This is a genomic window from Kineococcus xinjiangensis (genome assembly GCF_002934625.1).
GTDB classification, from domain to species: Bacteria; Actinomycetota; Actinomycetes; order Actinomycetales; family Kineococcaceae; genus Kineococcus_A; species Kineococcus_A xinjiangensis.
In genome coordinates this window covers 57,100-101,331 of the sequence record NZ_PTJD01000016.1, presented here as the reverse complement: position 1 = coordinate 101,331, position 44,232 = coordinate 57,100, and the positions used below count along the sequence as shown (strand labels likewise).

Below are 44,232 nucleotides of genomic sequence, written 5' to 3'. Positions count from 1 at the left end.
CCCCACACCGGCCCTTCGGAGAAGTCACTTCCCGGACCCGCCACACCCAGCATCCCCACCTCGACTGCCGCCCCGCAAGACCCCGTCTTGACTTAGAAGGGAGCCAAAGTCGGATGTTCGTCGGTGTCACCAGATCATGCAGCAGACGCGGTCGACTTCGCTGGGCTCCTTGCCGCCCGGGGCTGCCGGCGCGTCATGGCGCGAGGGCGGAAATCGGTGAGGGGTTGAGGCGGGCGAAGCCTTCCTGGCGCTGGTAGGGGAAGTAGGGGTAGGTGGCGGTGGTGGCACTGGCGGCGTCGAGGCGCTGGACCTGTTCGCGGCTGAGGCGGAGGTCGGCGGCGTCGAGGTTCTGCCGCAGTTGCTCTTCGGTGCGGGCGCCGATGATCACGGAGGAGACCGTGGGGCGGGAGAGCAACCAGCTCAGGGCGATCTGCGCCACGCTGGAGCCTGTTTCGGCGGCGATCTCGTCGAGGACGTCGACGACGCGGTACACGTGCTCGTCGTCGACGGGGGGCCCGTAGTCGGCGGTGTCGTGCAGTCGGCTCTGCGCCGGCAGGGGCTGGCCCCGGCGGATCTTGCCGGTGAGGCGGCCCCAGCCCAGCGGGCTCCACACCAGCGCCCCGACCTGCTGGTCGATCCCCAGCGGCATCAGCTCCCACTCGTAGTCGCGGCCGATGAGGGAGTAGTACACCTGGTGGGCCACGTAGCGGGGCCAGCCGTGACGCTCGGCGGTGGCTAGGGACTTCATCAGCTGCCAGCCGGAGAAGTTGGACACCCCGACGTAGCGGACCTTGCCGGCGCGCACGAGGTCGTCGAGGGTGGCCAGCACTTCCTCCACCGGCGTTCCGGCGTCGAAGGCGTGCAGTTGGAAGAGGTCGATGACGTCGGTGCCGAGCCGGCGCAGCGCGTCCTCGCAGGCCCGGATCAGCCTCGGACGCGAGGAGCCCGCCTCGTGGGGGCCGGGACCGGTGGGCAGGCTGGTTTTGGTGGAGATCAGGACGTCGTCGCGCCGGCCCTTGATGGCCTGGCCGAGGACTTCCTCGGAGGCGCCGTCGGAGTAGACGTCGGCGGTGTCGAACATCGTTACCCCGGCCTCCAGGCAGATGTCGACCAGCCGGCGGGCCTGGCGGGCATCGGTGTCCCCCCACGCACCGAACAGCGGGCCGCTGCCGCCGAAGGTGCCCGTGCCGAAGCTCAAGATCGGCACCTGCAGTCCCGATCGGCCCAGACGTCGATGCTCCATCGCTGCCTCCTTCATCCGCCGCCGGTGCCGCCACCGGCTCCTGACGTCCTCGCTCCGTGGTGGGGGCGAGGACACGCCCCCTGACTAACGGGACCATGGTGCCGTTAGTCGTCGCACCGTAACACGACTCCGCGACTAGTGGGACTACAGTGCCGTTATGGTTGTGGGGGTCGACGACATGGCGGCAGACGGTGCCGCCCGCCTGCCGGCCGCGTCTCGCCCCGGCGGGCGCACGGCACGGGTGCGGGCTGCTGCGCTGCGCGCGACGGAGGATGCACTCATCGAAGTCGGTCTCGCCCGTCTGGACCTCGCCGACATCGCGCGCCGCGCCGGGATCGGCAAGACGACTGTCTACCGCCGCTGGCGAACGGTCCCCGCGCTGATCGCTGACCTGCTGGCCGACATGGCCGAGCAGTCGTCACCGCGCAGCGACACCGGCTCCCTGGCCGGGGACCTGCTGGCCAACGCGCACCTGGTGCAGCGCACCCTCACCGACGCCCGGCAAGGAGCCCTCTTCCGCGCGATCCTGGCCGCTGCACTCACCGACACCGACACCGCCGAGGCGCTGCGCCGCTTCTACGAGGCCCGCATCAGCGAGTGGGAGCCGTGCGTGTACGCGGCCGTTGAGCGCGGTGAGCTCCCCGCAGGCACCGACGCGCGAGAGGTGATCCGCGCGGTCTCCGCGCCCCTGTACCACCGTCTGCTCACAGGCGAGGACATCGATCCCACCCATGCTGAGCATGCCGCCGCCACGGCCACCGCCGCAGCCCGCGCCGGGGCCTACCGCCCCTGACCGGCACACCACCCGATCCGCACGTGCGCGGCAGTTCCCCGACAGCCATGATCGCGCCCTACCTGCGGCAAAAGGCGGACGTATGACTCGCAGCAGTGGGTGCTCAGGGTTGGGTGAGGGGGATCGCGGAGGCTGCTGCTTGGCTCAGGGCCGGCAGGTGCAGTGTGGTCGAGGTCTCGGGGAGCACGGTGGCCCAGGAGACGATGAAGGTGACCTGGCCGTCGGTGGGGAGTTCGTCGATACGCAGGTCGCAGTCAACGTACTTCGAGCCGGGCTCGGCCAGCTCATCGACTCGCTCACACACACCCAGGCGGCGACGCCGGCCGTTGACGCTGACGTGGATGCTCGGGTCGTCCGGCCACGGGGGTGGCTGCCCGTCGGTGAGTTCCTCATGGCGGGTGTGGCCGGGGCGACTGGCGGCTTCGCTGGCCTTCGCCATGGCGACAGGGTCGGTGACGCTGGCGGCATCGAGGGCGTGAGCCACCAGCCAGGCCTTCAGCCCGTCGGGGTAGGCGAAGATGCACCGCAAGGCGATGACGGCGCCGGGCGCACGAGCCAGAACGACCGGGCCGTGGACGATGTGTCCCAGGCTCAGCCACGTCGACAGCGGCTCCCTCGGGTTGTAGAGACTCATCGCAGTGCCTGCACCGCGCCATGGGCGCGATCAGGGTCTTGGACCTCGTCCAGACCGTGCAAGGTAAGGATCGTGGTGCTGAGGGGCAGGCCGACTTCTGGCCAGCCCGCCTGCACCTGCAGACGCCCGTCGCGGGGTAGGGGCGCGACCCAGGCGTCGAGGTCGCGCTCATAGATGGGCACCGGATCTGGATCCCGATCGCCGGTCATGGCACCGCTGAAGATCCTGCCGCGGGGGGTGCCCGTCAGGCCTACGTGCCTTCGGTCGACGGTGAAGGCGAGCCGAACCTCCGAGAGGGGCAGTCCTGGGTCGTCGGGATCGACCTCTGGCGTGCCTGCAGTGGGGGAGGCGTAGCCGATGAGCCGGACGGCGTCACCGACGCCACGCACGCTGAACGAGACGATCAGGCCTTCGGGATAGGCGAAGACGCAACGCACCCCCATCCCGACACCCGGACCCGCGCACAGCAGCGCAGGGCCATGAACGATCTTCCCCAGGCCCACGATGAACGGCCAGTGCGGCCAGGGCCGCCACTCCTCATCGAGCATCCCCACAGCATCCACCTCCCGCTCGCACCTTGGTGGAGACGTGCCACCAACGACGACCATGATCACGTCCGCGGCGCGGCGTGAGCGTGTGCGATTGCAGCTGGCCAGCTCGACCGGGCGCCATGCTTCGATGAGGTCATGGGCGGCGATGAGAAGGCTGGCCTGGTGGTGGAGTCCCTGCTCGCGCGGATCGCTGAGCTGGAACCCAGGACCGTCGGCGCGGAAGCCCTGGAGCCGGACCTCCAGGCATTAGCGGACTACCTCGCCGACCATCGGGAGGCATGGCCGGCGATCAAGCGGCGCTTCGTGCGCCTCCTGCGCGAGTACCCGCCAGGCACGACGGACGTCATGCAGTTCTGCATGTACCGCTTCCAGTGGCCTGAGATCGAGCAAACCGCTCGTCAGCTGCTCGTTGAGGCGACGGATCATCGCCTGCGGCGTGCCTACGAGGCCGTCCTGGAGGTCTACACCCTGCCCTGGGAGGACCGCGACATCTACCGTGCCTACCGGGCCGCAGAGCCACGCACCAGCTGACTTTCAATCCGGCCTCGAGACCGCTGACGCCCGCGAGCCAGGCGGAGACGCAACAGGAGCCGATTGATCATCGCCATGATCGCGCGCGACCGGCGGCATGGTCGGATGTCTGGCTCTCACCGCTCTTGCCCTGGCATGCCCGTCAACGTTCCCTGGTGATGTCGTAGTCGCCACCCCGTAGCGGTGCGGCGCCATAGGGAAGAGCGGTGAGCTCGCCGACCATCAGGATCGGATACGTAGGTCAGCAAGATCAGGTCGGCGCTGAGGACGCAGGCGCGCATCTCGGCGTCGGGGATCACGCGGTCGTCACCGGGCGGCTCCGCAGCGAGGGCGTGCATCATCTCGCTACGCGACCACAGCCGGCCTGATGCGCCGATCTCCTCGAAGTCCTCGTCGAGGAGGCGATCGACCTCCTGCCTGTTGCGCCGCGTGGCCGACGACAGCAGCGCCCTCTCCAGGCCGATGACCAGCTCGGTGTCGTCCAAACTGCGCATTCTGCCCCCGCATCAGCGGCTAGACGTGTCCTGCGGATCATTGACGCTCATGATCGCGCTTCATCAGCGGCAGAGTCGGATGTTCGGGTGTGCGCTCACTCGGGCATGTGGTGCCAGCGGGCGCGCAGGATGCCGTCGGGGTCGGGCAGTGCCGCTTCCAGCAAGGGCTTGGTGGTGGGGTCCAGGACGTCCCTGCCGAACGGCTTCCAGGCGGCGGTCCGGGCGTCGCGTAGCCGGCCCTCGACGTCAGCGTCTTCCTCGCGCAGCAGGTGCTGGTGCAGCCGCCCCTCCGCGTCCGTCCAGACGAGGAAGCTGACGTCGTCGTCGGCCACCGCCGCGGCCGCGCGGGCGGCCACGGCCGCAATGTCACGCTCCAGTGCGGGGTGGACGCTGAGCATGGCGCGAGGGTGTAGTCGCGACTGCAGCGCTGCGGAGGGCAGGTCTTGCGAGGTCAGGCGGTGAAAGATGGTGTCTCCGAGGCCGCTGTGGTGGTCCTCCTCGATGAGGACCTCGCCGCGGTCCAGGACGAGGTCGTCCAGGCGCTGCCAGAACGCCTCATCGGCGGGGACCTGCAGGAAGTCGTCCTCATCCGGCTCGTAGGGGGAGGCGGGCAGGCGCACCGGGAAGAGCCCGGCAGCGGCGGTGCGGGCGACGGCGTCCTCGCAAGCGCGGTGGCTGCTGAGGTACATGTACTGGTCCCAGCCCAGGTGGACAACGAAGCGTCCCTCGGCCTCTAGGGAGCAGTGCAAGCCCTCCTCCCGCAGCATCACCTGCACCAGCCGCTGGGCCTGGGCGATGTCGACGGTGGCTCCGTCGTAGAGGCCGGCCAGGTCCGGGCCGAAGACGTCCTCCAGCACCTGCCGGCCAGCGCCGGTCTCGTCGTGGCGGGGGAAGACGCCGGGGTTGCGGACCTCCAGGTGCGTGACGCCGCTGTCGGCGGCAAAGTCGGCCAGCGCCTGCAGGTAGGCCGCCTCCAACGGGCCGCGGTCGCTGACCTCCTCCTGCGGGCCGCCGTAGGTGCCGTCGGCGTTCCAGTCCCGAGGGTCGTACTTGGTCACCTTCCACACGTACGGCAGACCCATCACCGACCACCTCCACTCGCGCCCTGCACGTTCCACATCGGCGCCCCGCACACTCCAGGAGCCCACCAACCAAGATCAGACCAGGCCGGACGAACGCACTCAATTCGACAAAGTCGCGCGTCCGCCGGCCGCTCATGATCGCGCCCCACCTGCGGCATGACCGGATGTTCGGCGTGTAGCTGAGGTTGGTGGCGTCGGGCGTGGACGTTCATGCGTGCTCGGGACATGTGGTCGGTGACGATGCTCTCCAGATCGAAGGATGAGGACGACCGTGACCGACTCGTTGGATGACCTGCTTGATGCTTCCTCCCCGCGGGTGAGCGGCCCGTCGGCTGTGATCGACCGTGAGGTGCGGGTCCTGTCGCTGCGCAGTGCGGAGGCGTCGCGGCTGGTGCTGGTGCCCCGCCGTCGCCTCCGCACCGGCCGCAAGGTCGCCCTCGGCGCCGGAGGCGTCGTCCTGGCGCTGGCCGGCGGGTCCGTGGCGGCCGCGGCTGCCGGGCTGCAGGGGCCGTGGTCGTGGTGGGTGGCTGACCCGGACCTGACCAGCACGATCACCACCGCAGACCAGCGCACCTGCGAGATCCGCTGGAACGTCCACCACGCTGGAGGACACATCGGCGAGACGGACCTGTTGCGGGGGAAGTCGCCTGCCACCTCCGCCGCGGAGAGCTACCTGGCGGGCCTGGACCTGACCGCTGTCGACACCACCGCCGAACGTGAGCAGCAGCGGAAGTGGCTCGCCGAAGCAGGCGAGCTGAACCCACCGGAGTGGAAGATCGCCACCCGGGCCCTGGAGCAGACCGTCACCGCGATGACCATCGAGCACCTGGACCTGCAGCCGGACGCCGACCCCATCGCGATCTCCAGCGACGTCCAGTGCACCCCGGCCTCCCGGTGAGCGGTCTGTGGAACCGCCGCGGCACCACCGCCGCGTCAGAGGAGCGGATGCACGCACTCGTCGAGGCCCATGGGCGAGACCTGCTCGCCTACCTGGAACGGCGCACCAGCCCTGTCGAGGACGCCGCCGACCTGCTCAGCGAGACGTTGCTGACGGCCTGGCGGCGGGTGGGCGACCTTCCCGGCGAGGACGAGGCCGCCCGCATGTGGCTGTTCGTCACCGCCCGCAACGTCCTGGCCAACCACCGCCGAGCCCAGCAGCGCCGGACCAGCCTCACCGAGCGGCTACGCACGGCGCTGGTTGAGCACCACCGCAACCTGCCCACCGTGCACGGCGCAGCCGAAGAAGCGGCCGAGGCCGTGCGCGAGGCCATCGCCGCCCTGCCTGAGGCGCAGCGCGAGCTGGTCACCCTCGTGCACTGGGACGGCTTCTCCCTCACCGAGGCGGCCACCCTGACCGCAGTGCCGGCGTCCACCGCCCGCAGTCGCTACGCCAAAGCACGGGCCACTCTCGCTACCGAGCTCGGGACCCGGAGGCTCGGGACCCGGAGCAGCGACGACTCGCTGGCTACGCGGTGACCTCAACCGGCGGCGGTCCAGGTCACTGCGCATCAGCGAGCATGAACAGCACCCATGATCGCGCCCTACCTGCGTCAAGAGCGGACGGCTATGGCGCGGTCGTCGGGGCTGGTGGCCAGACGCCAAGCGTGCAGGGCTGACGGTGCGGCGGCTTCTAGGCTCGTGCCATGTCGTACGACTTCGCCGTGTGGGAAGGACCGCAGCCGGAGAACGATGAGGCCGTGCTGGCCCACTTCGAGAGGTGGGCTGAGGTGGACGAGGCTCGCGATGACTCCGGGGAGCTGTCGGCGCCGCCCACTGCGCGCATCAAAGACTTCATCGAGGCCGTCCTCGCCCAGCATCCCGACGACGAGCAGGGCATCTGGTCGGCTGGCTTGTCGGTTGAGGACGCCCACGGTCCCTTCGTGTACCTGTCGATGACCTTCTCCGGGGCTGACCGCGCCCTGGGGGACATCGTGGAACTCGCCCTCGCCCGTGACCTGGTCTGCTTCGACCCTCAGGAAGAAGCAGTCGTCACCGCCGCAGACCTCGAGTAGGTGACGGGCGACCGATGTCAGGCCCTTTGCTGCGGCGCACCAAACGCTCGGTCATCGACATGATCGCGCCCGCAGCGCGTCATGAGCGAGCGTGGAGTGCCGGTGGGGCCAAGGCCGGACCGTGGCGGAACGAGCCGGCGTTCACTCGCCGAGGAGGACGCGGCGTCCTGCGTCAGGCCGATGCGCGAAGTCGTAGCCCGAGCTGGGGTCCGAGGGATAGTCCGCTCCTCCGCAGGCCCGGGCAGCCTGCTCGGCCTCGTCGCTCAGCCACTCATTCAGGTCCACGATCGGCTCCGCGTTGACGGTGATCGACGCACCCAGGCTGATCCGGCGACCTGTCGAGAACACGACCTCTTGAGTACTCGGGTCCCACGAGGTGCCCGCCTTCCAGACCAGCAGCGCCGCCGTCGGTCCCGTGCCATCGAGGAGGCAGCTCCCCTCCAGTGTCACCGTCGCGCCCTGAGCTACCAGAGTTCGAACGACGGGACGGGCGGGCCGCGCGTACGTGATCAAGGGGCCGTCCACTGTGGACGGCATCGCCGGCAGGGCCGCCTCAGTCGCCAAGGGCTGTGCTGCCGCTGCCACCGCGTCGGTGCTCTCCTCGGACGAGGCGGTGCACCCGGCGCCGAGCACGGCGAGAACCAGCAGCGCGGCGGCCAGCTTCGAGGTCGGCATCGACATCCCTCTTCGACGTGGGGCGTCATTCGGTGGCTCCATGAGCCTGACGACTCCGCGTCTATCGGCACGGCTTCATCGGTACTTGAGCCCGCGGCCTTGAGCGCCCAATCGGGTGATGCTGAGCCTCAGCAATCTGCACACATCACTGATGTGGGCTCAGGCGGTCATGATCGCGCCCTCACCGCGTCATGAGCGCGCATTCCAGCGACGGCTCCCGGATGGATGATGAGCTGGTGGCCGCCTTCGACTCCAGCGCCTTCATGACTCGCGGGTTCGACTTCGAGCTGGCGTTGGCGGGCCCAGTGGTGCTCTTCCATCGCGCCGCACTCCTGTATCGCGCTCGTCAGCTGCTGGTGGAGGCCGGCTACGACTTGATCACCGTTGATGCCTCACGCTGGGACAACGAGTCGGTAGCACACCAAGAGCTGGCCTCGGCGCTGCACTTTCCCGACTACTACGGGGCCAATCTCGATGCGCTGAACGACTGCCTGTCAGACCTAGCCTCCTACAACGGCATGACGTCACCTGCTGCTGCGGGGTTCGTGCTGGTCGTGAAGCACCTCGAAGTGCTCGTGCAGCGAATGGAGCGCTTCGCTTACGGCCTGCTCAGCGCGTACGCGCAGCAGGCGCGAGGTGCCGCTCTGATCGGCCACCGCATGTTGTGCCTGGCGCAAACCGACGACCCAGACCTGCACCTGGCTCCACTGGACACCGTAGAGGCGGCCTGGAACGACGCCGAGCGGTTCCTGCCATCGCGCCGTGGTGGGGCCGGCCGCGATCACTGAGCTCTAAAGTCTGCATCTGCCTCGCCTGTCACCTCACCCTGCCTACTCCCATAGCGGTGGCTGCCCGCATGCCTCGCCGAGGGATGGCAGAACGCATCGCCCGCGGGCAGCCAGTGCCCGCACTTCCACCCCGGCCGGATGGCCTCGACTTTCCATGATCGCGCCTGCAGGGCGGTTTGCGGATGTTGCTGTCGTTCCATGAGGCGGGGCGGCAAGGTGTGGTGGTGACCTCGACACCCCCGCCCGAGGCGGTGGGCCCGTCCTCCGGTTCGCCGCTGCCTCCGCAGGTGCAGGCCTCCCTGGCCGCGCTGGTCCCCGATGACGCCCTGACGGAGTCCTACCGGGGTCAGTCGAGGTCGCCAGGTCATCTGGACCACGACTGGGCCGTGGTGCCCAGGTCCGCGGTCTGGCACCGCCTCGGCTTCGACCCACCCACCCTGCCCAGCCTGGCCGCCGACGCCGTGCGGGAGCACTTCGCGGTGCACGGCCACAACGGCAAGCCCTCGGAGTCGAGGCGGTCCGGCGACCCATGCGCGCTGCCGGTCGCCGTGTTCTACCTTCCGGTGGACCTGCCCTGGGAGAAGGCGCAGTCCGGCGACGCTCTCTCCCGGGGCGCCACCTTCCTGTGGCTGCACGAGCCCTACGCCGGCCACCCATGGACGGCCGCGGTGCGCTGCCGCAACGAGCGCGATGACCGACGCAGCTTCACCGTCGTGGAAGTCGCCGGCGTCCACCTCGGGGTGCAGGTGGACACCTACGGCCTGGCGCAGCTGTCGTGGACCCTGCGCCGAGGAGGCCGCGACGTACGCGCCATAGTCACCACCAAGCGCGATCCCAGCGCAGCCGTCCAGCTGCTCCTCCACGACGGCGTCCTGACTTGACTCAACCGGGCCTACAACGACGTCGCCCATGCATCCGCACATCGGCATGTGAGTGCGTGTCGCCACCCCCATGATCGCGCACTCAGCGCGGCATGACCGGACGTGTCGGGCCAGCGGACGGCGCACTGACGTGCAAGGCGCTCTGCGCGTTCCTCGTGCAATTGCGTACTGGCGACCAGTCGGGCTGAGTCCTTCAGCTAGACCCGGCCAGCTCCTGGAACAGGCCCAGGGGGTTGCCCCAGGGGTCGCTGAGGTCGGTCCAGGCCACTGTGCCCGGCAGTACCTCGGGGTCCTTGACCGCGACCCCGAGGTCTCGGGCGGCAGTGATGGCGGCGGTCAGGTCCGCCACTCCGAAGCGCACGCGGAAGGAGGATGGCGTCACGCCGGCGGCGCCCGTGGCCACCTGCAGCCAGGCGCCGGGGACGAGCTCCCACTCGTGCAAGTCCGCCAGGGGGCTCACGTCGGGGCCCCGGCCCAGCAGTCGGGAGTACCAGGCGACGGCATCGGGGCCGTCGCCGGTGCGTACGAGAAAGGTCACGGCGTTCACCCGGGGCATGGTCACGGGGGAGCAGTCTGGGAGGACGGCGGGGCCGCTGTCGAGGCTCCTCGCCCACCGCCGCGCGTCTCTCGACCGGCCAAGCGGTGACCGCTAGTCCGTCCGCCCGCCACGTTGCGAAAGTTGACCCCTCTCGGTTCGACACCGTCCGAATCTCGGCACCTGAGGACGTCTAGCGGTCACCATGATCGCGCCCCACCAGCGGCGAAGTCGGACGCTGGGTGGTGTGGTGGTTAGTACCTGGCAGGTGTCCTGGATGGGTGGCGGAGGGCTCCTGCTAGTTCCGGGAAGCCCGGTTCAGCGTGGGGGTTGGAAGATCCAGGCGGTGCGGGCGGGGTCGGTGGCCTTGGGGAAGGTGCCGCTGCCGAGGACGACGAGTCCGTGGCTGGTCCATACCGCGGGGCCTGGTGCGTGCTCGGTGAGGTCTGGCTTCGGCGGGGGCAGGGTGATCCAGGTCTGGGTGGTGTCGTCGTAGAGGAAGCCGTTGGTGGCGCCACGGGCTCCGCCGGTGGCTTCGACGGGCCATCCGGTCTGAGGCCATCCGTTGCCGGGGGCTTCGGGCAGTGGGCTCCAGGTGCCCTCGGGCAGGGTGAGGGCGCCGCCGTTGGGAATGAGGCGGCCGTAGACGTTGTCACTGCCCATGGAGGCGCCGGGGGTGGCGTCGATGGCGCGGCTGCCGGTCCAGGTCCAGTGGTAGCCGTTGAGCTGGTCGCTGTCGGGGAGGCGCCGCCAGGTGGAGGTCGTCGGGTCCAGCAGCGCTGCCCGCACCAGCGGCGGGGGCTCTCCAGGGGTGTAGCGCTCGTTGTCGGTTCCCAGCAACAGCAGCCCGTGCGGGGTGTCGAGGCCGACCCGACTGTCCGCGTCGAGTGGATCATCGGGTAGGGGTGTCCACTCTCCGTCGTCGCCGTCAGCGGGGTCGTAGACGGCGTGGATCAGTTCCAGCTGGGGGTCGTCAGGAACAGACAGGGAAGTAGGGGCCAGCGCCACGAGCTTGCCGTCGAAGGGGACGAGGGAGACTTCTGCGCCGGAGCGGAACGGGTACTCCGGAGGCAGGGGCAAGTCGCCCCAGGAGTCCTCGGCGGCGTCATAGACGAGCACCGCGTCCTGGGTGAGGACGTAGACCCGATCCCCGATCGTTGTGTGCGGAGTGATGGCGATGATCGGCTGCGGGGCGGGTGCGGTGCTCCGCCAGCCCCCGGTGGCCGGGTTGTAGGCCATCCCGTCACGCTGGGAGAAGCCGTCGTCTGGGCGGACCGAACACATTCCCTCACGGCTCGGGGGGCAAGGCTTGGTGGATCCGCCGAGGAAGAGCGCTTCGCTGCCCGTCCATGCGGTCACCACCCACGAGCGCGGTGCGAGCGGAGGCGCGGGCAGGGGCGCCCACCGCCAGGAGGTCAGCGGCACGCTGGAGTCCTCCATGCCGGCGGGTGCGGTGCGGGTGGTCGGGGTGTTGGGCCACCACTGCTGCGCGGCCAGGCCGCCACCGGCGAGCAGGACCGCGGCCGCCACCGGAGCGGCCAGCAGCCTGCGCCGGCGACGTCGGCGGGCGTGGGCGCTGATGCGGTCACGGTTGTCCAGCCACGCCCCGGCCGGCGGCCTGGCGCCACCGGATGCGCCGGTGCCGGTGGTGCGGGCGGCGGCGGCGATGACGTGCAGGTCCTGGCGCAGGTCCTCGCGCAGGCCCACACCCTCCTCAATGTCGGAGTGAGCATCGCGATGGGCGTCGTGTGGGCTGCGCGGGGTGGGCATGTCAGGGCTCCACGGCTCGGGACAGCGCCGCGTGGGCGCGGGACAGGATCGACTTGGCGCTGCCCACCCGGCAGTCCAGGACAGCGGCCACCTCGACCACCGGCAGGTCTAGCCAGTACCGCAGCAGCAGAGCGTGGCGCTGACGGGCCGGCAGCTGCTGCAGCGCGGCGTGCAGGGCGAGGCGACGCTGCTCGGTGAGCACCTGCGTCTCCGGAGACGGCACCTCCCGGGGGATCTCGCCCGGGGTGCGCCGCTCCAGGAGCAGGCGGCGCAGCCGTGAGGTGGAGAGGTTGATGACGCTGCGGCGGGCGTAGGCCAGGGCCGCTGCCGGGTCCTGTAGCCGGTGCATCCGCTGGTGCAGACGTGCCGGCGCCTCCTGGGCGATGTCCTCGGGGTCATCGGCCCCGCACAGCCGCGCCAGGCGGGTCAGGGGCACGAAGTGGGCGGTGAAGAGGTCGCGGTAGTCCTGCTCCACTTCACTCGCCTCGACGTCGAGCAGCTCGGCCGGGCTTAGCACCGGCCCCGCCGCCCCCACGTTGGCTCCCACATCCTCAAGACGCACAGCACCACCAAAGGTTGCATCCCCGACTGCACCGATCTGGATCGGGCTGGAGACGACGGTCATGAACGTGCCCCACCGGCATCGAAGTCGGATGCTCGTCAGGGCGGGGGGAGGGTGAGGGCTGCCCTGGCGAGGTCCTCACTGCTGAGAGTGGGCACGCCGTCCGCGCGGCTCAGCCAGAGACGGACGGCGACGCCGTCGGGGCGCACCGTGAAGACGGTGGTTGTCGGCGACTCCGGTGTGCGGTCGGGATGCAAGGTCTGGTCGAAGCGGTACTCCGCGGTCACCACAGGGTGTCCGTCGATGGTCAGCACCTGGCACACGGTCCCAGCACGGAGCTCGGCTGACGTGGGGGAAGCCGGCCACTGCGAGCACGGGTCGAGGTCGACCCAGCCCATCTCCGGCCCCTGGGCCCAGATGAGAGAGCCGAAGTTCCCGATCGAGCGGGCGTAGGAGAGCTGCCCGTCCTGCCCGAGGAGGACTCCCCGATCCTCGCTGAATCCACCGCCGAAGATCTCATCGCGCATCGTGCGGTCCCAGGTGCTCAGCCGCTGCCCCCAGGCGGTCCCCGGACCACTGGGGGACTCGTCCTCGTAGTCCGCCTCCGCTGTCCAGCCCTTCCCGTGGGCGGGGCCGCGCCAGGTGACCGTCGTGCCGTCCTGGTAGGTGATCGTCACGTCTCGTGCGGGGGCGCTCGACTCGGGAAGGGACCCCCCGGAAGACGGCGCAGCCAGGGACACGGTGGAAGACGCGGCGCTACCGGAGAGAGGAGTCGGCTCCGAGACCGTCGCGCCAGGGAGCTCCGAAGCGCCGCCCGTGGCGCAGCCTGTCGCCAGCATCGAGACGGCCACCACCAGCGTCACGTGGTGCCTGATCGCCCTACCGCTACGTCTCATGGGAGTGACACGCACGAAGACGATCATCGGTTGACCTCTCAGACCAAGAGATCAGGACAACGTCCTCAATTCGACAAAGGCGTGCGTCCGGCGGGCGCCATGATCGCGCCCGCAGCGCGTCAAAGTCGGATGTTGAGCCTGAGAGCATCGAGGTGTGCCCTGGAAGCCGCCGGCCCATGAGAATCCCCCGTACGACAGGCGTCTCGAGGCGTGCCGGGACCGGGCAGCGCACCTACGCCACGCCGACGGCCGCGAGGCGATGCTCTACTGCCGGGTCATCGCCTACTGGACCCACACCGGTGGGCACCTGTGGTGGCGACGCTGGTCCCCACCGCAGTTCCACCTCGAAGGTCACTGGATGGAAGACGGCCAGTGGAGCAGCGACTTCCTCTCCTCCGGCGAGGACCTGGCGGAGACCCTGAACGACTTCGACCGCGGCCTCTTCACCTTCCTCGGCGAACAGTGGCAAGTGCACTGGCTCGACGACGATGCCTCCCGGACCTTCCGCGAGCAGCACGGCTTCGAGCTGTCCGAGAGCTGACGCGCAGGTCCAGCCACCGGCGGATGAGGACGTCGCGGACCGCCATGATCGCGCACTGAGGGCGGCGTGAGCGGTAGATCACCTGGTGATCAGCCTGGTGGCTCAGGCACCACTGTGGGGCTGCTGGCGAGGTTGAGGACCGCCACCTCGCCAGTGGGGCCGGCGCACGCCTCCAGCATCGGCACGACGCCCTCGTCGCTGCCTTGAGGTGCGGGGTCAGGCTGCCGATAGCCACCGCCACCCTCGATGACGGAGCCGACGGGGGCGCGGGTGCCATCAGGCAAGACCACGGCCTGGTCTTTCTCATCCCAGGTCGTGCCCTCAGGCCACACCACGGGCCGGTCAGCCACGGTCACGCAACGGCCGTCATAGCCCACCACCCCGGCGACCTTGGCATCTGCGGCGGTGGCGCTCTCACCGTGGGAGATGACCAGGGGACCGTTCACCGTCCACCGGAAGTCGTCCGTGTCGTGAGGGTGCGGGGAGCAGGCGCCCAGCACCAAGGCAACGACCGCCATGAGGGGCGGCGCGGACCGTGAAGACGAGCGCATCGACATCCACCTCCGACGGTCCGGCCTGCTCTTCGGCTCCACCCTGCACCATCCGCAGATCGGCAAAGGCGCGCGTTCATCCGTTGGTCAAGATCGCGCACTGAGGACGTCCTGTGCCGATGTTGGGGAGGTGGCTCAACGCAGGCCGCTACGGCGTCTGAGCGGTGACGTGGTCTCCAAGATGTAGCGGGTGAGTCAGGGCGAGGCGTCAGCGGTGGAGAAGCCGGCAGCTGCTCATGGTGAGGCGTCCGGCGCTGCTGCTGGAGCGGCCTCTGCGGCCGGGGGTGTCGGTGGGGGGTTGGGGCGGCAGGCGCGGGGGATGGCCCTGGCCACGGCCGCCTCTCGTGCCACGGGCTTCGTCCGGCTGCTGCTCTTCGCTGCGGTGCTGGGGCTGGGATCGGTGCGGCAGGCCTTCGACGTGGCCAACGTGCTGCCCAACGTGGTCTACGAACTGCTGCTGGGTGGGGTGCTCTCCGCCACCCTGGTGCCGCTGCTGGTGCAGGCCCGCAGCCAGAGCCCGGGTGCGGCGCTTGCGCTGGCGCAGCGGCTGCTGACCCTGGTGCTGGTCGTGCTGGTGGGCGTCACGGTGGTGGCGGTGCTGGCCGCGCCGTGGCTGGTGCGGCTGTACACCCGCAGCCACGATGCGGCCGAGGTGGCGCTGACGGTGCAGTGGGCGCGGTACTTCCTGCCACAGATCCTCTTCTACGGCCTGGCCGCCACCGTCGGCGCGGTCTTGAACGCCTCCGCCCGCTTCGGGGCGGTCATGTGGGCGCCGGTGCTCAACAACGTCGTCGTCATCGCCACCCTCGGCATCTTCCTGCTCGTCCCCGGCCCAGAGAGTCCAGGACCAGCCACGCTCAGCGGTGCGCAGTTCCTCACCCTCGCCATCGGCACCACCCTCGGCGTGGTGGCCATGGCGGCGGCGCTGCTGCCAGCGCTGCGGGCGACGGGCTTCCGCTGGCGGCTGCGCTTCGACCTGCGCGGCATCGGGCTACGCGCCCTGGCGCGGATGGCGGCCTGGACGCTGCTCTACGTCGCCGCCACCCAGGTCGGGGTGTGGGTGCAGACACAGCTGGCCACGGCTGCCGGTCAGCTGCCCACCTACACCAGTGCTTTCACCCTCTGGCAGCTTCCCCACGCCATCATCGCTGTCTCCCTCATGACCGCCCTGCTGCCGCGGATGAGCGCCTCCGCTTCCCACGGCCGACTCGGCGAGGTGAAGGCCGACCTGGACCGGGGGATGCGCCTGTGCTTGATCGCGCTGCTGCCGATCACGGTGGTCTGCGCCGTCTGCGGGCCGCAGATCGCCACTGTCCTCTTCGCCCACGGCGCCACCACCACCGCCCAGGCGGAGTACGTCGGCGCTGTGTTGGCAGTCCTGGCCGTGGGACTGGTGCCCTTCAGCGTCTACCAGTTGCAGGCGCGGGCCTTCTACGCCCAGCGCGACACCCGCACCCCCGCCCTGGTGCAGTGCGCCGTCGTCACAGTCCTCGTCACCGTCCAGCTGGTCCTGGCGGTGCTGCTGCCCGTGGAGGCCCGCTCCTACGCCCTGGCCACCGGTGCCATCGCGGCTACGGTTCGAGCGGCGCCGTCGCGGCGACGACCGGGTACGTCTCGCTGCTGGTGCGGCTGCTCTCCGCCGCTGCTGCCGCTGCGGCCCTCGCAGTCACACTCACCGCTCTCCTCGAGACCAACGGGCCCAGTGAGTGGAGCGGCGCCCTCCTCCAGGCCGCTGCGGCCGGAACCGCCGCCCTGGCCTGCTACGCCTTGCTCATCAGGCTGCTGCGAGTCCCCGAAGCCCGCACCTCCCTACGGTCACGGACCACCGCCAAGAGACGGTGACGGACCCCTTCACCACGCCAGCAACACAGCGCTCTTCGACATGGACGAGCGTCGCCGGCCGCCCCATGATCGCGCCCCATCAGCGGCATGAGCGTGTGGTCGGACCTTGATCTACCCGCCGTCCTGGCCGGCCAGCATCGCGGTGTTCAGGGCAGCGCCGCTGACGACCCGCCCGTGGTTGGTGTCCACCAGGAATGCTCGCTTCCCTGCTAGGGCCTGGACGATCCGCACCGTCAAGGTGGGTGAGCGCGAGTCCAAGGCGAAGACGGTGACTGCGCCTTCCGGCCGTGTTTGCACCGGCCAGTCTTCAAAGACTCCATCGGCCTCGACGTCGTCGACCTCGACGAGGAAGGCGGCACCCTCGTCCTCGCTGACAGTCAGGACCGCGCCGTGGAGGGCGATGTTGAAGCCGTCGAGGTCATGCGCAAGGTCCTCCAGGCCAAAGCGGGCGCCTGGACAGATCACCACGACTGTCTCCATGAGCAGCAGTGTCGCTGCCATTCATGAGCTGAGAAGCGAGGTCATGGTCACCGCGCGGTGCAACCGCGTCGCACAGTGCCTATGAGTGATCCGGTGGCAGGCGGGGTCCATCGCGGGCACGTCCCCCCTCCGCCAACGCCGCCGACATGATCGCGCCCTCAGCGCGGCATGAGCGGGCACGTCTACGAGGTGCCCGCTCGGCGCACGTACCTGACCTCGCGCACACCGCTTCCCGTTCTTGTGTGCCCGTCAGGCACGAAGCCGCGCCTGCGGTAGAAGGCCTGAGCGCGGGAGTTCGGGTCCGCGACCCACAGGGCAGTCGCCTCGTGCGGGTCCAGGACAGCGTCGAGCAGAGCGGGTCCTGCGCCTGAGCCGTGGTGCGAGGCGTCGACGTAGAGCACGTACAGCTGCCAGCTCCAAGTGGCGTCCGCGTCGCTGGCCGGGCCAGACATCGCGATGCCGGCCACGGCGCCGTCGAGCTCGGCCACGGCGACTCGATTGCTGCTGTACCGCTCATCGGTCAGGGCGCCGGTCCAGAAGCGTTCGCGGGCCGTCAGGAGTCCTGGATCATCCAGCAGCGAGTCCGGCATGAGACCGCGGTACGTCTGCCGCCAGGACTCCACGTGCACGCGAGCCATGTGCGGGGCATCGGTGACCAAGGCACGGCGAACGACGACCGCAGGAGCCATCCGGTGATCGTATGGGCGCGGAGAAGACACGACCGGACTACATGACGATCTTCCGCTCTTCGACGTTATGTGGGTGATCGGCGGGCGGCCGTGATCGCGCCCTGAGCGCGGCGTGAGCGAGCGTCTGAGTGGGATTGCAATGTGCCGACTGACGGCGACCATGAACGGATGGGCAGCAGCGTCGATGGCCGCGAAGGGTCCCAAGCGAGAGTCCGTGGTTGGAGTCGCACGGCTCGACTTCTAGTGCTCATCGTCTGCTGGGTGAGCGTCTCCGTACTTGCGTCGCTGTGGTCTGGCGGGCTCCAGGCGCTGCCGTCCAAGCTGCTCGGCTTCGGGATAGTGCTCGCCGTGACGCTCGGCGTTGTCGGGCTGTTCTCCCTTCCAGACCGCTATGCCGCGCGGCAAGCGCACCTCAGGGAAGAAGCCGACAAGGACTGAGCTGCCTGTCGGTACCTCCTGGAGGGCGTCGGCCTGTGATCGCGCCCGCACGGCGGCAAATGCGGATGTTCCTTGGGGCGTTGGCTGGCAAGTGGGGGTCTCGCGGAGGTGGCGCTGCGAGCGAGGATCCTGGAGGCGTGATCATTCGCCGGCGCCGTGAGGCCGACCTCGCGGGGTGTGTCGAGGCCCTGCGGGCAGTGCACGAGGCCGACGGCTACCCGACCTGGTGGCCGCAGGACCCCGCCGTCTGGCTCAGTCCGCCCGGTTGCGCAGCTGCCTGGGTCGCGCAGGACCCCACCGGCGCCGTCCTCGGCCACGTCAGCGTCGTGCGCGGCGTCGACGATCCTGTCGTGGCCGCCCTCTGCGGCGTGAGCACCGGCGACCTGGCCGCGGTCTCGCGCCTGTTCGTGGCTCCCGCCGCACGCGGCCGCGGTCTCCGGCTGGGCAGCGCCCTGCTGCACGCGGTGCAGCAGTGGACCAGCGCGCAGGGCCTGCAGCTCATGCTTGATGTCGTCGATGACGGCGCACCCGCGGTCCAGCTCTACGAGCGTCTGGGCTGGAAGCTGGTGGACCTGCGCCCTGCGGACTGGCTCACCCCCACCGGGCACCGCCACCAGGTGCGCATCTACCTCGCTCCCGACGAGCTTCCGCAGGCTGACGCCATCGGACCGCACTGACCTCTACGCCAGGCAGGCCCGGACCGCGCACACGGCCGCCGGTCATGATCGCGCCCTGAGCGCGGCGAAGTCGGATGTTCACGGTGACGGCATGGGCGCCGTCGGGTGGTCCGTAGCCTTCGGGTGTGGTGCGTGGAGCGGTGTTCTTCGACGTCGACGGGACGCTGGTCCCGCAGACCAGCAGCGGGCAGCACCTGGCGGACCTGCTGGGTCATGCCGACGTCGTGCGCGAGGCGGAGGCCGGCTACGCCGCCGGCACCTTGAGCAACCAGGAGGTCTCCGTCCTCGACGCCCGCGGCTGGGCCGGATGGACCCCTGCGCAGGTGCGCGGCTTCCTGGAGTCCTTGCCTCTGGTGGACGGCATCGCCGAGACGGTCTCCTGGTGCCGGGAGCAGGACCTGGCGCCGGTCTTGACCACCCTGGCGTGGGAGCCGGTCGGGACCTACTTGTGTGAGCGCTTTGGCTTCACCCATGCCAGCGGCCCTCGCCTGCACGTGATGGACGGGCGCTACAGCGGCGAGGTCGCCGAGCACTTCGACGAGACGGGCAAGCGTGACTTCGCGGTGCGCGTGGCCGCCGAGCTCGGTGTGGCTCCGGGGCGCTGCGCGGCTGTCGGGGACAGCCGTTCCGATCTGCCGCTCTTCGCCGCAGTGGATCTGGCCATCGCCTTCAACGCCACCCCCGCGGCGCGGGCCGCCGCCCACGCCGAAGCCCAAGGAGGCGACCTGCGGGCCGTGGTCCCGCTGCTCAGCACCTGGTTGGACGCCTCGCGGTAGCTGCGAAGGTCACGACACCGAACATCCGCAGATCGGCATGGTCGGACGTCGCCGGCCGCCCCCTGATCGCGCCCCACCTGCGTCATGAGCGAGCATGTAGCAAGCGGTCGCCCTGGGTGGTTGACGGCCGTAGTCGAGGGCGACTGGAGGGTGATCACCGGTGTGGGTGGATGCCGAGGGCGTAGCGCACACGGTGGCGGTGCCGGATTGGCGAAGCGTGGTGGAGGCCGAGGAGTCAGTGATCGGCCGTCTTCGCCGGCAGGACTGGTCCGCAGCTTGGGTCGCTGAACAGCAGGAGCTGATCTATGAGCAGGTCGCTGCAGGCGTCTTCGGTGAGGGCGGTCGCGTGGGTGAGCCGGCGGCCGAGCCCGTCAAGGTCACCGGCCAGGATGTTGAAGGACCGCAGCAGGCGGGCGCCTGGCTGCAGCGCATCGATGCATGGTGGCGGCTGGACGTCTTGACGGCACTAGAAGATGCGCTGGATGAGGACTGACCCCGCCGCACCCTTACCCGCCTTGTGCACCCCAAGACACCATGATCGCGCACTGAGGGCGGCGTGGTCGGATGTTGGGCACTTGTCTCAAGGTCCGCGGCGTTGCCGCAGGGGCCGGTCGTCGCCGTCGTGGCCGTAGCTGATCTCAATGTCGGATAGCTCGTTCTGCAGCTGGTAGGCCAGGCGCAGGCCCTCCTGCTGCCAGGCTCGCTCCTGCTCGGCATCTGGCCAGCGGTAGTCGGTCCACCCCAGAGCGTGGAAGCGCTTGTTCCATGCCCGCAGCTGCTCGACGAGCCCGGGACTGGCGCCGAGCTCGGTCGGGTCGACCGTGCCCATGTGGTCGAGGTCGCTGTCCCATACCGGGTCCTGATCGCTCCACTCAGCGAAGACGCGCAGCGCGACGGGGCGGTAGGACTCCTCCACCGGCTGAGCGTCTCACCTGCACCTCGGTTCGAGGCAGGGCCCTGCTGCAGCTACTCGTTGCCCCCTGTCCGACCGCTCGCTCTTCGACAAAGTCGTGCGTCCGCGGCCCGTCATGATCGCTCGCCATCAGCGGCATGAGCGTGCACTGGTCAGGCGCCCCAGGTGGCGTCAGGGGTGCTCAGCCGGGTGGAGCCAGGGTCCAGTGCAGCGCGTCGGGAAGCAGGACGCCGCCGTGGTTGGGGCTGTGGCCGCCGTCGCCGAGGACGAGTCGGAAGTCGTAACCGGTCTCGGCCAGAGCGGCGGCCACGCGCAGGTTCTCCGCGAGCCAGTTGCCTGTCGGCTCGTTCCAGCCCAGGTCGCGGTGCCCGGCCTGCAGGAAGATCCGCAGCGGCTTCGGCGTGGTGCGCGCGATGCGGTCGGGGTAGGGGTTGCCGCCGGGCATCTGGGCGAAGCTGGACAGGAAGCACACGGCGCGGCGGAAGCGGTCCGGGCGCATCCAGGCGACGGTGAAGGCGGCGTTGCCGCCGCTGCTGCCTCCGCAGATGCCCCACTGCTCGGGGTCGTAGGTGACGGCGTACCGCGAAGTGACCAGCGGGATGATCTCGGTGAGCAGGAAGGTCGCATAGCGGTCGTCGAAGGCGTCGTACTCCACGTTGCGGTTCTTCGGCTGCTCCGCCCCGACGACGACGCCGGGGTCGACGAAGACTCCGATCGTGGCGGGGATGACGCCGCGGTGGACGAGGTTGTCCAAGACGATCGCCCCGCGGCACTCAGCGGCGGGGTCGAGGTACCACCAGCCGTCGTTGAACACCATCAGGGCGGCCGGCCGGGAGGGATCGTGCCCGGCCGGGACGTGGATCCAGACCTTCCGCGACGTCCCTGGGTAGACGGTGCTGCGGTCCCACTGCAGCTCGATGGTCTCGCCGACGGGCACGTCAGGCCGGCGGGACGAGTCCGGCCCGTGGGCGTAGCGAACGTCATCGAGGTCGAGCGGGAGCGGGCGGTACGGCTCGGGCGGCACGCCTGGATCCTGGCAGTCACTCCCAAGCCAGAACATCCGCTCTTCGACAGTTGAGGACGTTCGCCGGCTGTCATGATCGCGCACTCAGCGCGGCGTGAGAGTGAGATCGCTGATCTAGGCTGAACGGTGCCTTGCATCGCCTTTGTACTGCTGTCGAATGGGGTAGGGATGCTGACGTGACGAGCCTCGACGCATTGCTGCAGATCGCCGGCAACGCCGAATACGCCGTCGAGGGGTGGTCGCGACACACCTGGATCGATAGGTGGGGGCGAGTGGGCAACGAACTCGTCGAACTGCTGTCACGGCGAAATGGCTTTTACGCTTTCGAGTCCGCGCTACATGTCTACGGCTTGTCTCCCGAACCGTCGATCGACCCGCCAGATCTTATCCGCTGGAATGCCCGAGACTGCTGGCGCGCTGCCTATGGCGACTTGATCACTGACTGTCTCTTCTTCGGTGAGGATGTGTTCGGTGGCCAGTTCCTGATCCCTGAGGACGGCGAGTCGGTAGCGACGCTCGATCCTGAGACAGGCGATGTGGAAGTGATCGCGGCTAGCCTTGAGCACTGGGCTGAAGCGCTACTAGCGGACTGGAACTACATGACCGGACACTCACTGGCCCACGCATGGCAGGAGCGGCACGGCAGGCTCATCCCAGGGCAGCGACTGCTTCCGAAGCTGCCGTTCGTGGTCGGCGGACGACATGAACTGGACAACCTGCACGCCATCGATGCGACGAAAGGCATGAACTTCCGCGGAGAAATGGCAGTCCAAATTTCGGCCCTCCCCGAGGGTGCGCCGATCCGATTGCGGGTCATCGAGTGAGTCGCTGATCACAGCCCGCCTTCACGTTCGAGCCTCGCCACAGCCCTTGCGTAGTGCTCGAAGCGGCGCACTGACGAAGCCTCGCGCGATTGCCACCCCAAATAGCGCGGGCGTCTCGCCTTCCGCGTGGCTGCAGACCATCATGAGCCCCGCGATCGAAAGAATGACTCGACCTGCGCAACTGACCACTCGCACATCGACATGAGAGTAAGATCATTTAGACATTAATGAAGATCCAGATTGTCCCTGGCCGGACCGTCTCAGGACCTGGCTGACCCACTTGACCCACCTGACCCAGGTGTCGGCCGAAGTGGGCGGCGCCAGCTGCTCATTCACCTGGGTGGCACGGAGATGCTGCTGGAACACGCCGGGTGTTCCAGCCCTGCCGTGCCGCTGCTCAGCAGCGGGACTCGTGTAGCCAGGCGCGTAGCCAGAGACGCGCCGTCACACCTGAGACAGGGTGCAGCACCCACAGCTTGGCGACGGGTCGCCGGTCCGCCCTGTCGAGAGGCATGAGACGGGACGCGACGGCTGAGCTGCCCCGCTGGCGGCTGGGGGTCAAGGGGTCGCAGGTTCAAATCCTGTCAGCCCGACAGGTACGGCAGCAGGTCAGAGGCCCGCCTCCCACTGGGAGGCGGGCCTCTGGCGTCTGGTGAGCGCGGATCTCAGTTCCTGAGCTCGGAACCGAGCTCGGCGAGAGCCGACGGCGGGGTCTTCACCGCACCCTGCGACGCCACCACCCCGAGGCGGGGAGCGGCCGCGCGAAGGGGTCGGGGCGAGTCCGATCACGGAACGCCCGGTCTAGAGGTGCCACGAGCTGTACAAGGCTGCCGCGTGCCCATGCGGGCATGTCGTCCAGAGTCGTGCTGAGCATGTCGCGGTAGTACAGCCCGCCTGTGCAGTTGCAGACCCAGGGGTCGACGTCCCAGGTGCGATCATCCGGCCGGTGGGCGAAGGCACGCCAGCCCCAGTAGGCGTTCGCGAAGGAACGAGCACGGTGGCGGCGGTGAAGTTCGGCAGCCACGCGTGGTGGCATCTCTGGAAGCCGCCTCCGCATGGGCACCAGGAGGTGGCGGTCGATGGCCGGCGCGGTCGAGACGCGCACGGCGCTGGGGCGCTTACGCCCCATGGTCCTTTCGATGGTCGCGCATGTCCCCAGGATAGGGGCGAGGCCTTGGCTGCGAGGTCCGTCCGAGCGTGAGCCCCTGCCCTGCCGCCGGCAGCTCCGCAGGGGCGAGCAGGCTCATCGGTGGGGACACCGCAGTGGGATCAGCGCAGGCCTCGGCCTCAAGCACGGGGCCCGCTCGCTGCGTCTTCGGCGCCGGACGCAACACCCCGCGCCCGGAGGCCGAGGGAGCGCTCACGCCTGCGAGCCGGCCGGGCGGCGAACCATCCGGATCGTCTGCGCACCGTTCCCTGCCTCCGTCCGGCTGTGCCCGTCCGGCACGAAGTCGTGCTTCCGGTAGAAGGCCTGGGCGCGGGGGAGCGGGCCTACGACCCACAGGGCAGCCGCATCGTGCGGGTCCAAGACGGCATCCAGCAGGGCCGCTCCCGCGCCCGAGCCGTGGCGGGCCGCGTCGACGTAGAGCACGTGCAGCTGCCAGCTCCAGGTGGCGTCCGCGTCGCTCGCCGGGCCGGACATGGCGATGCCGATGATGGCACCGTCGAGCTCGGCCACGGCGACCCGGTTGCTGCTGTACCGCTGGTCGGTGAGGGCGCCGGCCCAGAAGCGCTCGCGGGCTCGCAGGAGCCCCGGATCGTCCAGCACCGGGTCCGGCATGAGGCCGCGGTAGGTCTCGCGCCACGAGTCGACGTGCACGCGGGCCATCCGGGGAGCGTCGCCGGCCGAGGCCGGGCGAACAGTGAGCGCAGGAGTCATCCGATCATCATCGGGCGGGTCTCGCGTGCGGCGAGCCGTGCACCTCGGCGACGGCCGGCTCGTACGCTCACGCCGTGGACGACGCACTCGTGTGGAGGGCCGCGGCGGCTGAGCGCCGTGCGCTGGCCGACGACCTGGACGGCCTGGGCGGTGAGCAGTGGTGCAGCCCGACGCTGTGCGCCGCCTGGGACGTCCGCACGGTGAGCGCGCACCTTGTCGCCGCGCTCGACTCCTCGCCCTGGCCCCTGCTCGCCGCCCTGGTGCGCAGCGGCGGGCGCGTCCACCGGGCCAACGACCTCCTGGCGCGACGCACGGCCCAGCGCCCGACGGCTGACCTGGTCGGCCTGCTGCGCGGGCGCGCCGACACCCGTGCCGCACCACCGGTGATCGGTGCGCGCGGTCCGCTGACCGACGTCCTCGTCCACGCCGGCGACATCCGGCTCCCCCTGGGACTGGCGCACGAACCGTCCGCCGAGGGCGTCCGTGCCGGGTTGGAGTTCGTCGTCGCGGGGCGCCCGGTGGGCTTCGCGCCGCGCGGGCGGTTGGCCGGGCTCCGCCTGGTCGCCGAGGACCTCGACCGCAGCTGGGGGCAGGGCGAGGTGGTGGCCGGGCGCGGGATCGACCTGCTGATGGCGGCCTGCGGGCGTGCCGCGGTGCTGGAGCGCCTGCACGGAGACGGCGCCGTGCTGCTGGCCCGCCGCCTGAACCCCTGAGCCGGGGGTTCACCTCGCGGCACGCCCTGCCGAACGCTCCCCCCACCGCCTGGTGACGTCGGGTGGCCGCTGCGTCAGAGGCCGGGCAGGCCGTCGATGCTGCTGGTGTTCTTCTGCGCCCGGTAGACGTCCATCCCGTCCGGCCCCTTCTTCTCGGCGAACTGGCGCAGCAGCTCGCGCTCGTCGGTGACGACGTCCATGACTGGCACGCCCCAACCGCAGGAGTCGCTGATGCGCTCGACGTCCACCGTGATGACCGCCCGGGTGCTGGGGTGGGGCGGGTGCAGGGCCGTCACCTCCTCGAAGACCGCGGTCCCGGGCCAGTGCACCTGCCCCCGCCCGTGGAGGCGCACGATGCGCGGGCGCAGGTCGAAGGAGGCGAACATGACGCAGGCGCGCCCGTTCTCGCGCAGGTGGGCGATGGTCTCGATCCCGCTGCCGGTGAAGTCGACCCAGCCCACGCGGTGCGCGCCCAGGACGGAGAGGGAGTCACCGCCTCGGGGGGAGACGTTGACGCGGCCGTCGGCGTCCAGGGGCGCGGTGGCGACGAACCACATCGGCTGGGCATCGATCCAGCGCCGCAACTGCTCGTCGATGGAGTCGAAGACCTTGCCCATGCCCCCGACCCTAGCGGCGACGGACGTCGCGGGGCCGCGCGTCGTCGTGCCCGGCCGGCGTCGACGTCGGACGTTCGCGAGCGGCGCCCGTCCGGCAGCCGTCATGCTGTCGACGTCTGGGGTCATCGAACCTCCGGAACCGACGCGGCCGCAGGGCCGCCGCAGCGAGATGACGACGAGGAGCCCGACGTGACGAAGCCGTCCCCGCGTCCCTCACCGGTCGGCTGGCTGCTGGTCACGTTCGTCCTCATCGGTGCGGGGCTCCTGCTGCTGGTCCCGCCATTCGTCCAGGCGATGGCTCCCGAGGACTTCCGCAGCCGCCAGGACCTCCCGCAGTGCCCCGCCGTCACCGTGCCGCAGGGCGCCACGACCTCGGAGTCGTCATGGGATTGCCTGCTGGACGCCGACGCCCACCGACGCGGCGCGGAGGTGGAGGTCGTCACCCCGACCGCCGAGGGCGATCCCATTACCAGCTACTACCGCAGGCTGCCCGGCCGCCCGGGCCTCGAGGTCTTCATCAGCAGCAGCCAGGACACCTTCGGGTCCGGTGGGTGGGAGCACGTGTGGTGCCCGGAGGCGACTTCCCCGGACGACCTGGGAGCCTGCCGGCCCGCCTGAGGCCGAACCTCGCTGCGCTCAGCGGTGCGGCACGGTCAGCGGTTCGCGAGCGGTCATGACCCCGTCTGCGGGGCGGCGTGCGCGGACGCGGGGAGCCGTCGGGAGACGCGGTCGAGGAACGCCAGGGTGCGCTCCAGCAGCAGCGCAGCCGCCTCCGGGTCGTGGGAGGGCAGGGAGCGATCGGCGAACAGGTGCCGGTCACCGCGGTAGAGGTGGAGCTCGGCCAGGTCGGGGTGCGCCGCCACCAGTTGCCGGGCCGCGTCGACGTCGCCCTCCTCCTCGGCGAAGAACGGATCCGCGCCCATGCCGTGGACCTGCGCCGGAACCCCCTCGGGCCACGGGCCGAACGCCCACTCGCCGGTGATCGGGTAGCAGGTTTCGTAGAGCAGCGCTCCGCGAGCGCCGGGACGCGTCTGGGCCAGCCTCTGGGCGATCCCGCCACCCATCGAGAACCCGGCGTACACCAGGCTCTCGGGCAGCCCTGCCGCGACCGAGCCCGCCCGCTCGTGCACGGCGTCCCCCAGTTCCCGGGCGTGCGCCATGCCCTCGTCGATGGTGCCGAAGGTGCGGCCCTCGAACAGGTCGGGAGCGTGGACCACGTGCCCGGCGGCGCGGACGTCGTCGGCGAACGCACGCACTCCGGCGGTCAACCCCTGCACGTGGTGGAACAGCAGTACCTCGACCATGCGCCCAAGGATCCGGTCCCGGCGGAACGGGCGTCAACCGCCGCAGCAGTTCCCGGCTGCACGACCGTTTGTCGAGAGGCCGTTCTTCCCACCCCGCGTCACCGACCTCAGTGCTCGGCGCAGCCGCGCCGGGTCCAGCGGGTCGCGGCCTCGCCGCGCAGGATCAGCGGGCGGACCTCCGCGTCTGGCTGCTAACCTGAACTCCACCAGCGCCTCTGGCCCGCGTCCTCGTGGTGCGCGGAGGCCTTTTCATGCCCTCGACGCCATCCGTGCCCCCGCGCGCCCGAACGGCGGCGCCACCCTCCGGCTACCGCAGCCTGCTGGCCGTTGCAGAGTTCCGCGGCCTGTACGTCAGCTTCGTCCTCACCGTCGCCGCGAGCACCCTGTCCGGATTCGCACTCGGCACGCTGGTGCAGCAGCAGACCCGGTCGCCGTTCCTCACGGCGCTGAGCATGTACGGGGCCACCTTCACCACCGTTCTCGGCGCCCTGACCCTGCTGTCGGTGGCCGACTCCCGCCAGCCGCGGCGGATCCTGGTCACCCTGCAGGCGCTGACGCTGCTCACCGAAGCTTCCCAGGCGGTGCCGGAACTGCCGCTGCCGGTGCGCTTCGTCCTGCTGCTGGTGACCGGCTTCTTCCAGTCCCTCAGCACCGGAGCGAGGCTGGGACTGCTGGCCGAGGTGGTGCCGGCTCCCGCCTACGCCCTGGACCGGTCGTTGATGAACATCACCTCTGGCGGCATGTCCATCCTCGGCTTCGCCCTCGCCGCGGTGCTGCTGCAGCGCAGTGGTGGCTTCCCGTGTCGATGACCGGTTCTCGGGGCGCAGCTCCGCACGCCGTCGCCCAGGACGGGGCCGCCCTCACCGGTCGGTGACCGGGGAGGGCGGAGGCGTCGCTGTGATGCAGGTCAGAACGGCTGGAAGACCACTTCACCCCGGATGATGTGGTGCCCGGAGGTGGTCGAGGGCGTCACTTCCTTCTTCAGGCCGTCGCGGGGGTTCACCCGCCGATGGCTGACGAGGAAGTAGTCCAGCTCCCGACCGGGACGCACGATGTCCCCGTTCGCATCCCGCTTGGGGTCGGTCGTGTTCTGCATGTTCTGGCAGGGGCCGTTGGGGCAGAAGTTGGGGTCGTTCTGGTCACCTTCCCAGAACTTGTCGCTGTCCGTCCCGCCCGCGGTGACGCGGTAGAGCGCTGCAAGGTTCGCGGTGTCGGGCTCGGCGTTGAAGTCGCCTGTGAGCACGACGCGCCTGCCGTCCGTGACCCAAGGGTCCAAGAGGTTCGTGATCTTGGTGATCTGCCGCTGCCGGAACGCTGAGCCGTCCATCTCGTCATAACCGAGCGCCAGGTGGGTCGTGCAGACCCAGGACTTCTCGACACCGGTGCCGAGCAGCTGCTGGCAGATCAGCTTGTACTCCCGCAGCGGATCATCTACCGGTGCCGGGTCGTACGAGTACAGGTTCTCCGTCCTGTCTTCCCCGAATCGGTGCTTGCTGAGGATGGCGACGCCCTTGGCTTGCCGTGTCACACCGTTCACGACGACGCCCGGACAGTTGGATTCCGGGGAGTTGACCTGGACGCGCCAGAGCACGTTCCAGCCGCCGCCATCGGGGGTCCGCAGATACTTCGCGTCCGACTCGCACAGCTCCTGGAGCGTGATGGCGTCCGCGCCGTGCTGCACCGCCTGCGCGACGGCTTCGCCGTAGCCCTTCTTGTCGGTGTTGTGCTGGATGATCACCAGTTTGTTGTCACTGGTGTCCGCGGGGGCGGCGGCGGCGGAGGCAGCAGGGACGAGGGAGGCACCGGCGACCGCGAGCGCAGCCGTCAGCCACGTCGTGAGGCGGTACTTGGAATGGGATCTTGTCGCAGAACGGATCATGCTTCTCCTGACTCTCGATGGCGGCCACCGTTGGCGCGCCGTTGGCACCCTAGGGGCTCAGGAGCCGGCACAGAAGGGCCGACGACCTCGGTGCACCCGGTGGACCGGGCGCGGGCCGGCGGGGTGCCGGCGACGATGCCGCAGCGGCCGGTGCTCGCCCCGCAGTGCTTCGTCAGGTCTTGCGTGGTGATGTCCGTAGATGCTGCCAGGGAGCATGACGCCGGGGGAGCCGGCTGGGACGCGGCCGCCTTCGAGATCGGTGCCGACGCGGACCTGGACGAGGTGGAGCGCGCGGGGGAGCGCCCACCAGCCGTGGCCGCTGGTGATGGCCGCGGCAACAACGCCGACTTCCGCCACGCCCTCACGCACGCGCCCTGTCCTGGATCGTGCTGGTCGAACACGACCTCACCGCCCACCCCGCCGATGCCGTCCCGCAGCCGCGGTAGTGCTCTGGGCTCGGCCTACGGGGCAGACCCCGCTACCGCGACACCCCGATCAGCCTGCGCGGAAACCCTGATCGCCGGGCGTGCAGCGATCCCGCACGTCTGCTGGCGGGCCGGCTCCCGTGAACAGCTCACCGATCTCCTGAGCCAGCGACCGAGCCACGGTGTTGACCTTGCTGCCCGCCTCCGCCCACCATTCGTCGACCCCGTCGAGATCGAGGCGGAAGCCGGTCACGAATTCGCAGCAGGGGTGGGAGCAGACGATGAGGAGCGCCAGGCGGGTGCCTGCTCCCTCGACTCGGTAGGGCGGGATTTCAGCCCCGGTGACCAAGGAGTGCGGAGAAGGAAGCTCTTCATCAGTGGTCTCCATGAGTCGCCGGGCGACCTTCTCGGCCTCTTCTCCGTCGCGCAAGTTCATGGCCGCTCGTCAGCTCGAGCGGGTCAGTCGGCGTTCATTCGTGCGAGATGCTGCCGCTCCGGCGCGTCGTCTCGGAGGCCGTGACCGCAGGACGTCCCCGCACCGGACCGGGGCGCAGCCCGAGCCCCCCCGCAGGGAACGACCGGTGCGCAGCTGCTCGTTCGACAGTGCCACCGGGGAGTCGAGGCGCGACTCGGTGGCTCGGGCATGCCGGAACACCCGATCAGGTCTCGACGCGGGGTCCAAGCCGGGGAGCAGTTCGGCGAGCGCTTCCTCCTCCGCGCCCGTGTCGATGCGCGAATCCCTGGCTTTGACGTGGTGGACGGCTACGACCAGTGCGTCGAGCGCTCCAGGAGCCTCTTCTCGGGTGGACGTGATGCTTCGGTCGTCATCCCTGTGCGCGCTCGTGAGCGTATGGCCCAGCAGGTCCGTCTCTCGGTCGTCAGGACTGGACTGCGCCCGGCTCGGAGTGGAGGCGTCAGGCGTCCTCGTCATCGTCTGCGATGCCGGCCGCGGCGGCGGCATGGCGGTGCCCAGCGGCAAGTGCCCGCAGCCCCAGCGCAGCCGCCTCTGCCGGCGTCATGGCTGCACGCGTCGTCCAGGAGTAGACCTCCGTGTGCTCGTGCCGTGCTTCGATCACGCCCGGGTGTCCCCGCAGCACGTCGATCGCCGGGTCCTCCTCTTCGTCCAGTCGGAGGTCGACGAACGCCTTCCAGGCGTCGGCGACGGACAACGCCCAGCCCGTGCCCGCTCGCGCGATCCACGCCAACGGGAGGAGCTCCTCCACGGCGATGTCCAGCTCGGAGGGGTCGGCCACGTCGTCGTACTCCGCGAGGAGGCAGTTGCGCCAGAGCGGCGGGCAAGAGCGCTGTGCGGCGGCGAAGACGGGGTCGGTGCCGAAGGAGCTCAGGGACAGCTCCTCGGGGCGGCCCTGCAGCTCGCGCACCGCGGTCACAGGAGGGAGTGGCGCATCCGGCGCGGAGAGCCGCACCCGGCCGACGAGACTGCTCCACCAGCTCACCGCTCAACAGTGCCACCGGTGGATGGGAGGAGGAGCGGGGGCGCCGGTCCTGCCGCAGGCGCAGGTGGTCGCGGCCGAAGACCCCCGCGTGCCCCGCTCGACGCGTAGCTTCGCGGCCGGTGGTGGTCCTCGCCCTGACCACGCGGTCCAGGCCTCGCTGAGCACGCGGCGGCACCGGCTCGTTCACGATCGGACAACGGCTGCCGCCCGGCCGTGCAGGAGGGGACGCCGTGTCCCCAGACTGCTGCCCGTGACAAGTGAGCTGTCGTCCCCTACCCGCCGGCACCGCAGGCGCGGGCCGGCAGGGCGGGCCGTGGGTGCCCATCTGCTGCTGGCCGCGGGGCTGACCGCGTGCGGTGCCGGTACGGCCCCTGCGCCGACGGGCACCTGGACCCACGAGGACGGCCGCCCGGCAGCGCAGGTGCAGTCGCACCCGGGGGAGGAGCACTGCGGCTGGGACGAGGCGGTGATCCTGACGTCGCCCCGGGAGCCCCGCTCCTATGTGCGCGATCCCGAGGGGGTCGTGGCCGGGGGTCGGTACGCCGAGGCCTTCGACCCCGACGCGGTCCTTCCCGCGGATGCCGTCGACACGGGCCTGCGCCTGGACGGAGTGCAGTTGTGGCTCGGCCCCGGCGGTGAGCCGGCCTACCTCCGCGACCCGGACGGCGGCGTCGAGGCATGGCCGGCCACCGAGGAGCCCCTCGGCTGCGACTGAGGCCACCGGCGGCGCGAGCCCCGGCACCGCGACAGCGGCCCGCGCCGAGCCCCGAGGCGGCGCTCAGCCCGCACCGGCCTCCTCCAGGAGGCGCAGCAGGTCGCCGAGCGTGCGCACGCCCTCGACCTGGTCGTCGCGGAAGCGGACGCCGAACTCGTCCTCGACCGCGCACAGGATGCTGATCGTCTCCGCCAGGCCCCAGCCCGGGACGTCGGGGGCGGTCGTGCCGTCCGTGAGCGGCGGGTGCCGGTCCCCGAGGACCTCCGCCACCACGTGCTGCAGGCGATCCCAGGTGCTCACGTCGAGTCCTCCCCGGGGGTGACCGGTCAGTGACTTCCGCTGAGGTGCCCGGCCAGCCGGGCGTGCATGGCCGCGCTGGCGCGGTTGAGGCCGACGATCTCGACGCTCTTGCCGCGGGCCTCGTACTTGGTGGTGATGGCGTCCAGTGCGGCGACGGTGGAGGCGTCCCAGATGTGGGCGTCGGACAGGTCGATGATGACGTTGCGCCGGTCGCAGTTGTAGTCGAACTGGTAGACGAGGTCGTTGCTGGAGGCGAAGAACAGCTCACCGGTGACGGCGTAGATGCGGGTGTCGCCGTCCGGGTCCATGACGGTGGTGACCTCGACGAGGTGCGCCACGCGCCGGGCGAACAGCAGGGCGGCGACGATCACGCCGACGATGACGCCGATGGCGAGGTTGTGGGTGGCGACCACGACGGCGACGGTGGAGACCATCACGGTCGTCTCGCTCTTGGGGATGCGCTTGAGCGTGGCGGGGTGGACCGAGTGCCAGTCGAACGTGGCGACGGCCACCATCACCATGACCGCTGCCAGGGCCCCCATCGGGATGAGCGCCACGATGTCGCCGAGGCCGACGGCCAGGACGAGGATGAGGATGCCGGCGGTGAACGTGGACAGCCGGGTGCGGGCCCCGGAGGCCTTCACGTTGATGAGCGTCTGCCCGATCATGGCGCAGCCGCCCATGCCGCCGAAGAAGCCGGTGATGATGTTGGCCGCGCCCTGGCCCCAGGACTCCCGCGTCTTGTCGGAGTGGGTGTCGGTGATGTCGTCGACGAGCTTGGCCGTCATCAGCGACTCCATCAGCCCCACCAGCGCCATCGCGAACGCGTAGGGGGCGATGATCCGCAGGGTGTCCAGCGTCAGCGGAACGTCCGGCAGCAGCAGGAACGGCAGGGTGTCGGGCAGCTCGCCCTGGGCGCCGACGTCCGGCACGTCCCAGCCGACGGCCAGGGTCAGCGCGGTGAGGGCGACGATCGCGACGAGCGGGGCGGGCACCGCACTGGTCAGCCGCGGCAGGAACACCATGACGGCGATGGCGGCGGCGAAGATGACGTAGACGGTCCACGGCACGTCGTCCAGGTACGGCAGCTGCGCGGCGAAGATGAGGATGGCGAGGGCGTTGACGAAGCCCACCATCACGCTGCGCGGGATGAACCGCATGAGCCGGGCGACCCCGGCCAGGCCGAGAGCGACCTGGAGGAGCCCGCCGAGGATGACGGTGGCCAGCAGGTGGTCCAGGCCGTGCGAGGCCACCAACGGGGCGATGACGAGGGCGATCGCGCCGGTGGCGGCGGAGATCATCGCGGGGCGCCCGCCGAGGAAGGCGATCGAGACGGCCATCGTGAACGAGGCGAAGAGGCCGACGCGCGGGTCGACCCCCGCGATGATCGAGAACGAGATCGCCTCGGGGATCAGCGCCAGCGCCACCACCAGGCCGGCCAGGAGCTCCGTGCGCAGCACCTTCGGCGCCAGCCAGGCCGGCTTCGGCCGCGGGCGGCGTCGGGTGGCGGCGGGCTGCACGGGCTCGTCCTCGGACGGCGAGCGGGGGGTGCGGGGAGCAGGGGCTGCCAACGGGATCCGTTCCGGTCGGGGGCAGGCGATCCTGCCCGAGCGTGCGCTGCTGGCGCGGCGCTGCGCCGGGCCCGTGGCGAGCCGCTGGTCGCAGCGGCGCCGCCTGGCGGCCGTGTCGTGACCGTGCCGACCCCTGGCGGGGCGCACCGTCGACCCCCCGACCCTACCGCGACGTGAGGGTTGCCCCGGGGTCGACGCAGGTTCGGCCGGACCCGGACCCGCACCGCTGCGGCGTGTCCGAGCGGGTGCCCGGCGAACAGCTCGGGACGGCGACGAGGGGCTGCGCCGTCCCCCTGCAGGACGGTAGTGTCTCGTTTCCGGCGGCTCCGGTGCCGCCCGAACCCGGGAGGGACGGCCCGTGCCCCTGGCCCCGCTCGATCCCCGCGTCGCCCGCAGCCGCGCCGCGGTGATCCGCACCGCCGCGGAGGTGCTGGTCGAGGCGGGCCCCGCCGCCGTCACCGTCGACGCGGTCGTGCAACGCTCCGGCGTGGCGCGCTCGACGATCTACCGCCACTTCCCCTCCAGCGCCGACGTGCTGCGCGCCGCGGTCGACGCCCTCATCCCGGACACCCCGCAGGTCCCGGCGCGGGGGGACGTGGCCGTCCTGCTGGAGGACTTCCTCGTCCACCTCGCCGAGGAGCTGCGCACCAGCGCCTGGGCCCAGCTCCTGCCCGGTCTGCTGGAGCTCGTGGCGCGCGACCCCGGCCTGGAGCCGCACCGGGCCGAGCTCGTCGAGCGGCACCGGGCCCCGCTGCGGGAGCTGCTGCACCGCGCCGCGGCCGACGGTCTGCTCCCCGCCGGCACCGACCCGGACGCGGCGGCGGCGCGGCTGGTCGGGCCGCTGTTCTACCGCCGGATGGTCAGCGGCGAGGAGCTGAGCGCCGCCCTGTGCCGGGAGCTGCTGGCCGGCGTCCTCGCGCCCGGCCCGGCAGCCGCGACCCCGGACGGGGGCGGATCGTGAGCGGCGGGAACGTCAGCGGCGGAAACCACGAACACGTCGACGTGCTCGTCGTGGGCGCCGGCATCTCCGGCATCGGAGCCGCCTGCCAGCTCGTGCGCAGGCGCCCCGGGACCAGCTACGCCGTGCTGGAGGCCCGCGCCGCCCTCGGCGGGACGTGGGACCTGTTCCGCTACCCGGGCATCCGCTCCGACTCGGACATGTTCACCCTCGGGTACTCCTTCCGCCCCTGGACGGGTGCGCAGGCGATCGCCGACGGCGCCGCCATCCGCGGCTACGTGGCCGACACCGCCCGGGAGTTCGGCGTCGAGGACGCCATCCGCTACCGCCACCGCGTGGTGGCCGCAGACTGGTCCAGCGCCGAGGCCCGCTGGAGCGTGCAGGTGGAGCGCACCGACGCCGACGGGCAGGTGCGGACCCTGCGGATGACGTGCCGCTTCCTCTTCTGCGGCACCGGCTACTACCGCTACGACCGCGGCCACGTCCCCGACCTGCCCGGCCTGCAACGCTTCCGCGGCACGATCGTGCACCCGCAGCACTGGCCCGCCGACCTCGACGTCAACGGCAAGCACGTGGTCGTCGTCGGCAGCGGCGCCACCGCCGTCACCCTCGTGCCGGCGCTGGCGGGGACCGCCGCCCACGTCACGATGCTGCAGCGCACCCCGAGCTGGGTGCTGTCCCTGCCCTCCCGCGACCCGCTCGCCGAGAAACTGCGGGACCGCCTGCCCGTGCGGCTGTCCTACCCGCTGGTGCGCTGGCGCAACGTGCTGCGCGCCCAGCTGCTGTTCCAGCTGAGCCGCCGCCGCCCCGAGCGGGTGCGCGGCATGCTCCGCGAGCAGGTGCGGCGCCAGATCCCGCCCACGCAGGACGTCGACGTGGACTTCACCCCCGCCTACGACCCGTGGGACCAGCGGCTGTGCTTCGTGCCGGACGGGGACCTGTTCCGCGCGCTGCGCAGCGGCGGCGCCTCCGTCGTCACCGACCGGATCGAGACCTTCACGGAGTCGGGGATCCGCCTCGCCTCCGGCCGGGAGCTGCCCGCCGACGTGGTCGTCACCGCCACCGGCCTGGAGCTGCAGCTCCTCGGCGGGATGAACCTGCGGGTGGACGGGGAACCCGTCGACCTGGCCTCCACCGTCGCCTACAAGGGGATGATGCTCTCCGGTGTGCCGAACCTCGCGCTCGCCATCGGCTACACCAACGCCTCCTGGACGCTGAAGATCGACCTGGTGACCGAGTACCTGTGCCGGCTCCTCGCGCACATGGAACGGCGCGGCTTCACCACGGCCACCCCGCGGGAGCCGCCGGGACCGCAGCGCTCCCCGCTGATCGACCTGAAGGCCGGGTACGTGCGGCGCGGCCTGCACCTGCTGCCCACGCAGGGCGTGCGCGCGCCCTGGCGGCTGCACCAGAACTACCCCCTCGACGTCCTGCTGCTGCGCCGCGGCCGGGTCGCCGACGAGGGCATCGAGTTCTCCACCGCCCCCACGGCGGCGCGGGCGCGCTCCGCCGTCCCGAGCGCCGGCGCCGGCCGCTGACGAGAGGAACGCCCGTGCAGAACCAGCCCCTGGCCCCGTACGCCTTCGCCGGCGGCACCGCCGTCGTGACCGGCGCTGCCGGCGGCATCGGCACCGCGCTGGCGACCCAGCTCGCCCGGCGCGGCAGTTCCGTCGTGCTGCTCGACCGCGACGCCGCGGGCCTGCAGCGCCTCGCGGGCCGGCTGCGCTCGGAGCACCCGGCAGCGGGAGTGCACACCCACGTCGTCGACCTCGCCGACCGGGCCGCCATCGACGCCTGCGCCGAGGAGGTCCTCGCCGCGCAGCCGCGCCTCACCCTGCTCGTCAACAACGCCGGGATCGGCCTCGGCGGCATGTTCGACCAGGTGGACCTGGAGCAGTTCTGGCTGGTGATGGACGTCAACTTCCGCGCCACCGTCCAGCTCACCCACCGCCTGCTGCCGGCGCTGCGGGCGGCGCCCGGCTCGCACCTGGTGAACGTCTCCAGCCTGTTCGGGCTGATCGCCCCGCCCGGGCAGACGGCGTACGCGGCGAGCAAGTTCGCCGTGCGCGGGTTCACCGAGGCGCTGCGCTCCGAACTGGCGCCGCACGGCGTCGGGGTGACGTGCGTGCACCCGGGTGGCATCCGCACCGACATCGCCCGCAACAGCCTGGTCGGCAGCGGCGTGCCGGCGGACGAGGCGCGCGCCGGCCGGGAGGACTTCGAGAAGTTCCTCACGATCCCCGCGGAGGTCGCCGCGACGGAGATCCTGCGCGCCGTGGAGCGCCGCAACCCCCGGCTGCTCATCGGCACCAGCGCGAAGGTCCCCGACCTGCTGGCGAGGGTGCTGCCGGGGCGCTACCCGTCGCTGCTGCGGTCCGTGGAGCGGCTCGCGGCGCACAGCGGGCGGCGCCGGTGAGCGGCCCCGCCGTGCCGGCCACCCTCGCCGAGCCGGCTTTCCTGGACCTGCCCGACGGGCGGCGGATGCGCTACCGCCTCGACGCCCCCTGCGCGGGCGGGACAGCGGCGGACGTCGTGCTCATGCTGCACGGGATCGGCTGCAGCCTGGAGGACTTCGACGACCAGCACGCCCTGCTGCGGCAGCGCTACCGCTGCCTGAGCGTGGACCTCGCCGGGTTCGGGCGCTCCGACCGGCCCGCGGAGCCGATGTCGCTGGTGGCGCTGGCGCGCTCGGCCCTCGACGTCCTCGACGCCCTCGGCCTCACCGCCCCCGTGCACGTCGTCGGCAACTCCCTCGGCGGGGCGGTGGCGATGCAGCTCGCCGCGCAGGCACCGGAGCGGGTCCGTGACCTCGTGCTGCTGGACCCGGCGGGCTTCGGGCGCACGGTCACCTGGGCGCTGCGCGTCCTGGCGGTCCGCCCGCTGGGGCGGCGGCTGCTCGTCCCCAGCCTGGAGGCGACCCGGCGCGCGCAGCGGGGGATCTTCGCGGACCCGGCGCTGGTGACGGAGGAGCGGGTGCGGCGTGCGCACGAGCTGAGCCTGCGCCCGCACGGCACCGAGGTGATGGTCGAGACGGCCGACGCCCTCGGCACGTTCTGGGGGGTGCGCCCGGGCTGGCGGCGCCGCCTCGTGCGGGCGCTGGCACGCACCGACCTGCCGGTGCTCGTCGTCTGGGGGGAGCGGGACCGCATCCTCCCCGCCACCCACGTCCGCGCCGTGCGCAGGTCGCTGCCGCGCGCGCAGGTCCACGTCCTGGCGGGCACCGGCCACATGCCGCAGGTCGAGCGCCCCGAGCGCGTCGCCGAGCTCGCGCAGCGGTTCTGGGAGGGTTGCGCCCCATGACCACCGCGGCGGACGGCGACCTCCGTCCCGGTCTGCGTGGGGACTGCGCGCGCTGCTTCGCGCTGTGCTGCACCGCGCTGCCTTTCGCCGCCTCGGCGGACTTCGCCCTCGACAAGGCCGCGGGCACGCCGTGCCCGAACCTGGAGGCCGACTTCGGCTGCGGCATCCACGCCCACCTGCGGGAGCGCGGGTTCGCCGGCTGCACCGTCTTCGACTGCTTCGGCGCCGGCCAGCGGGTGTCGCAGTCGACGTTCTCCGGGATCGACTGGCGCTCGGCCCCGGCGGTCGCCGCGCCGATGTTCGCCGCCTTCGCCGGGGCGCGGCACCTGCACGAGCTGCTCTGGTACCTCTCGGAGGCACTGGAGCTGATCGAGGCGCCGGAGCCGGTCGAGGACCGGCGGCGGGCGGTGGGCCCCGTCGCCCGACTGCGCGCCGACCTCGCCGCGCTGCGGGCGGAGGTGACCGCCCTCGCCGAGGGCGACGCCGCGCAGCTCGCCGGTCTCGACGTCGCGCCCCTGCGGCAGCGGATCGGACCCCTGCTGCAGAGCACCAGCGAACGGGTGCGGGCGGGGCTGCCGCGGCGGCGGGAACTGCGCGGGGCCGACCTGACCGGTGCCGACCTGCGCGGGGCGGACCTGGCCGGTGCCGGCCTGCGCGGCGCGTTCCTCCTGGGGGCGGACCTGCGCGGCGCGGACCTGCGGCTGGCGGACCTGCTGGGTGCGGACCTGCGCGGCGCCCGCCTCGACGGCGCGGACCTCGGTACCAGCCTGTTCCTCACCCAGGTGCAGCTGGCGGCCGCCTCCGGCGACGCCGCCACCCGCGTCCCCGCGGTGCTGGGCCCGCCCGCGCACTGGTCACCGGAGCGCCGCGCCGTGCCGCTGCCCGCGCCGCGGGTGCGCCGCGGCGCCCGGTCCCGGCGCGGCCGCCCGGCGCCGCCCGGAAACGGCCGTGAGGCGGGCCCGCGGGGCACGTAGACTCGAGCCCGCCATGCCGCAGGGAGAAGGTCGCACCGGCGACCGCGCCGACGACCGCACCCGCACCGACGAGACCCGTGCCCGGGGCGCCCGCCGCACCCCCGGCCGCCGCCGCGGCGGCCCGCCGTCCGCGGCGCACCGCCCGGCCGTCCTGCCCGACGACCCGCGCGCCCGTGACCTCGCCGCGCGCCTGCCGGAGCTGTCGCTGCGCGACGAGCAGCGCCTCCTGCGCCGCCTGCACGCCCTCGCCGGCCAGCGCGAGCCCGCCCGCTTCGAGGAGCAGCTCACCCAGCTCACCGCCGACGTGGACCGGGCCGCCGCGCGGGTGCAGTCCCGCCGCGCCGCCGTGCCGGCCCTGCACTACCCGCCCGAACTGCCCGTCAGCCAGGAGAAGGACCGCGTCGCCGCGGCACTGCGGGAGCACCAGGTCGTCGTCGTCGCGGGGGAGACCGGCTCCGGCAAGACCACCCAGCTGCCGAAGATCTGCCTGGAGCTCGGGCGCGGGGTGCGCGGCACCATCGGGCACACCCAGCCGCGCCGGATCGCCGCGCGGGCGGTGGCCGAGCGCGTGGCGGAGGAGGTCGGCACGCAGCTCGGTGACCTCGTCGGCTACGCGGTGCGCTTCACCGACCAGGTCAGCGACTCCACCCTCGTGAAGGTCATGACCGACGGCATCCTGCTCGCCGAGGTCCAGCGCGACCGCGACCTGCGCCAGTACGACACGATCATCATCGACGAGGCCCACGAGCGCAGCCTCAACATCGACTTCCTCCTCGGCTACCTCAAGCAGCTCCTGCCGCGCCGGCCCGAGCTGAAGCTCGTCATCACCTCCGCCACCATCGAGACCGGCCGCTTCGCGGAGGCGTTCGGCGGCGCACCCGTGATCGAGGTGTCCGGCCGCACCTACCCCGTCGAGGTCCGCTACCGCCCGCTGCTGGCCGCCGACGCGGAACCCGAGGACGAGGAGGACGACGAGACCGACGACGGCGTCGGCCCCTCCCCGGAGGACGCCTACGTCGCCGCCGGCACCGACGGCGACCGCGACCAGACCGAGGGCATCGTCGACGCCGTGCGGGAGCTCGCCGCCGAGGGCCCCGGCGACATCCTCGTGTTCCTCTCCGGGGAGCGGGAGATCCGCGACACCGCCGACGCCCTGCAGCCGCTGCTGCGGGAACGGGGCTGGCAGGGCACCGAGGTGCTGCCGCTGTACGCGCGGCTGTCCGCCGAGGAGCAGCACCGCGTCTTCCGCACCTCCGGCAACCGGCGGATCGTGCTGGCCACCAATGTCGCCGAGACGTCCCTGACGGTCCCCGGCATCCGCTACGTCGTCGACGCCGGCACGGCCCGCATCTCCCGCTACAGCCACCGCACCAAGGTGCAGCGGCTGCCCGTGGAGCGGATCTCGCAGGCCTCGGCCAACCAGCGCGCCGGCCGCTGCGGCCGCGTCGCCGAAGGCGTCTGCATCCGGCTGTACTCGGAAAAGGACTACCTCTCCCGCCCCGAGTACACCGACCCGGAGATCCTGCGCACCAACCTGGCCTCCGTCATCCTCCAGATGGCCTCCCTCGGCCTCGGCGACGTCGCGGCATTCCCGTTCGTCCAGCCGCCGGAGAAGCGCGCCATCACCGACGGCGTCCACCTGCTGCAGGAACTCGGCGCCCTCGAACCGGGCAGCGGCACCGGGACGGTTCCGCGCCTCACCCCCACCGGCCGCGACCTGGCGCGCCTGCCCATCGACCCGCGCCTGGGGCGGATGGTGCTGGAGGGCCACCGCAACGGCTGCCTGCACGACGTCCTCGTCGTCGTCGCCGCGCTGTCCGTGCAGGACCCGCGCGAACGCCCCCACGACCAGAAGCAGCAGGCCGCGCAGTCGCACGCGAGGTTCCGCCACGAGCAGTCGGACTTCCTCACCTACCTCAACCTGTGGTGGTACCTGCAGCGGCAGCAGCGGGACCTGTCCTCCTCGGCGTTCCGCCGCCGCTGCAAGCAGGAGTTCCTGCATCACCTGCGGGTGCGGGAGTGGCAGGACACGTTCTCCCAGCTGCGCCGCGTCGCCCGCGACCTGCGCATGGACGTCGTGGCTCCGGAACTCCCCGAGGTCGCCGAGGAGGGCGCGGACTCCTCCGGCACCGGCTCGGAGGCGGTGGCCGCCGCCGCGGTGGACGCCGATGGCCTGCACCGCTCCCTGCTGGCGGGGCTGCTCGCCAACATCGGCATGAAGGAGCTGCCCACGAAGCAGACCCGCTCCGTGGTGCGGCCGATGACGGAGTACCTCGGCGCGCGCGGCGCGCGCTTCGCGCTGTTCCCCGGTTCCTCCCTCGGGCGGCAGCAGCCGGCCTGGGTGATGGCGGCGGAACTGGTGGAGACCTCCCGGTTGTGGGCGCGGGTCGCCGCGTCGATCGACCCCCGCTGGATCGAGCCGCTCGCCGAGCACGTCGTGAAGCGGCAGTACTCCGAGCCGCACTGGTCGCGCAAGCGCGCCGCCGTCGTCGCCACCGAGCGCGTCACCCTCTACGGGGTGCCGATCGTCGCCGGGCGCACCGTCGCCTACGGGCGCATCGACCCGGAGCTGTCGCGGGAGCTGTTCATCCGGCACGCCCTCGTGGAGGGGGACTGGGACACCCGCCACGAGTTCTTCGGCCGCAACCGGGAACTGCTGGAGGAGGCGGAGGAGCTCGAGCACCGGGCGCGGCGGCGCGACATCGTCGTCGACGACGAGGCCCTCTTCCGTTTCTACGACGCCCGCGTCGGCGCCGAGGTCGTCTCCGGCCGGCACTTCGACACCTGGTGGAAGCAGGTGCGCCGCGAGGAGCCGGACCTGCTGACGTTCGACCCGGCCATGCTGGTGGCCGAGGGCGCGGAGACCGTCAGCGAGAGCGACTACCCCGACGTGTGGCGGCAGGGGGACCTGGCGCTGCGGCTGACCTACCAGTTCGAGCCGGGCTCCGCCGCCGACGGCGTCACCGTCGAGGTGCCCCTCGGGGTCGTCAACCGCCTCGACGCGGACGACTTCACGTGGCAGGTCCCCGGCCTGCGCCACGACCTCGCCACCGCCCTCATCCGCTCCCTGCCCAAGGCGCTGCGGAAGAACTTCGTCCCCGCCCCGGACGTCGCCGCGGCCGTCCTGCGCCGCGTGCGCCCGCACACCGAACCTCTCACGCACGCCCTGGAGCGCGAACTGCCCCGCCTCGGCAGCGGGGTGGAGGTGTTCGCCGAGGACTTCGACTGGGAGAAGGTCCCCGGCCACCTGCGGGTGACGTTCCGGATCGTCTCCGACATCCCGGACGCGGAGTCCCCGGACGCGGCGCCCGGCACCGTCCTCGCCGAGGGCAAGGACTTCGAGGCGCTGCGGCAGTCCCTGGCCGGGCAGGTGCAGGAGAACTTGGAGGAGGCCTCCGACGAGCTGCAGCGCACCGGCGCCAGCTCGTGGGACGAGCTGCCCGCGGACATCCCCGCCACCCACACCAGCCACCGCGGCGGGGTGGAGGTCACGGGTTTCCCCGCGCTCGTCGACGAGGGCGGAGCCGTCGGCGTGCGGACCTTCGCCACGGCCGGGGAGGCCGAGCGCTCGATGTGGCGCGGCACCCGCCGCCTGCTCCTGCTGAACCTGCCCTCGCCGGCGCGCGCGATGCAGGCGGAGCTGCCCAACGACGCGAAGCTGCTGCTGGCCCGCGCGCCCCACGGCAGCGCCGCGGCGGTGCTCGACGACTGCGTCACCGGCGCCGTGGACTCCCTGCTCGCGGCCGCCGGGGGACCGGTGCGCACGGCAGGGGACTTCACCCGGCTGCTGGCCGCCGTCCGCGCCGGGCTGCCCCAGCGCGCCACCGAGGTGCTGCAGCGCACCCTGCGCGTGCTGAGCGCGGCCGCCGAGGTGGAGCGGGCCCTGTCGCGCACGTCGAGCCTGACGCTGGTGCCCTCCCTCAGCGACGTGCGGGGGCAGCTCTCCGAACTCCTCGCCCCCGGCTTCGTCACCGCCACCGGCTTCGAGCGCCTGCCGGACCTGCTGCGCTACCTGCGCGGTGCGCAGCGACGGCTGGAGGCCCTGCCCGCCAACCCCCAGCGGGACCGGGTCCGGATGGCGGAGCTGGCGCGGGTGCGCTCCTCCTACGAGGCCGTGCGCGCCCGCTACGGCGACTGGGAGGAGGTGCCCGCCGCGGTCGCGCGGGTGCGGTGGATGCTGGAGGAGCTGCGGATCTCCAAGTTCGCCCAGGCGGTCGGCACCGCCCATCCCGTCTCGGAGGAGCGGGTCCTCAAGGCGCTGGCCGAGGTGGCCTGAACGGCGCAGGCCCAGCGGCGGAACGGGGGAGGCGCCCCGCCCCAGGAAGTGCGGTCTGGGACGATCCGCGGGTGCTCTCGAGGATCGTCCAGCGGCTGAGGCGCGGCCGCGCCGCCGGTTCCGGCTGCTCCTGCGACTGCTCCGGGGCGGAGGAGTGGCGGCGCATCATCGCCGACCACGGCTGGATGGTCATGGCGGTCCCCGAGGGGGAGGGTGCGCCCGGCTTCTCCCACACCGTCGGCCTCACCGAGCGGCGCCTGCCCGAGGTGATCGTCTACGGGCTCGCCCCGGACGTCGCTCTGCAGCTCCTCAACGACGTCGCCGGGCGGATGGCGGCGGGGGAGGAGTTCGCCGACGGGCAGCCGATCGCCGGCCTCCTCCGGGGCGACCACGTCCTCAGCCTGCACGACGCCATCCGGCTGACGGACCCCCTCGGCGCCGCCTTCCAGCTGTACGGCGAGGAGGACGTCCGCGTCCGCCAGCTCGCCGTCCCCGACCGGGAGGGGCGGCCGCCGTGGGACCCCCGCTACGCCGTCCCGCACCTGCAGCCGGTCCTGTTCGACCCGCCGGCCACCGGCACGTTCGACCCGCCGGCCACCGGCCGAACCTGCGCCGACGGCGACCACGACCTCGGCGACCTCGACCTCGATCCGCACCTCGGTGTCCTCGCGACCGGATGGGTCGCCGACGGCGCGCTGCCCGTCCTGGGAGTGCAGCACCACGACGACGGGGACTGGTCCTTCACCGACCAGGTGCACGACGTCGACGTCGAGCCCGCGCGGATCCTCTGCCTGCACCACCTGCTCGACCGGGACCCCTCGCTGGCCGCCCTGATGGCGTCCCTGGGCGCCGGCTGGACCGCCCATCGCCACGCCCTCGCCGCCGAGTGGGAGGTGCGACCCGCCGGGGCGTGAACGCCCGCGCGCCGGGGCGGGGCCGGCCCTGCCCCGGTCAGCGGGGCGCGCCGAGGCCGGCGTCGCGGGCACGGGCGACCGCCTCGGCGCGGTGGGTGACGCCCAGCTTCCAGAAGATGTTCGAGACGTGGTTCTGCACCGTCTTGAGGCTGATGCCGAGGCGGGCCGCGATCGCGTCGTTGCCCGCCCCGCGCGCGAGGCGCTCGAGCACCTCCAGCTCCCGTGCCGTGAGCGCCGCCAGTTCCGGGCAGGTCGTGCGGGCCGGCTGCTGCACCGCCGCGGACAGCAGGCTCGCGGCGACCTTGCCGTCGAGGATCGTCTGCGCGTTGGCGACGGCGGCGATCGCGCGGACGATCTCCGCCGCCGCGGCGTCCTTGAGGACGTAGCCGCGCGCCCCGGCGGTCAGGGCCTGACGCACCACGGCGTCCTCGGAGTGCATCGTCAGGGCCAGGACGGCGACCTGCGGAACCTGCCGGACGATGCGCCGGATGGCGTGCACCCCGCCGTCGCCCGGCATGGACAGGTCCATCACCGCCACGTCGGGGACCTCGGCCAGCGTGACCGCCACGGCGCTGTCGGTGTCACCCGCCTCGGCGACCACCTCGTACCCCGGGATGGCCGACAGCAACGTCCGCAGGCCCTCGCGGAAGACGGCGTGGTCGTCGGCCACGACGATCCGCAGCGGCCTCACGACGGGATCCCGGAGGCGGGGTCGGCGGTCCGCTCGGCCAGCGGCAGCGCGACCCGG

General features: G+C 71.6%; 50 protein-coding genes (1 of these 50 only partly in view). 25 read left to right on the top strand and 25 right to left on the bottom strand.

What is annotated here, in order from left to right:
- Positions 1-193 precede the first annotated feature (193 nt).
- The gene (locus tag CLV92_RS18395) at positions 194-1,243 is read right to left on the bottom strand and encodes an aldo/keto reductase (protein WP_104435180.1); all 1,050 of its coding nucleotides are present in this window, start codon (positions 1,241-1,243) and stop codon (positions 194-196) included.
- A 157-nt stretch (positions 1,244-1,400) separates the two neighbouring features.
- Here CLV92_RS18395 and CLV92_RS18390 point away from each other — a divergent pair, with 157 nt between their 5' ends.
- Positions 1,401-2,036, top strand: a complete 636-nt coding sequence (locus CLV92_RS18390) for a TetR-like C-terminal domain-containing protein (protein ID WP_211291264.1) — start codon at positions 1,401-1,403, stop codon at positions 2,034-2,036.
- A 103-nt stretch (positions 2,037-2,139) separates the two neighbouring features.
- On the opposite strand, the gene CLV92_RS18385 is transcribed toward CLV92_RS18390, so the two are convergent.
- Both CLV92_RS18385 and CLV92_RS18380 read right to left on the bottom strand, forming a co-directional pair.
- Entirely contained in the window at positions 2,140-2,670 is a 531-nt protein-coding gene (locus tag CLV92_RS18385) for a hypothetical protein (protein WP_104435178.1), read from the bottom strand.
- Positions 2,667-3,218: a hypothetical protein gene (locus tag CLV92_RS18380; RefSeq protein ID WP_146099645.1), complete on the bottom strand. Its 552-nt coding sequence runs from the start codon at positions 3,216-3,218 to the stop codon at positions 2,667-2,669. Before CLV92_RS18380 ends, CLV92_RS18385 begins: the two co-directional genes overlap by 4 nt.
- A gap of 138 nt (positions 3,219-3,356) precedes the next feature.
- On the opposite strand from CLV92_RS18380, the gene CLV92_RS18375 reads away from it, so the two are divergent.
- The gene (locus tag CLV92_RS18375) at positions 3,357-3,752 is read left to right on the top strand and encodes a hypothetical protein (RefSeq protein WP_104435174.1); all 396 of its coding nucleotides are present in this window, start codon (positions 3,357-3,359) and stop codon (positions 3,750-3,752) included.
- A 116-nt stretch (positions 3,753-3,868) separates the two neighbouring features.
- Here CLV92_RS18375 and CLV92_RS18370 read toward each other — a convergent pair whose 3' ends face one another.
- Both CLV92_RS18370 and CLV92_RS18365 read right to left on the bottom strand, forming a co-directional pair.
- Positions 3,869-4,237, bottom strand: a complete 369-nt coding sequence (locus CLV92_RS18370; protein WP_158257329.1) for a nuclear transport factor 2 family protein — start codon at positions 4,235-4,237, stop codon at positions 3,869-3,871.
- Between the two features lie 104 nt (positions 4,238-4,341).
- The gene (locus CLV92_RS18365; RefSeq protein ID WP_104435171.1) at positions 4,342-5,328 is read right to left on the bottom strand and encodes an RNA-binding protein; all 987 of its coding nucleotides are present in this window, start codon (positions 5,326-5,328) and stop codon (positions 4,342-4,344) included.
- A gap of 271 nt (positions 5,329-5,599) precedes the next feature.
- On the opposite strand from CLV92_RS18365, the gene CLV92_RS18360 reads away from it, so the two are divergent.
- From CLV92_RS18360 to CLV92_RS18350, 3 genes are all read left to right on the top strand, one after another.
- Complete coding sequence (locus CLV92_RS18360) at positions 5,600-6,226, top strand: hypothetical protein (RefSeq protein ID WP_146099644.1); 627 nt, start codon at positions 5,600-5,602, stop codon at positions 6,224-6,226.
- A 47-nt stretch (positions 6,227-6,273) separates the two neighbouring features.
- Positions 6,274-6,804 carry an RNA polymerase sigma factor gene (locus CLV92_RS18355; protein ID WP_104435203.1) on the top strand — a complete coding sequence of 177 codons (531 nt, stop codon included), beginning with the start codon at positions 6,274-6,276 and terminating at the stop codon, positions 6,802-6,804.
- 167 nt (positions 6,805-6,971) lie between these two features.
- Complete coding sequence (locus CLV92_RS18350) at positions 6,972-7,340, top strand: hypothetical protein (protein WP_104435168.1); 369 nt, start codon at positions 6,972-6,974, stop codon at positions 7,338-7,340.
- A 141-nt stretch (positions 7,341-7,481) separates the two neighbouring features.
- Here CLV92_RS18350 and CLV92_RS18345 read toward each other — a convergent pair whose 3' ends face one another.
- Entirely contained in the window at positions 7,482-8,015 is a 534-nt protein-coding gene (locus CLV92_RS18345) for a hypothetical protein (protein ID WP_146099643.1), read from the bottom strand.
- Between the two features lie 236 nt (positions 8,016-8,251).
- Between CLV92_RS18345 and CLV92_RS18340 the strand changes: the two genes are divergently transcribed.
- Positions 8,252-8,803, top strand: coding sequence for a barstar family protein (locus tag CLV92_RS18340; RefSeq protein ID WP_158257328.1), 552 nt, complete (start codon positions 8,252-8,254; stop codon positions 8,801-8,803).
- Between the two features lie 224 nt (positions 8,804-9,027).
- Positions 9,028-9,684: a hypothetical protein gene (locus CLV92_RS18335; RefSeq protein ID WP_104435162.1), complete on the top strand. Its 657-nt coding sequence runs from the start codon at positions 9,028-9,030 to the stop codon at positions 9,682-9,684.
- A gap of 193 nt (positions 9,685-9,877) precedes the next feature.
- Here the strand turns inward: CLV92_RS18335 and CLV92_RS18330 are convergent, their stop codons facing one another.
- The 4 genes from CLV92_RS18330 to CLV92_RS18315 form a co-directional block, all read right to left on the bottom strand.
- Positions 9,878-10,222, bottom strand: coding sequence for a VOC family protein (locus CLV92_RS18330; protein ID WP_104435160.1), 345 nt, complete (start codon positions 10,220-10,222; stop codon positions 9,878-9,880).
- Positions 10,223-10,537: 315 nt separating this feature from the next.
- Entirely contained in the window at positions 10,538-11,989 is a 1,452-nt protein-coding gene (locus CLV92_RS18325; RefSeq protein ID WP_146099642.1) for a Kelch repeat-containing protein, read from the bottom strand.
- A gap of 1 nt (position 11,990) precedes the next feature.
- On the bottom strand, positions 11,991-12,506 hold the full coding sequence (locus CLV92_RS18320) for an RNA polymerase sigma factor (RefSeq protein ID WP_245886958.1): 516 nt from the start codon (positions 12,504-12,506) through the stop codon (positions 11,991-11,993).
- 143 nt (positions 12,507-12,649) lie between these two features.
- Entirely contained in the window at positions 12,650-13,228 is a 579-nt protein-coding gene (locus CLV92_RS18315) for a hypothetical protein (RefSeq protein ID WP_146099641.1), read from the bottom strand.
- A gap of 373 nt (positions 13,229-13,601) precedes the next feature.
- On the opposite strand from CLV92_RS18315, the gene CLV92_RS18310 reads away from it, so the two are divergent.
- The gene (locus CLV92_RS18310; RefSeq protein WP_104435153.1) at positions 13,602-13,988 is read left to right on the top strand and encodes a hypothetical protein; all 387 of its coding nucleotides are present in this window, start codon (positions 13,602-13,604) and stop codon (positions 13,986-13,988) included.
- 89 nt (positions 13,989-14,077) lie between these two features.
- Here CLV92_RS18310 and CLV92_RS18305 read toward each other — a convergent pair whose 3' ends face one another.
- Positions 14,078-14,434 (bottom strand): hypothetical protein, encoded by a 357-nt coding sequence (locus tag CLV92_RS18305; protein ID WP_146099639.1) that lies wholly within the window; start codon positions 14,432-14,434, stop codon positions 14,078-14,080.
- Between the two features lie 424 nt (positions 14,435-14,858).
- Here CLV92_RS18305 and murJ point away from each other — a divergent pair, with 424 nt between their 5' ends.
- Entirely contained in the window at positions 14,859-16,472 is a 1,614-nt protein-coding gene (gene murJ / locus CLV92_RS18300) for a murein biosynthesis integral membrane protein MurJ (RefSeq protein WP_104435150.1), read from the top strand.
- A 20-nt stretch (positions 16,473-16,492) separates the two neighbouring features.
- Here murJ and CLV92_RS18295 read toward each other — a convergent pair whose 3' ends face one another.
- Entirely contained in the window at positions 16,493-16,861 is a 369-nt protein-coding gene (locus CLV92_RS18295; protein ID WP_146099638.1) for a hypothetical protein, read from the bottom strand.
- 182 nt (positions 16,862-17,043) lie between these two features.
- Positions 17,044-17,499 (bottom strand): GNAT family N-acetyltransferase, encoded by a 456-nt coding sequence (locus CLV92_RS18290; protein WP_104435201.1) that lies wholly within the window; start codon positions 17,497-17,499, stop codon positions 17,044-17,046.
- Positions 17,500-17,811: 312 nt separating this feature from the next.
- Between CLV92_RS18290 and CLV92_RS21655 the strand changes: the two genes are divergently transcribed.
- The 4 genes from CLV92_RS21655 (at position 17,812) to CLV92_RS18270 (ending at position 19,934) form a co-directional block, all read left to right on the top strand.
- Positions 17,812-17,988 (top strand): hypothetical protein, encoded by a 177-nt coding sequence (locus tag CLV92_RS21655; RefSeq protein ID WP_158257327.1) that lies wholly within the window; start codon positions 17,812-17,814, stop codon positions 17,986-17,988.
- Between the two features lie 137 nt (positions 17,989-18,125).
- Entirely contained in the window at positions 18,126-18,665 is a 540-nt protein-coding gene (locus CLV92_RS18280) for a GNAT family N-acetyltransferase (RefSeq protein WP_104435144.1), read from the top strand.
- A gap of 125 nt (positions 18,666-18,790) precedes the next feature.
- Positions 18,791-19,441, top strand: coding sequence for an HAD family hydrolase (locus tag CLV92_RS18275; protein ID WP_211291263.1), 651 nt, complete (start codon positions 18,791-18,793; stop codon positions 19,439-19,441).
- 166 nt (positions 19,442-19,607) lie between these two features.
- Positions 19,608-19,934, top strand: a complete 327-nt coding sequence (locus tag CLV92_RS18270; RefSeq protein WP_146099637.1) for a hypothetical protein — start codon at positions 19,608-19,610, stop codon at positions 19,932-19,934.
- Between the two features lie 87 nt (positions 19,935-20,021).
- On the opposite strand, the gene CLV92_RS18265 is transcribed toward CLV92_RS18270, so the two are convergent.
- Both CLV92_RS18265 and CLV92_RS18260 read right to left on the bottom strand, forming a co-directional pair.
- Positions 20,022-20,357: a hypothetical protein gene (locus CLV92_RS18265; protein WP_104435140.1), complete on the bottom strand. Its 336-nt coding sequence runs from the start codon at positions 20,355-20,357 to the stop codon at positions 20,022-20,024.
- Positions 20,358-20,535: 178 nt separating this feature from the next.
- Positions 20,536-21,378: an alpha/beta hydrolase gene (locus CLV92_RS18260; protein ID WP_211291262.1), complete on the bottom strand. Its 843-nt coding sequence runs from the start codon at positions 21,376-21,378 to the stop codon at positions 20,536-20,538.
- Between the two features lie 176 nt (positions 21,379-21,554).
- Here CLV92_RS18260 and CLV92_RS18255 point away from each other — a divergent pair, with 176 nt between their 5' ends.
- Positions 21,555-22,202, top strand: a complete 648-nt coding sequence (locus CLV92_RS18255; protein WP_211291261.1) for an SMI1/KNR4 family protein — start codon at positions 21,555-21,557, stop codon at positions 22,200-22,202.
- A gap of 1,360 nt (positions 22,203-23,562) precedes the next feature.
- Here CLV92_RS18255 and CLV92_RS18250 read toward each other — a convergent pair.
- A complete protein-coding gene (locus CLV92_RS18250) occupies positions 23,563-24,030 on the bottom strand; it encodes a GNAT family N-acetyltransferase (protein ID WP_104435136.1) in 468 nt (155 codons plus the stop codon).
- A gap of 125 nt (positions 24,031-24,155) precedes the next feature.
- Between CLV92_RS18250 and CLV92_RS18245 the strand changes: the two genes are divergently transcribed.
- A complete protein-coding gene (locus tag CLV92_RS18245) occupies positions 24,156-24,794 on the top strand; it encodes a maleylpyruvate isomerase family mycothiol-dependent enzyme (RefSeq protein ID WP_104435134.1) in 639 nt (212 codons plus the stop codon).
- A 74-nt stretch (positions 24,795-24,868) separates the two neighbouring features.
- Here the strand turns inward: CLV92_RS18245 and CLV92_RS18240 are convergent, their stop codons facing one another.
- On the bottom strand, positions 24,869-25,411 hold the full coding sequence (locus CLV92_RS18240; RefSeq protein ID WP_104435132.1) for a pyridoxamine 5'-phosphate oxidase family protein: 543 nt from the start codon (positions 25,409-25,411) through the stop codon (positions 24,869-24,871).
- A 189-nt stretch (positions 25,412-25,600) separates the two neighbouring features.
- On the opposite strand from CLV92_RS18240, the gene CLV92_RS18235 reads away from it, so the two are divergent.
- Positions 25,601-26,029: a hypothetical protein gene (locus CLV92_RS18235; RefSeq protein WP_104435130.1), complete on the top strand. Its 429-nt coding sequence runs from the start codon at positions 25,601-25,603 to the stop codon at positions 26,027-26,029.
- A 53-nt stretch (positions 26,030-26,082) separates the two neighbouring features.
- Here the strand turns inward: CLV92_RS18235 and CLV92_RS18230 are convergent, their stop codons facing one another.
- Positions 26,083-26,715 (bottom strand): dienelactone hydrolase family protein, encoded by a 633-nt coding sequence (locus tag CLV92_RS18230; RefSeq protein WP_104435128.1) that lies wholly within the window; start codon positions 26,713-26,715, stop codon positions 26,083-26,085.
- Positions 26,716-26,966: 251 nt separating this feature from the next.
- On the opposite strand from CLV92_RS18230, the gene CLV92_RS18225 reads away from it, so the two are divergent.
- Positions 26,967-27,524, top strand: a complete 558-nt coding sequence (locus CLV92_RS18225; protein WP_211291260.1) for an MFS transporter — start codon at positions 26,967-26,969, stop codon at positions 27,522-27,524.
- A 98-nt stretch (positions 27,525-27,622) separates the two neighbouring features.
- Here CLV92_RS18225 and CLV92_RS18220 read toward each other — a convergent pair whose 3' ends face one another.
- The 3 genes from CLV92_RS18220 to CLV92_RS18210 all read right to left on the bottom strand — a co-directional run bounded on the left by CLV92_RS18220 (position 27,623) and on the right by CLV92_RS18210 (position 30,476).
- A complete protein-coding gene (locus tag CLV92_RS18220) occupies positions 27,623-28,594 on the bottom strand; it encodes an endonuclease/exonuclease/phosphatase family protein (protein WP_104435127.1) in 972 nt (323 codons plus the stop codon).
- A 495-nt stretch (positions 28,595-29,089) separates the two neighbouring features.
- Entirely contained in the window at positions 29,090-29,455 is a 366-nt protein-coding gene (locus CLV92_RS18215) for a hypothetical protein (RefSeq protein ID WP_104435125.1), read from the bottom strand.
- A 478-nt stretch (positions 29,456-29,933) separates the two neighbouring features.
- Positions 29,934-30,476, bottom strand: a complete 543-nt coding sequence (locus tag CLV92_RS18210) for a hypothetical protein (protein ID WP_146099636.1) — start codon at positions 30,474-30,476, stop codon at positions 29,934-29,936.
- A gap of 313 nt (positions 30,477-30,789) precedes the next feature.
- Between CLV92_RS18210 and CLV92_RS18205 the strand changes: the two genes are divergently transcribed.
- Positions 30,790-31,191, top strand: a complete 402-nt coding sequence (locus CLV92_RS18205; protein WP_104435122.1) for a hypothetical protein — start codon at positions 30,790-30,792, stop codon at positions 31,189-31,191.
- Positions 31,192-31,254: 63 nt separating this feature from the next.
- On the opposite strand, the gene CLV92_RS18200 is transcribed toward CLV92_RS18205, so the two are convergent.
- Positions 31,255-31,491 (bottom strand): acyl carrier protein, encoded by a 237-nt coding sequence (locus CLV92_RS18200; protein ID WP_104435120.1) that lies wholly within the window; start codon positions 31,489-31,491, stop codon positions 31,255-31,257.
- Positions 31,492-31,517: 26 nt separating this feature from the next.
- A complete protein-coding gene (locus CLV92_RS18195) occupies positions 31,518-33,011 on the bottom strand; it encodes a SulP family inorganic anion transporter (RefSeq protein ID WP_104435118.1) in 1,494 nt (497 codons plus the stop codon).
- 409 nt (positions 33,012-33,420) lie between these two features.
- Here CLV92_RS18195 and CLV92_RS18190 point away from each other — a divergent pair, with 409 nt between their 5' ends.
- The 7 genes from CLV92_RS18190 (at position 33,421) to CLV92_RS18160 (ending at position 43,484) form a co-directional block, all read left to right on the top strand.
- Complete coding sequence (locus CLV92_RS18190) at positions 33,421-34,023, top strand: TetR/AcrR family transcriptional regulator (RefSeq protein WP_104435116.1); 603 nt, start codon at positions 33,421-33,423, stop codon at positions 34,021-34,023.
- Positions 34,020-35,558 (top strand): flavin-containing monooxygenase, encoded by a 1,539-nt coding sequence (locus CLV92_RS18185; protein WP_104435114.1) that lies wholly within the window; start codon positions 34,020-34,022, stop codon positions 35,556-35,558. The genes CLV92_RS18190 and CLV92_RS18185 overlap by 4 nt, the downstream gene beginning before the upstream one ends.
- Before the next feature lie 29 nt (positions 35,559-35,587).
- A complete protein-coding gene (locus tag CLV92_RS18180) occupies positions 35,588-36,436 on the top strand; it encodes an SDR family NAD(P)-dependent oxidoreductase (RefSeq protein WP_104435195.1) in 849 nt (282 codons plus the stop codon).
- Positions 36,433-37,320 carry an alpha/beta fold hydrolase gene (locus CLV92_RS18175; protein WP_211291258.1) on the top strand — a complete coding sequence of 296 codons (888 nt, stop codon included), beginning with the start codon at positions 36,433-36,435 and terminating at the stop codon, positions 37,318-37,320. The genes CLV92_RS18180 and CLV92_RS18175 overlap by 4 nt, the downstream gene beginning before the upstream one ends.
- Positions 37,317-38,294, top strand: a complete 978-nt coding sequence (locus tag CLV92_RS18170) for a pentapeptide repeat-containing protein (RefSeq protein ID WP_104435112.1) — start codon at positions 37,317-37,319, stop codon at positions 38,292-38,294. The genes CLV92_RS18175 and CLV92_RS18170 overlap by 4 nt, the downstream gene beginning before the upstream one ends.
- A 13-nt stretch (positions 38,295-38,307) precedes the next feature.
- Positions 38,308-42,570, top strand: coding sequence for an ATP-dependent RNA helicase HrpA (gene hrpA / locus CLV92_RS18165; protein WP_104435110.1), 4,263 nt, complete (start codon positions 38,308-38,310; stop codon positions 42,568-42,570).
- Between the two features lie 71 nt (positions 42,571-42,641).
- Positions 42,642-43,484 (top strand): DUF4262 domain-containing protein, encoded by an 843-nt coding sequence (locus CLV92_RS18160; protein WP_104435109.1) that lies wholly within the window; start codon positions 42,642-42,644, stop codon positions 43,482-43,484.
- A 37-nt stretch (positions 43,485-43,521) separates the two neighbouring features.
- Here the strand turns inward: CLV92_RS18160 and CLV92_RS18155 are convergent, their stop codons facing one another.
- Positions 43,522-44,175, bottom strand: a complete 654-nt coding sequence (locus tag CLV92_RS18155) for a response regulator transcription factor (protein ID WP_211291257.1) — start codon at positions 44,173-44,175, stop codon at positions 43,522-43,524.
- Positions 44,172-44,232, bottom strand: the 3' portion of a protein-coding gene (locus CLV92_RS18150; RefSeq protein ID WP_104435107.1) for a sensor histidine kinase. It continues 2,072 nt past the right edge of the window; 61 of the gene's 2,133 nt are visible here — the last part of the coding sequence; the start codon falls outside the window, past its right edge; its stop codon occupies positions 44,172-44,174. The genes CLV92_RS18155 and CLV92_RS18150 overlap by 4 nt, the downstream gene beginning before the upstream one ends.

Bases quoted from the DNA above. Each gene is read 5' to 3' on its own strand.
- CLV92_RS18395 (WP_104435180.1), bottom strand. From the start codon at position 1,243: ATGGAGCATCGACGTCTGGGCCGATCGGGACTGCAGGTGCCGATCTTG.
- CLV92_RS18390 (WP_211291264.1), top strand. From the start codon at position 1,401: ATGGTTGTGGGGGTCGACGACATGGCGGCAGACGGTGCCGCCCGCCTG.
- CLV92_RS18385 (WP_104435178.1), bottom strand. From the start codon at position 2,670: ATGAGTCTCTACAACCCGAGGGAGCCGCTGTCGACGTGGCTGAGCCTG.
- CLV92_RS18380 (WP_146099645.1), bottom strand. From the start codon at position 3,218: ATGCTCGATGAGGAGTGGCGGCCCTGGCCGCACTGGCCGTTCATCGTG.
- CLV92_RS18375 (WP_104435174.1), top strand. From the start codon at position 3,357: ATGGGCGGCGATGAGAAGGCTGGCCTGGTGGTGGAGTCCCTGCTCGCG.
- CLV92_RS18365 (WP_104435171.1), bottom strand. From the start codon at position 5,328: ATGGGTCTGCCGTACGTGTGGAAGGTGACCAAGTACGACCCTCGGGAC.
- CLV92_RS18355 (WP_104435203.1), top strand. From the start codon at position 6,274: ATGCACGCACTCGTCGAGGCCCATGGGCGAGACCTGCTCGCCTACCTG.
- CLV92_RS18350 (WP_104435168.1), top strand. From the start codon at position 6,972: ATGTCGTACGACTTCGCCGTGTGGGAAGGACCGCAGCCGGAGAACGAT.
- CLV92_RS18345 (WP_146099643.1), bottom strand. From the start codon at position 8,015: ATGCCGACCTCGAAGCTGGCCGCCGCGCTGCTGGTTCTCGCCGTGCTC.
- CLV92_RS18325 (WP_146099642.1), bottom strand. From the start codon at position 11,989: ATGCCCACCCCGCGCAGCCCACACGACGCCCATCGCGATGCTCACTCC.
- murJ (WP_104435150.1), top strand. From the start codon at position 14,859: ATGGCCCTGGCCACGGCCGCCTCTCGTGCCACGGGCTTCGTCCGGCTG.
- CLV92_RS18295 (WP_146099638.1), bottom strand. From the start codon at position 16,861: ATGGAGACAGTCGTGGTGATCTGTCCAGGCGCCCGCTTTGGCCTGGAG.
- CLV92_RS18290 (WP_104435201.1), bottom strand. From the start codon at position 17,499: ATGGCTCGCGTGCACGTGGAGTCCTGGCGGCAGACGTACCGCGGTCTC.
- CLV92_RS18250 (WP_104435136.1), bottom strand. From the start codon at position 24,030: ATGGCCCGCGTGCACGTCGACTCGTGGCGCGAGACCTACCGCGGCCTC.
- CLV92_RS18240 (WP_104435132.1), bottom strand. From the start codon at position 25,411: ATGGGCAAGGTCTTCGACTCCATCGACGAGCAGTTGCGGCGCTGGATC.
- CLV92_RS18230 (WP_104435128.1), bottom strand. From the start codon at position 26,715: ATGGTCGAGGTACTGCTGTTCCACCACGTGCAGGGGTTGACCGCCGGA.
- CLV92_RS18225 (WP_211291260.1), top strand. From the start codon at position 26,967: ATGCCCTCGACGCCATCCGTGCCCCCGCGCGCCCGAACGGCGGCGCCA.
- CLV92_RS18220 (WP_104435127.1), bottom strand. From the start codon at position 28,594: ATGATCCGTTCTGCGACAAGATCCCATTCCAAGTACCGCCTCACGACG.
- CLV92_RS18215 (WP_104435125.1), bottom strand. From the start codon at position 29,455: ATGAACTTGCGCGACGGAGAAGAGGCCGAGAAGGTCGCCCGGCGACTC.
- CLV92_RS18170 (WP_104435112.1), top strand. From the start codon at position 37,317: ATGACCACCGCGGCGGACGGCGACCTCCGTCCCGGTCTGCGTGGGGAC.
- hrpA (WP_104435110.1), top strand. From the start codon at position 38,308: ATGCCGCAGGGAGAAGGTCGCACCGGCGACCGCGCCGACGACCGCACC.